Here is a 57,671-nt window from a genome sequence, read left to right as displayed (position 1 = left end):
CATTTCAGACGATTTCGGGTTGGTCGCCAGCGGACCGTTTTCAAAACGCAGGTGCATCCTGCCGAAATCGCCCTCGGCAATGATCTCATGCATGTTGAGGCGCGCTGCCGGGTCTGCAACCAATGAGACACGGGTACGGTCGAGACCGATGCCAGCAAGCGAGGTAATCACCGCGACATTGGCATTTTGCGGAAAGGCATCCGCTGCCTTGCGGGCCGTATCCGTAAAGAAGGTAGTTGCCTCACTGATTTCATCAAGCTCTATCAACTGAGCGGCGAGCGTGCCCGCCCAGGCTTTTGCCGGCTTGATGATGCGATGTTCGACACTTGTGATTGAAAGCCGGCTTGCAGCCGAAAGCGCATCGATGCCGCCCAGTGCGCCGGGGGGTATAATCAGTTTCGCACCGCTACTCGCAGCGACATCCTTCAGCCTTTGAAACAAAGCGTCGTCGACGAAAGCCGATGTCGATGAAACCGCGAAATCCATTCCGGCGGAAAGCGCCGCCTCGCCCCATGGCAGGACACTGGAGCGTCCTGCTGCCTCCACGACAAGGCCTGCGCCGGTGGTTGTAAGCTCTGCGGGATTTTCAATGAGTGCGGCACCGACAGGCAGCCCGTCACGGGAGGCCGATCGGTCACGCACCGCCACAGCGCCGATCTTCACGGCACTTTTCCGCTCGGCCAGAAGCTCTGCAACACGCTTGCCGATAGCGCCCCATCCAATAAGGGCGATTGTCTCAGATACCGACATAGGCATGTACCTGCTCACGGTCACGTTCGAGATCGGTGCTCGTCCCGCGCCAGACCGTTCGGCCTTTCTCGACAATGTAATGGCGATCCGCCAACTTCTTCAAAACCGCGATATTCTTGTCGATCAGAAGGATCGACTGGCCCATTTCGCGCAATTGCATGATGCAATGCCAGATTTCCGTGCGGATGACGGGGGCAAGACCTTCCGTCGCTTCATCGAGGATCAGAAGATGCGGGTTCGTCATCAATGCACGACCGATAGCCAGCATCTGCTGCTCACCGCCCGAAAGCGTGCCCGCCGTCTGGTCCGCCCGCTCCTGCATACGCGGGAAAAGCGCATATATCTTGCCGAGATCCCACGGCGACTGCCGCTTACAGCGGTTCGATGCGGTTGCAACCAGATTTTCCCGCACGGTCAATGTTGGGAAAATCTGCCGTCCCTCCGGCACAAGACCGACACCCAGACGCGCCACTTTTTCCGGGCTGTAGCTGGTCGTGTCGCGCCCTGCGATCTGGACCTGCCCCCCTTTGGGGGCGAGGAGACCCATCAATGTGCGTATGGTGGTGGTCTTGCCCATGCCATTGCGGCCCATGAGCGTGACCAGTTCCCCCTCATTCACTTCCAGCGAGACGTCGAACAATACCTGAGAATGGCCATAGGCGGCCTGAAGTCCTTCGATTTTCAGCACAGTTCCTCCTCCCCGCCGAGATAGGCTTCCCGCACAGCTTCGCTCGCCCTTATGTCTTCCACCGTGCCCGTGAGGATGACACGGCCATAGACCAGCACCGATATGCGGTCAGCCAGCGCAAACACCGCCTCCATGTCGTGCTCGACAAGCAGCATCGAAACCTTGCCGCGCAATCCCTGAAGAAGCTCGATCATTTCCTGGCTTTCGACGTGACCGAGTCCAGCCATCGGCTCGTCGAGAAGCAGAAGCTTCGGCTTTCCGGCCAGTGCCATCAGCAGTTCCAGCTGCTTGCGCCCACCGCTCGACAGATCGCCTGCAAGCTTCTCCGGGTGATTGGCCAGACGGCTCCCGGCAAGGATTGCGTCAACCTCACGCCAGATGGCGCTGCGGCCTTTCAGACTGTCGAGAATCCGGAAATTGTGCCCCTCGCGCGCCTGCACCGCCATGGCGATGTTCTGGCGCACACTCATATCGTTCAGGAGCGTCGATATCTGGAATGTGCGTCCCAATCCACGTCCGACACGTGTAGCCGCCGGCAGTTTGGTAATATCCTCTCCCATCAGGCTGATCGTTCCCGATGTGGGCGTCAGCTCACCGCAAAGCTGGTTGATGAGCGTGGATTTCCCGGCTCCGTTCGGGCCTATCAGGGCATGGATATGCCCTTCCGTGACGTCGAGCGTCACATGATCCGTTGCCACCAGACCGGCAAAGCGCTTCACCAGATCGCGGACCTGCAATATGGCATTCATGCGGGCACCTCCACTTTCCGGTCTTTGCGAAACGGACGGCAAAGCGCACGCCAGCCGCCGACAATGCCGCCCTTGGTTCCCAAAACCACGACGAGCAGAATGATGCCCATGGCGAGCTGCCAATGCTCGGTCCAGGAGGCGAGATAGGTCTGGAGGATCAGGAATGCAGCCGCTCCCCAGATCGGCCCGAAGAAAGTGCCGACACCACCCAGAATGACCATCACCATCAACTCACCCGATTTGGTCCAGTGCAGCGTATCCGGGCTCGCAAAACGCATGAAAATAGTGAGAAGCGCGCCCGCCAGACCAGCGCCCATTCCGGCGAGGACGAAGCCGTAAAGCTTGTAGCGATAGGTTTCGATTCCCATGGCCGTCATGCGCCGCTCGCTCTGGCGAATGCCGGACAGCACCGCGCCATAGGACGAATGCACGACCCGCCAGAGGAAAGCGAAATACAGGATCATCGAGACGAGAATGACGTAATACATCGTCGTCTTGTCACGCAGGCTGAGGCCGAAAAGATCATTTGCCCGCCGCACGATGATACCGTCTTCGCCGCCATAGGTTTTCAGCGAAACGAAGAGGAAGAAGAGCATCTGCGCGAAGGCGAGCGTAATCATGATGAACTGCACACCGGAAGTGCGCAGTGCCAATGCTCCGATCACCAATGCGGCAAGACCTGCCACCAGCATTGCCGCCGGAACGGTGATCAGAAACTGGTCGGAACCCGGAATGAAACCGAAAAGCAGCGTCTCTTCGGCGTGATGAAAATAAAGGATGCCCACGACATAGGAGCCGATCCCGAAGAAGGCAGCATGACCGAAGGAAACCATGCCGCCATAGCCGAGGATCAGATTGAGGCTGGCCGCAGCGATAGCATAGATCATGATCCGGGCGACAAGGCTGGACGCAGCCGTCTGTCCCAGCGCTTCGGCACCAAAGGGGAAAAGTGCAAGCACCACACAGCCAAGAAGAACGAACAAAAAGCGATATGACATGATTCAGGCTCCCACCGGAAAGAGGCCTCTCGGGCGGAACAGAAGAACGATGGCCATCAGCAGATAGATACCCATGGAGGCGATACCCACGCCAAGCGCGTCGGCCTCGGCTCCGGCCATGAATTGACGCAGTATCGAGGGCAAGAAGGCACGCAGGCAGGTATCGATGATGCCGAGCGAGATTCCCGCGATGAAGGCCCCCTTGATCGAGCCGACGCCGCCAATAACCACGACCACGAAGGTGGCAAGCAGGATCTGCTCGCCCATACCGACCTGCACGGCAAGGATCGGCCCGGTCATGAAACCGGCCAGGCCCGCAAAGGCAGCGCCCAATGCAAACACCAGCGTGTAGAGCAGGCGGATATCCACGCCGAGCGCGCGCACCATGTCGCGATTGGTCGATCCTGCACGAACCAGCATGCCGATGCGGGTGCGGTTGATGAGCAGATAAAGACCGCCAGCGACCAGCAGGCCAGCCACAATGATGAGCAGCCGGAACGGCGGATAGCTCAGGCCTGAAAACAGCTCGATCGGCTGCGAGAGCGATGCGGGCAATTGGGTGAAAATCGGCTGGCGGCCAAAGATCAGCACGGTCAGCTCATTGAAGATCAGAATGAGCGAGAAAGTCGCCAGCACCTGATCCAGATGATCGCGCTGATAGAGCTTTCGCATGATGCCAAGCTCGATCACGATACCGGCAATCGTCGCGGCCAGAATGGCTGCAGGCAGGCCTAACCAGAAATTCCCGGTCTGCACGGCCACCCAGGTGCCGATGAACGCACCGATCATGTAGAGCGAGCCGTGAGCAAGGTTGATGACGCCCATGATCCCGAAGATCAGCGTCAGCCCTGCCGCCAGAAGGAACAACATGACGCCGTAGAGAAGGCCATTCAAAAGCTGCTCGAAGATGAGTGTCATTGGAGAAAACGACCTTCATGAGAAATGAAAAGAAGCGCGGCGCGCGCTTTCGCGCGCGCCGGACGGTGGCTGTCAGAGCTTGCACTCTGCAGAATAGGAATCACCGTAATTTTCGATCAGCTTCTTCTTGATCCTGGTGGTCGGATTGCCATCCTCACCCTTGACGACATCAAGCAGATACCAGTCCTGCAACGGATGCTGGTTTGGACCGAAGGCAAAATTGCCGCGTACCGACTGGAAGTCAGCCTTCCGCAGTGCTTCGCGCACCGCATCCATATCGTCAACGCCGCCGGTCTGCTTCAAGGCAGAAGCAATCAGACGAGCCACGTCGTAGCCTTGCGTGCCATAATAGGTCAGAGGCCGGTCAGGATAAGCGGCCTTCCACTTTGCCACGAGTTCCTTGCTCGCGGCATTGTCCATATCCGGGCTCCAGTGGCTGGTCGCCATGATTCCGACCGAAGCGTCACCCAACGATTTAAGAATCACAGCATCGCTGGAAGGTTCGGAAAGAACCATTGGAATCTTGCCGAGAAGACCAGCCTGCTGATACTGGCGCATGAACGCAATGCCCATGCCGCCCGGATGAAACTGGAAAACCACATCGGGGTTTGCAGCGCGAATCTGCGCCATCTCAGCCGAATAGTCGGTCTGGTCGAGCTGAGTATAGATTTCACCGACAACTTCGCCCTTGAACCGGCGCTTGAAGCCTGCCAGTGCATCCTTGCCCGCCTGATAGTTCGGCGCAAGAATGAAGGCGCGCTTGAAACCTTCCTGTTCCGCAGCAATGCCCGATGCCTCATGGAGCGAGTCATTCTGCCATGAAACCACGAAGTAATTCGCATCGCAGCCCTTGCCCGCCATGTTCGACGGCGCGGCATTGGCACTGATATAAATACCGTCATTATCGATGATATCCGGCACCGTTGCACCGGCGACATTCGAGAAGATGATGCCGGTAAACAGCTTGACGCCGTCCTCCGACATGAACCGCTCGGCGATCTGACGTCCGTTTCCAGGCTTGGCGGCGTCGTCCTCGACCTTCAGTTCAACCGGCACACCACCGAGTTTGCCGCCTTCGGCATCGATGGCGAGCTTCATGCCATCGCGCACGTCCTGACCGAGATAACCTCCCGGACCTGACAAGGTCGTTATCACGCCAATCTTGACCGGTTCGGCAGCGGCAGCACCAGTCGTCAGCCCCGCCAGCAGGCCAATCATCAGGAGTTTGTTTTTCATTTCATTTCCCCTTGTCTTTTTATGGATGGGCGCCCGGCAGTTCCGCCGGGCATGCCTCATCAGAGCGCAACCCAACCTTCCGGCGGGTTCTTGCCGGGGTGGACGGTGTTGCAATGTGGGCAGGTCCGCAGTTTCTCATCGTTGTAGAAAGCAGCGTAGAGCGGCGGCAGATCCTCGACGATGGATTCCAGATCCACTTCGGCGCGATGGACGAGGCCGCTGCATTCAAAGCAATACCATTCGACGGCATCAAGAGCGCCTTCAGGACGGGCCGGTTCGATCACCAGACCGATGGAGCCTTCCTGCGGGCGCTGCGGCGAATGACGGATATGCGCCGGCAGAAGGAAGATATCGCCCTCGCGGATCGGCACATCGTAAAATTCGCCCGTCGACGTGTCGTGCAGCTTCAGCAGCATGTCGCCCTTGAGCTGGTAGAAGAACTCCTCGACCGGATCGTCGTGGTAATCGGTGCGCTTGTTCGGGCCACCGACGACCGTGACCATCAGGTCCGCATCCTTGAACACCAGCTGATTGCCGACAGGCGGCTTCAGCAGGTGCTTGTGTTCATCGATCCATTTTTGAAAATTAAAGGCGCTGAGTTTTGTCATTCTTGTTCCCCTTTTCGGTTCGATCAGGACAGTTTGAGACCGCAGCCGTCAAATGCCTCCCGGATTGCGCGTTTTTCGGCATCGGTCAGTTCAAGCATCGGCGCGCGAACAGGCCCACCAACCTGACCGAGCAGCTCCTGCCAATATTTTTGGTGCGAAGTGGGCTTTTCAGCCGGTCGCGTCGACTTGAAGGCATGGCGGACAGGCTCAAGGCTCTGCCAGACGGCGCGCGCCTCGGCCTCTTTGCCCGCAAAGGCCAGATCGGTATAATCGCGCATGCGGCGATCAAACTTGGTCTGCAGCGTATAGGGCGGCGAAGAGCAGAGATAAAGCTGCCAGCCCAGTTCGAGAATATTATCCAGCCATTCGTCTTCCGATGCGGTCGAGACCAGAATGCGGTCGCCAGCAAGTTCCGTGAGCTTGCGATACATGTCGCGCGGGACCGAATATTTGATCGCGACGACCGTTTCGATATCGGCCAGACGATTGCAGAGCTCCGGGCTCATCAGATAGCCGCTGTCAGGATGCGACCAGAGTGCAAGGCCGATATCCACCTTCGAGGCAATGGTTTCATAGTAGCGCAGTAGCGTTTCATCCTGCGCGCGCAGGAAATGCAGAACAGGTGCATGGACGACGATATAGTCCGCGCCGCAGGCCTGCGCATGCTTGGCCAGATCGATAACCACGTCCATGTTCTGGTCCGAGCAGGACATGATCGTCTGCGCCTTGTCACCTACTGCCGAGACAGCCAGATCGAACATGCGCTTGCGCTCGTCAACCGACATGGAGAAGAATTCGCCCTGCTTTCCCGCGACGAAAAGTCCGTCAATACCCAGATCGTTAATCCAGTGGTCGACATTCTTGCGAAAGCCGCCTTCATCGATCGATCCGTCCTGATTGAAAGGCGTGTTTGCCGCAGCCCAGATACCGCGCATCGTAGCGCGCGAATAGGCCTTGGCGTTCTGACGGTCATATTTCATCGGAATCCTCGCTTCGGGGGCGGGTCACTCCAAAACCCGCGTCTTCCTGATCGAGCCTTACTTTCTTTCATTCGGGAAGTCTTGTAAGTAGAATATATTCATAAACAAAAACTCATAAGTGAGCCGATGCGCCCCACTCTCCGCCAGATTGAATGTTTTCAGGCCGTGGTCGAACTGGGAAATTTTTCCCGCGCAGCCGAACGCGTCAGGACGACCCAGGCCAATCTTTCCCACACTATCCGCGATCTGGAGACGGTGCTGGACGCGCGGCTTTTCGACCGGACGACGCGGCGCGTCAGCCTGACGGACGCCGGACGTGCCTTTGCCGAAGGTGCGCTTGCCGGTCTTGCCGAAATTGATCGCGCCGCCGAAGTGGTGCGCGATCTGGGGAAATTGCGGCGCGGTCAGGTCAGCATCGCCGCCCCGCCATTGCTGTGCACGACAGTGCTTCCGCGTCTGGTTCGCCGTGTGGCTGACGAACATCCCAACCTCGTCATCAAGATCGAGGATGTCGGGCCGGATATCGTCATCGAACAGGTTCGCAACGGGCGTTGCGATCTTGGCGTCGGCACCTTTTCCGGTGAGGACTCGGATGTTGAAAGCCAGACGGCACTGCGCGATCAGCTGATGATTTTCGTGTCGCCCCATCACGATTTTGCCGGGCATGAGCAGGTCCGTTGGACAGAACTCGACAACCAGCCCATCATTACGCTTACCCAGAAAAGCAACATCCGGCTTTTGACCGAAATCGGCTTCGAACAGGCAAAACTGGCGCTTCGACCGCATATGGAGGTAAACCAGATTCACTCGGTGTTGTCGCTAGTTGAGGTCAATGCCGGTATCGCCGTTCTACCCGCCTATGCCTTCACCGCCCTGCGTGGTCGCGGCATTGTGGCCCGCCCGCTGACAGACCCGGCAATTGTGCGCGAGGTGCGCCTCATCACCCCCCGCGACCGCGAACAGTCTGCAGCCACCGTCGCCGTACGATCCATCCTGCGGAACCTGCTGCGTCAGATGATCCCCGAAATTCCCGGAACCGGAAGCGCCGGTTAAACCATTTCTATGCATGTTTCCGAACCTTTTGAGCTTGCTTCACTAGCCTTTGCGCGCTCATATAAAATTGCACCGCTGTTTAGAATCATCTCGAAAAGTCGATACTGAACAACAACACCGCCAAAGGTCGGTCGCGTCGCCAGCAAGGGAATGCAGCCTCATGAATACATACGGAAAACTATTTTCAGCCGCGCTGATTGCGGCTGCGCTCAACAGCACGGCAGTCGGACAGGTCTTTGCCAAGACGTTGATCTATTGCTCCGAGGCATCTCCTGAAATGTTCGATGCGGCGCAGACGACATCCGGCGCCGTATATGACGCATCGGCGCGCAATGTGTCCAACGGGCTTATCAAGATCAAGCGCGGCTCAACCGAGCTGGAGCCCGGCCTCGCGGAAAGCTGGGACGTTTCTGCCGACGGCAAGGAATATACGTTTCATCTGCGCAAGGGCGTGAAGTTTCACACCACGAGTTTTTTCACCCCAACGCGAGAATTCAATGCTGACGACGTCATCTTTACTTTCGACCGTCAGGGAAACAAGGACAATCCTTACTACAATCAGGGCGCATGGCCGCAATTCGGGGCCTATTCCTTTCCTTCGCTGATCGAGAAAATCGAAAAGATCGACGATCACACGGTCAAGTTCGTGCTGGCGCATCCCGAAGCGACCTTTATCTCGACGCTGTCGCTGACATTCGCCGTCATTCAATCCAAGGAATATGCTGACAAGCTCGTCGCGGAAGGCCGTATTGCGGAGTTCAGCCAGCAGCCAGTCGGAACCGGCCCTTATCAGTTCGTCGCCTATCAGAAGGATAGCGCTATCCGCTATCAGGCCAATCCCGACTACTGGGCAGGCAAGCAGAAGATCGACAATCTCATCTTTGCAATCACGCCGGATGCGGCAGTGCGCTATCAGAAGCTGAAGTCGGGCGAATGCCATGTCATTGCCGCTCCCAACCCTGCCGATATTGCGGAGATGAAGAAGGACCCGGCTGTCGAAATGCTGCACAAGGAAGGTCTGAACCTGTCCTTCCTCGCCTACAATACCCAGCAAAAGCCATTTGACGATGTACGCGTCCGCAAGGCGCTGAACATGGCAATCAACAAGGCCGCGATCATCGATGCAGTCTATCTCGGCTCGGCAGTTCCTTCTGTCAATCCGCTGCCGCCAAGCGTCTGGGGCTATAACAAGAACGTCAAGGATGACGCTTACGACCCCGAACAGTCGCGCAAGCTGCTCGATGAAGCGGGCGTCAAGGATCTGAAGATGAAGATCTGGGCCATGCCCGTGCAGCGGCCCTATATGCCGAACGCGCGCCGCGCAGCCGAACTCATTCAGTCCGACTTCGCCAAGGTGGGCGTAACGGCGGAAATTGTCACCTATGACTGGGGTGAATATCTCAAGCGTTCGCTGGAAAAGGACCGTGATGGCGCCGTCATGCTTGGCTGGACGGGCGGCATTGCCGATCCCGACAATTTCCTCGCCGCCCTTCTGAGCTGTCAGGCCATCGGCAGCGCCAACCGCGCAAACTGGTGCGATCAGGATTTCGAGAAGCTCATTCAGGCGGCCAAGCTGACCACCGATCAGGCCGAGCGCACCAAGCTTTACGAACAGGCGCAGGTTGTCTTCAAGGAACAGGCTCCCTGGCTGACAATCGCGCATCAGATCGTTGAACAGCCGATCAGCAAGAAAGTCAAAGACTTCCGCATTGATCCTTTTGGCGGATATCTTTTCGAAGATGTCGACATCGAAGAATAGGCTTCGTCCTCCGCCGGTTTGATGACTGGTGATGAATGCCGGGTAGCGGGCCTAAATGCCCGCTATTCTTCTTTCACGCCCGCATGGAATCCGGGCCGTTTCAGACCAATAGAGCATTTCAAGCCTAAACTGAATTGCTGAAAATGCTCTATCTATTTGTTTTTACGCATTATCCGACGCAAAACCGCTTCGCACTTTTGCTGGAAATGCTCTAGCCGAGAAAATATGATGGATATCGTAGACCGCTTTCTAGCCTATACCCGTATCAACACGACCGCCGTGCCGAATGCAGGCAAACTTCCGTCAAGCGAGGGACAGACCGATCTCGCCAGACTGCTCGCCAGCGAAATGCGCGCCATGGGCATGGAAGTTGAAGAGCGTGACCATTCAATCGTCGTCGGCACATTGCCTGCCAATGTCCCGAATGCCGATCGGCAGTATCCGACGATTGCATGGGTCGCCCATCTCGATACGTCCAGCGAATATACGACCGACACCCGCGCTCATGTGGTCGATTATCGGGGCGGGGATATCCTGCTCAATGAAACAACCGGCACCGTCATGCGGCTTGCCGAATTCCCGGAACTGGAACGTTATGTCGGGGACAGGATCATCGTGACGGACGGCACCAGCCTGCTCGGCGCAGATAACAAATCCGCCATCGCCGAGATCATGCATGCCATGCAGGTCCTGACCGCCCATCCCGAGATTGAACACGGCACAGTGAAGGTCGTCTTCGTTCCCGATGAGGAAATCGGGTTGCTCGGAGCCAAGGCGCTCGACGTCGCGTCCCTGAACGCCGATTTCGCCTATACGCTCGATTGCTGTGCGGCTGGCGAGATCGTGTATGAGAACTGGAACGCCGGTGAATTCCGCCTTACCTTCAAGGGCCAGCCAGCCCATCCAATGTCGGCCAAGGGCAAGTTGCGCAATGCCATTCTCTATGCCCAGCAATTCATTTCAATGATGCCGGGCGGCGAACGCCCGGAATATACGGAAGGCACCGAAGGCTATTATTGGGCCAAGGGCATTCAGGGGACCGTTGCGGAGACAAGCCTGATTATCGACATCCGCGATTTCACGAAGGACGGTTACGAAACACGTCGTGCGTTCATCGAAAACCTCGCCGCAAGTTTCAACCAGCTCCATGGCGAGGGCACGGTTCACGTAGACTACAAGGCTGTCTACCGGAATGCCGCCGAGAGCCTGCAGGGCGAAAATCGCTACCCGGTCGTGCTTGCCCTTCAGGCCATGAAGGCAATAGGCGTGACACCGACACCGCTGCCGATGCGCGGCGGTTATGATGGTGCGGTGCTGTCCGAAAAAGGACTGCCATGCCCTAACCTGTTCTGCGGCGCGCACAACTTCCACTCGATTTACGAGTTTCTGCCGGTCGGTTCGCTCAACAAGGCATCGGAAATGGTGATCGAAATATTGAAGACTGCACGGATAACCGACAGAAGCGCTGGTTGATCAGACTCAATAGCGAGGAGACGTAACGTCATCTCGTCTCCTCGCTCCTATGCCTTCAGCTACCGCCGAAGTGGTTGAGTTTAGTAGCCTATGGCAGCACCAGCGACGGCGCGGCTGTCTATGGCGCCATAATAGCGGTTGTCGCCGCCCTTTTCGATGGCTGCCATATTCTTGCCGCCGACAAGAATGCCTGCGGCCTCACCCCAGACCGGCCAGTCATGGTCCTCGCCGACGGTGTAGCCCATACCGGTCAGCAACCGGATCGTATCCGGCGAAAGCGCGTTCGCTTCCGTATAGACCCGGTCAGGCAACCACTGGTGATGAATGCGCGGAGCGTCAATCGCTTCCTGAATGTCCATGCCGTGATCGATGACATTCATGATCGCTTCAAGCGTGATCGTGATGATGCGCGAACCGCCGGGGCTGCCGATAACCATGAACGGTTTACCATCCTTCGACACGATGGTCGGGCTCATCGAGGACAGTGGTGACTTGCGTGGTTCGATGGCGTTGGCTTCGCCTTGTATGAGGCCATAGAGATTGGCCACGCCCGGCTTGATGGTGAAGTCGTCCATCTCGTTGTTGAGAAGAATGCCAGTGCCTTCGGCCACTTTGGCCGTGCCGAACGATCCGTTCAGTGTATAGGTCACGGCAACCGCATTGCCGTCCTTGTCCACAATGGAATAATGCGTGGTCTCGTTGGATTCCTTGAATTCGGCTGGCTTGAGAGCCTCACTGACACCAGCGCGATAAGGATCGATGCGGCCACGGATTTCTGCAGCATAGGCCTTGCTGGTGAGCTTCTCGATTGGATTATCGACGAAATCAGGGTCACCCAATGCCGTGTTGCGGTCCACATAGGCATGGCGCATCGCTTCCACCATCAAACGCGTGGTTTCTGCCGAGCCGTAACCCAGATAGGAAATCGGATAGCCCTCAAGCACGTTCAGGATCTCACAGATGATCAGTCCACCCGACGAAGGCGGCGGCGATGAGACAATGTCATAGCCACGATAGCTGCACTTGACCGGTTCCAGCTCGCGGACCTTGTATTGCTCGAAATCGGCCTTGGCGAGAATGCCGCCATTTTCCTTGCTCGACTTGACGATCAGATCGGCAATATCGCCCTGATAGAAGACTGCCGGGCCTTTTTCCGAAATGGCCGAAAGCGACTTTGCCAAATCCGGCTGGACAAGCTTTTCACCCAAGGGAATCGGTTTTCCGTCTTTCAGGAAGATCTTGGCAGCTGCCGGGTCTTTCGCCAGTCTTTCATTGCCATCGGCAAAGGAGAGAATATCGCCCAGCTCCAGCGTAAAGCCGTCCCTGGCAAGTTTCAGTGCCGGCTCGATCAATTCCTCACGCTTGCGGGTGCCGTATTTTTCGCGTGCTTCCTCGAGGCCAGCCACTGTTCCCGGCACGCCGATGGCCAGATAAGTTTCAGTGCTGGCGCCTTCAACCGGCTTGCCATCCTTGTCCAGATACATGGTCTTGGTGGCGGCGAGCGGCGCGCGCTCGCGAAAATCGAGAAAAGTACTCTTTCCGTCCTTGAAGCGGATGGTCATGAAGCCGCCCCCGCCAAGATTACCAGCCGTCGGATAGACAACCGCCAGCGCATAGCCGACCGCGACCGCGGCATCGACGGCATTGCCGCCGTTCTTCAGCACATCGATACCGACCTGCGAGGCAAGGTGCTGGGCCGTGACCACCATGCCATTCTGGCCTTCCGCCGGCGCTGGTGATGCCGCGTAGGCCGAAGGCAGATGGCCCGCAACGGCAATGACTGCGGCAAGGGAAAGCGATTTCAGTCTGTGATGCTGCCTGTAATGCTGCATGTCTTTCCTCCCATGTGTTCTCCCAAAAGAGAGTCCCAAAACAACGTCCGCAATATTTTGCGCAAAAGCAAGCACCAGAGAAACCGTTTTCTGTCCAACTGCCAGTCAAACAGAAACGCTCATTCTTGTACGCCATCATTTATCGAACATGGACAATGTTCGCAGCAGATTTGAGAAAGTAAGGGAGCGGTTCGCGTCAGGCTGGCTGCCGGCCATGCCATCGTTTCGCGATAGCGACTTGCGAACATTGCTCGGGCTATAGCCGAAATGTTGGGTGAAGGCCCGCGTGAAGTTGGCCGCTGTATCGAAGCCAAATAGTTGTGCAATATCTGATACTTTTCGGTTGTTCGATGCATCCGCAAGCATTTCATGTGCCGCGAGCAATCGCTTCTGGCGGATATAGTTGAGCACCCCGCCCGAGCCTTCGAACAGTTGATAAAGATGGGTGCGTGAGATCGCGAGCTCCTTGCTGAGAGCATCAGGTGTGAGTTCGCGGGACAGGAGATTTTTCTGGATGAAACGCCTGGCTTTGGTCATCAGCCCCAGAGAGGCCCCAAGACAGGCATTGTGTTCGCTCGCATCGTTTTCCGTCACCAGCGGAGCGATCGTATCGAACACGACCTGCCGGAGAGCGTCGCGCAGTTCCGGCAACTCTTCGCTTGTTATATGGCCCAGCCCCGCCTGGATCGTCGATACGAAATCGATCAGCAGCTTGGCGCGATAACCTCCCAGCGTCGCATTGTTGCACGCTTCCGGCATGCCGCCCAGAGCGGCAAACTGGTCGACGGGAATGATCAGCAGCACTGCTTCCGTTGCCAATGCCCGCCCTCGAAACGGATAGCCAAAGGAACGGATATTGATCATGCCAGGCTCGTTTTCTGCCACACCGCCGTCCACGGCCGTCCATGTGCGGCCGCTGCGCAAAAAGCTGACCTGCCAGTGGTCGATTGGGCTAAAACGAACTTTTTCCGCCGTACGCTCGTAGCTGAACGGCGGCACACTCTGCTCCACAAGCAGCATGCCGCGCAGATCCCAGACTTTCTGGGTAACAGCAAAGCCGTCTTCGATGCTGACATCCTCCGGCATCCGCACATCATAGAGATGAGTCACGTGCTGTTGCCATGCAGGAAACTGCGCGCTGGGTTCGAGCTCTTCGGTCGTAAAGACAAGTGGAGTTAGAATATTGGCGCTTCGGGCATCTTCTCCAAGCGGCGCAAGCGGCACGCGCGCTGACCGGCGGCGCTCCACAAATTCGGGCTTCAAATTACGCGTGGCCTTGTCGCTCGGGGATGTCATGGCAACTCCCTAAACCAACCGGGTGGCTCAAGCGCGGGGATGGCAACCTAAGCCCCCTGTGCTGATATTAGCATTTGCGCGTATAAAATCAAAATAAGCCGGAATACTATCAGCCAGATAACAATTCAGACTGGTCTATAAACAAATTGGCTGCATCCCATTTGATGAAAATTTTCATGAAAATCCGGACAGAATATTAAAACGCATCCGATAGAAAGCACGGTCATAACAACCGGAGGCAATCGCATGAACAATGTATTTGCATATGCTGTGCGCCGCGAAAGCTTGAAATGGGCTGCCGCTGTCGTCGTTGGACTGTCCGCTTCCTTTTGCCTGACGGCAGGCGCAGAAGCCAAGGACACCCGCAAGCAGAAAAGCGAAACGGTTTCCGTTTATCTCGCCAAGTACAAGGTGAATAGCGAAGTACGATACAACAAGCCTGCATCCGCGAAAGTCGTCAAGGTTTCCGCATCGCAATATGCGACCGGTACGCCCTATGTGTGCACGCCAAGCGGCTTCGGGCAGAAATCCCGCTGCTTCATCCGCGATTAGAGCACCGACCGGCGTAAAACGGTTTTCGGAATGTAGTCCAAGCCATACCGGCTCGCCAGAACTCAATACAGGTCAGCGAGCCGGCATGCTTGCCTGGCGATCATCTCGCCTTGGCTTTCATGATTGCCAGCCCCTTGCTTATACGGTCACCGCGCAAAAGCTTGGCGGCCTCATCGGTCGGGCGTGGCGGATTGCTGCGGAAGACATACCAGCTGCCGCCCAGCGAGCGCTTCTGATAGATCACGCCATCTTTCGCGCGGTGGATGAAACAAGTGATATTGCTGCCGCCATCCATCTTGTTGACCCAATAAGCCTGCAAACAAAGCTTGCCGCGATTGGTAGCATACCAGCTTCCCTGTCCATAAGACCACGCCCTGCCTTTCTGCGTCCAGGCGATGAAACGGTGTCTGTCGGCAGAAAAATAGCCGCCGCCATCCTTCCATTTCCATGTTTTTCCGGAATAAAGCGCCTCAAGCGCTTCGGCTGATAGTGGCAACGCCGCAGCAGCCTTGATAGCGACCGGATCTTCGGTTTTGGGCCCGGTTTTGGGCACAGGCGCCGCATCGGCAGCGCCTGCCAGAAGAAGCACGGACAGTGCCGCGCTGACGGTTCTCAAACGGATCGAAAACATTGTCGTATTCCTGTTCAGACGTTGAAGCGGGTGTTGATCCGCGCTTTGAGCTCAATCGAGCGGATGGTTTGCAACCCGCCAGTCAGGCCGACCGACGCCACGCGGCCACGGATAGACTTCGCGGTCATTGAAGTAGACAGTCGCTGTCAGTTCCGGAAATTCGGGTTGCGGCTTGTTGGTCTCCTGCGCCCAGGCGCGGACATAGGCGTCACTTCCCTCATAGCCAAGCTCGGCGATAACAATCGGCTTCTTGAAGCCCACCACCCGGTCATAGCCCGGCTTCGCCCGTTCGACGAAGGTAGATGCGCGTCCCAGTTCCAGCATATCGTAGGGTTCGTAGCCGAACACCGACAGGCCGATTACGTCGACATAGCCGTCGCCCGGATAATAGGCCTCCAGCCCCTCCTCCCCCTTCGGCGACCACATATATTTGGCGCGCGGCAATGACTTGCGGCAGACACTGACGACATGCTGATAGGCGCGGACATATCCCTGCGCCGACCAGTAAGACCAGGTGAACTGGCCCGTCTTATCGTCCATTTCCTGCGCCCAGCGAATGGTGACGGGGCTTTTCAGCTTCGAAGCTGCGGAACAGACCGCAGCCATGTTTGAATCGTAGCGGCCACGCACGATACCGCTCAGCAGATCATCCGGCGCAACGCGCCAGTCGCGGGCCCATGACCATGGCTCCACGGTAATCAACAATTCACGGCCCCGTTCCTGCGCATAGGCGTCCGCCGCCGAAAGGCTCGTCAGGTCCACATCTTCCCACGGCAGGAACAGATGCTCGATGCGGGAATTGGGATCGTTGGTGAAATCCCCGTGCGGATCATAGGCCCCGAACGTGATGGATTGCGGGGTAATGACCGGGCGCTTGTCGTGGAACATATTGCGGGTATCGACATTGGCGCCCGAGACACCGCTCGCCGCGTAAACAGCGGTTGAAAGCAGTCCAGCGCAAAGAATGGCCGTTGCTAATTTGTATGAGGTTTTCATCGCCGCCTCCTTTATTGCGTTGGCGATTGCGCGACGGGCAGCGCCAGTTCAAGCGCTTCCGTTTTTGGCGTTATCGTTTTGATGGAGATGAGCTTGCGGGCCTCGTCATCCTTGTTTCCCTCAGCATGGCGGAAGACATACCAGACACCGTCCGGCTCGCGTTTCTGATAGATCGTCCCATTAGCGATACGATGGGAAAAACAGGTCTTGTTCGGGAAAACGCCCTCGGCCAGATGCCATTTCGCATCGAAACACATCTGACCCGCCCACGTGATCCGCCAGCGGCCTTCGGCCCATGCCTTGCCCTTCTCGCCATCGACACGAGCGGTGAAACGACGGTTCTGGCTTTCCATCCGTCCGGCGCCATCAGCCCACTGCCAGTTCTTGTCCCGATAGAGTATGTAAAGCTCGGCAGGCGTCATCACACGGGCACCATCAGGCAAACTATCCGCCGTAGCCGTTGCTGCACCGGCTGGCGTGCCGAGCCCGGCCAGCAGGACAAAGAGTGTGAGAACGCCTCTGCTCCTGTCCGTGCGCCAGCCATACCGGGACCGTTGGCCTTCAAACATCGAATGTTTCATTTGAACCTCCCACGACCTTCAGGTTGCGCGCACCCGCCAGGGATTCTTGCGATTGACGGATGCGCGCGTGCGGCAGAACGTTTGTTGGTTTTGTTTCCTGCCGCAGTTGAACGGGACGGCCGATTGTCGAAATCCTGAAGCCCAGATTCCCGGCAATCGCCGGTGAAAAGACATTGCGCAGGTCGATGAGCACCGCGTCGCGCATGACCCGTTTCACCCGAACGAGGTCAAGCCTGCAAATGCTGTCCCATTCGGTCACGACCACCGCCGCATCGGCTGTGTTCAGACATTCATAGGGGTCGTCGCAAAACTCGACATCGCTGAGAAGGCCGCGCGCATTCTCCATTCCGGCCGGATCATAGGCCCGGATGCTGGCGCCGAAACGCTGCAAGGTTTCGATAAGCGGAATGGAAGGCGCATCACGCATATCATCCGTATCGGGCTTGAACGTCAGACCGAGAACGGCAATCGTCCGGCCTTCGACGCTGCCGCCGAGTGCATCCAGCACCTTCAATGCCATGCGGCGCTTGCGCGCTTCGTTGACGGTGACCGTTTCCTCGACCAGCCGCAGAGCAACCCCGTGATTCTGAGCGGTACGCAACAGCGCAATCGTATCCTTCGGGAAACAGGAGCCGCCATAACCCGGCCCCGCGTTGAGAAAACTGGCGCCGATGCGTTTGTCCAGTCCAATGCCAAGCGCAAGCTCAGTGACATCACTGCCGACTTCCTCGCACAGATCCGCCAGTTCGTTGATGAAGGTGATCTTGGTGGCGAGAAAGGCATTGGCCGCATATTTGATCAGTTCCGATGTCCGGCGCTGCGTGATGACGATGGGCGTCTTTGCGGCTTCGAGCGGCAGCGCATAAAGGGCGACAAGCATGGAACGCGCATGTTCGTCCTCCACGCCGATGACGACACGATCCGGCTCCAGGAAATCGCGGATGGCGACGCCTTCGCGCAAAAATTCCGGATTGGATGCCACGGAGAATGTGCCGGGCCTGCGAACCGAGCCGATGATCTTGTCCACCACATCGCCGGTGCCGACCGGAACGGTAGACTTGATCACCACGACACTGTGGTCGTCGATCAAGGGCGCAAGCTCGCGAGCGGCCATATAGACGAAGGACAGATCGGCATCGCCATACCCGGCACGCGCCGGTGTGCCGACTGCGATGAAGACAAGCTCTGCGCCCTTGACCGCTTCCGCCAGATTGGTCGTGAAGCTGAGCCGACCAAAAGCGAAATTGCGTTCCACGAGTTCGTCCAGCCCTGGCTCGTAGATCGGCACAATGCCGCGCTCCAGCCGGGCGATCTTCTGGGCGTCCTTGTCGACACAGACGACCTCATGTCCCCATGTGGCGAAGCAGGTGCCACTGACCAATCCGACATATCCCGTACCGATGACAGCGATCTTCATAATCGTCGCGCCTCTTTCGCCTAGTTCTCTGCACCGGCGGCATCCGTGCGCCAGCGTGGATTGAAAATTGTTCGGTGGAGATCGCGTCCGCCGACACCGGCCCCCGCAACCGAGAAGCGGTCGTCGAAGAGCGTGAAGCTTTTGGCGCCCCAGCTCAGTGCCTCGATGCCGTCGCGTCCACGTTCGACAGTCGTGAAGCCGGTCAGGGCCACGAGTGCGGTAAAACTGCATGCCAGTACCGGTTGATAGAGTCGGCTCGTCGTCCGCACCTGATTTTCACGGGTGTGCTGGATTACGATCATCGCCATCAGGAACAGGTAGGCAGTTGCATTGACGATGGCGAAAATGAAGAAGCCGCGCGTTTCATGAGCGTCCCTGATGAGGAGTACCGGCAGGATGGAGAGGCCCGCGATCAGCGCATAGGGAGCGATCACCCGCAGCGGCACCGGATCGACCTCGGAAGAGCCTTTCGGCGTGACACGAAAATCGACAAAGGAACCGGTCAGCCAGTCACGAAGGGCTGCGCAGGTTCCAGCCAGAAGCCAGGGCCACCGGGCCAGCAGGAACAGCATCGCTTCCCAGCTGAGGATCCTTCCGTCCACGGGGCGGAACGTCTTGCTCGACCGCCACCAGAATGCCAGCGCCAAAGTCACGAGCGACAGCGGCATGAAGTGCATCAGGAAGTCGGGATAGGTGACACTGACAAAATTGTCGCCATAGACCAGGATGGCAGTCGGCAGAACGAATGCCAGCGCCAGAAAGAATGCGTAGAGCGGATACCAGAGCTGCGAGAACAGAAACTGGAACTTCAGGCGCAGCGGCAGCCGGCCGATCAGCTTCGGCGTATATTGCAGCAGGATCATCACAAGGCTGCGCGACCACTGGAATTCCTGCGTCACGAGATCGGCGAAGGTGCGCGGACCGTCGCCATGGGCGATGGCGTCCAGCGCATGAACACCGCGCCAGCCATGCGCATTCATGAACAGGGTTGTGGAATGATCCTCAGCCAGTTCCGGCCCAAGGCCGCCGATTTCCTTCAGCGCCGCCGTGCGCACCGCATAGTGCGAACCGATACAGAGCGGAGCAAAGCCGCCATTGTAACCGGCCTGCAGCGAGCCATGCATACTGGCCTCCGCATAGAGGCGTCCGCGCGCCGCCCAGCTTTCATGCGCGTTGCGGTCGCAAATGCTCGGTGCGGAAACATAACCGACAGCCGGATCGGCGAAAGGCCGCAATATGTTGAAGAGATAGCCCGGTTCAGGCACGTGATCGGCATCGAGCTGCGACACGAAATCATAGCGCTCATAACCATAGTGATCGTAGAAGAAGGCGAGATTGCCTTCCTTGCACCGGGTACGGCGCGGCCAGCTTTGCCGATGATAGTCGGCACGGCCCTTGCGCGTGGAGACGAACACGCCATGCTCCCGGCACCAGGCAAGCGTCGAGGGTGAAGGGTCCTCGTCGGCAAGCCAGGTATCGTGCGGCACATCCTGCGCCAGCATGGCGCGCAATGTTTCGGCCACCACCTCGAAGGGCTCCGACGGAGCTTTGGTGACGACCATGGCGATGCGGCTTCCGGCAGGGATGCGCAGCGGCCCGACCGGGTGCGCAGCGTGGAAGAAAACCGTGATGAAGTAAAGCGGGAGGATCGTGATCCAGGCCAGAAGTGCCGTCACCAGAATGGAGCCCAGCAGGTGATTGTACCTTGCGCTGATGAACCACCATTGCCAGAAATAGGTGAGAGCGAGGGCCCAGAGGATGATGCCCGCCACATATTCCACCCGCTTGCGGCCCGTGAAGACGGGCGCCAGCAAGGGTGCCGTTTCGCCTGTATCGCCACCAATGACTGGATGAAGATCGCGCCGTGTCATATCCGCATCTCCAGCCCAAAGAAGGGCGCTGCCGTGCGGATGATCGTGTCGAGATCGGAATGGAGCGTGCGGAAGCCGAGCTTTGCCGCAGCCTCCGACGGATCGGCATAAAGCACGGGCGGGTCGCCCGCCCGGCGCGCGCGCATTTTGACGGGTACCGTGCGCCCGGTCAGCCGGTCTATCGCATCCACGATTTCCTTGATGGATGTTCCGCGCCCGGTTCCCAGATTGAGGACCAGATTGTTGCCGCCATTCAGAAGATGCCCGACCGCAAGCACATGCGCCCGCGCCAGATCGACCACATGAATATAGTCGCGGATGCAGGTGCCATCCGGCGTCTCATAATCGTCGCCATAGACTTCCAGATAATCCGCCATGCCCGCCGCAGCCAGCATGGCGCGCGGTATCAGATGGGTTTCGGGATCGTGCTTTTCGCCCAGTTCGCCATCGAGATCTGCGCCGCAGGCATTGAAATAGCGCAGCGCCGCATAGGACATGCCATAGGCTGACGAATAGTCGGCCAGCATATGTTCCGCGATCAGCTTTGTACGGCCATAGGGATTGATCGGATTCTGCATTTCGCCTTCGCGGATCGGCAGTACATCCGGAATGCCATAGGTGGCGCAGCTCGATGAGAAAATGATCGGGCGTCCACCGGTCAGGCGACTGGCCTCCAGAACGGACTGGATGCCGCCGACATTGTTGCGATAATATTTCGCCGGGTCTGTGACGGATTCACCCACATAGGCAGAGGCTGCAAAGTGGATGATGGCTGCCGGATCAAAGGTCCTGATCGCAGCGACAAGCTGATCTTGGGAAAGCGTGTCGCCCTCGACAAACTCGCCCCAGCGCACAGAAGACCGGTGACCCGTCGACAGGTTGTCATAGACGACCGGCGAAAATCCGCTCTCGTGCAGAAGCTTGGCCGTATGGCTGCCGATGAAGCCTGCGCCGCCGGTAACAAGTATGCTCCGCCGGGTCATCTCGCCACCTCGAAAAGCTCACCCGATGGCCGGACCAGCTGGCGTTCGAAATAGGCAATCGTCTGCTTCAGTCCTTCGGCCAGCGCAATTTGCGGCTCCCAGCCAAGCTCGCGCTTGGCGAGCATGATGTCCGGGCGCCGCTGGCGCGGATCATCGGTGGGCAGAGGACGATAGACGATGCGCGAGGACGAGCCTGTCAGCGCAATGATCTGCTCGGCCAGTTCACGCACGGTGAACTCGCCTGGATTGCCGAGATTGACGGGCTTGCGGACCTGACTGCTCATCAACCGGCTGAAGCCCTCGATCAGGTCATCGACATAGCAGAAGGAGCGGGTCTGCGAGCCGTCACCATAGATGGTGATGTCTTCGCGCTTGAGCGCCTGAACGATGAAGTTCGACACGACGCGCCCATCGTCGGGCCGCATGCGCGGGCCATAGGTATTGAAGATGCGCACGATACGGATATCGACGCCATACTGCTTGTGAAAATCGTAGAACAGCGTTTCGGCCGAGCGCTTGCCTTCATCATAGCAGGACCGGGGGCCGAAGGAGTTCACATTGCCCCAATAGGCTTCCGGCTGCGGATGCGTCTGCGGGTCGCCGTAGACTTCCGAAGTCGAAGCCTGAAAAATCCGGGCCTGGTAATGCGCTGCTAGCTCGAGCAGGTTGAGCGAGCCGATAACGCTTGTCTTCATCGTATGTACCGGATCGGCCTGATAATGCGGCGGCGATGCAGGACATGCGAGATTGTAAATCTCGTCTACCGGCAGATCGATCGGGTTGACGATATCGTGGCGCACGAAGCTGAATGTGTCGTAACGCAGGAGATTGCGCAGGTTCTCAAGCCGTCCCGTCGAAAAATTATCGACGCAGATGACGAAGTTTCCTTCATTCAGAAGACGCTCGCAGAGATGAGAGCCAAGAAATCCGGCACCGCCTGCTACAAGAATGCGCCGTGTTGACATACGCTCTGCAAATATACCCGATGATCTGAAGTTTATACTCACGAGAACCTCCAACACCAATATTTCTCATACTCATCTGATAAAAAACAAAGTTGTCCCATCAACACATTCAAATAGAACTGTGTCTTTTGATGTTTTCTGATTGCTTTATTAGATGATTGAAGATAGCGACACTGGAGACCAGAGTCGTTAGCGTAGAATCCGGAAACTTATCCTTGCGTCCATTTTTGAGCGCAGTGATTTCTTCTATCCGGGGCCTTCACACTGCTGTGAAGGCGCCATTTCGTGCCTTATTGCCGGTGGAGAATAAGTCGGCACCGCCTGCGCCAATTGTGCGGTCCAAAACCGGTTCCCGCTTTTGAAAGATATACTTTAACGCAGAATATCCGAAAGACGCTTCTGTTCTTTTTCGACGCGCTCGAGATTGAGGCCCGCCAGAAGATCGAGAATATGGGTTTTCATCAAGGCCGCGGCATCCTCGCTCCTGTGCGTCTCAATCGCATCGACCAGCGCATGATGCGCGTCGCTCTGGCAGGTCGTCTCGCGCCGTTCCCAATAGAGCGAAATGATGAGCGAGGAACGCGGCAGCAGATCGCCGACGAAACCCGCCAGGATCGAGTGTCCCGAAATCTCGGCCAGATGCGTGTGAAAAAGCGCCGACAGCATGATCGCCTCGCTGTCGCGTCCGGCATGAAGCGCTTCATGCTCGTCGTGAAGATGCTGTCGCAGTTGCCGGACCTGCTCGGGCTTGATGACCGTTGCTGCAAGCGAAGCCACTTGGGGCTCGATCAGCAAGCGTGCCTCGAACACTTCGCGCGCTTCCTCACGCGACGGCTCGGCCACGAAGGCACCGCGATTGGGCTCCAGCCGCACGAGCCTGTCATGCGCCAGCGCCTGCAGCGCCGAGCGCACGAAAGCGCGGCTGACCGAATAGATCGACGCCAGCTCGTCCTCCGGCAGCTTCGTACCCGGAAGCAGACGATGGCTTACAACCGCTTCGCGCAAGCCGTTATAGACCGGAAGCCAGCGCGCATTGCCGCCATTTTGGTCTGTCGTGTTGGTTGCAGCCAGGTTCATCGTCATCCAATAAGAGCTGTTCGAAGGGTGAATGCGATCAGGCGATACAGCATCCGCAAATCCGCTATTTATTCCCTTACATATCGAACACAGGTCCGGCGAGTGTCAACAATGTCGCGAGTTCTGATACACAAGATTGCCCGCAATCCTTCATAACATCACCTTCAGCGGCCCGTTTTTCCGTAATTAATTAGATTTCAGGCGAAAAAGGTTCAAAAATACCTTGAAAGCCTTTCGTGCGCGGAAGTTGATAGCCGCCAAGCTTCGACGTCTTCAAGCCGAGTCCCACAAGGCTTTCACATAGCTTCACCGCGCAGGTCACGCCGTCGATGACCGGCAGGCCGTGCTCTCTTGAAAGAGAAGCAGCAAGATCGGCCATACCCGCGCAACCGAGCACGATCGCTTCGGCATGGTCTTCCCGGATCGCCTTCGCGATCTCGTTCGACACCTTGTTACGTGCGTCCGATCCCGGAATTTCGAGGTCGAGCACGGCCACGTCGCTGGCCCGCACACGGGAGCAGCGCGATATGAGACCATAGCGCGAAAGATTGTGTTCAATAGCAGGTACCGAACGCGACAATGTGGTGACGACGCTGAACTTTCCGGCAATCAGGCTTGCCATGTGAAAGGCCGCCTCGCCGATGCCGATCACCGGCATGGTTCCGGCGCAGCGCGCAGCGTCAAGGCCGGTATCGTCGAAACAGGCGATGACGCAGGCATCAGCAGTCGGGCGCTTCTGCATTTCCCCGATCATGCCGGGAATGGCAAAAACCTCATCGAAATATCCTTCGATGCTCGGCGGACCGTCGGCGGGATTGCTCGCGATGATTGTCGTACCGGCACCAGCCACGCTGCGCGCGGCTTCACCGATCTTATGCGTCATCGATGCAGTTGTATTGGGGTTGATGACAAGTATTTCCATTTTCCTCGAACCATCGAAATATTTGTTTTCGTTCTGGATGGTCCAGAGCGTCAGGAATGACGCTCTGCCTAGTCGTAGCTCAGGCGGTCAGATTTCCCCGCCCAGATAGAGTTTCTTGACCCGGTCGTCTGTCGCCAGTTCTTCCGAATTGCCGGACAGGACGATCTTTCCGGTCGTCAGGGCATAGGCGCGCTGCGAGATGCGTAAGGCCATGCGCGAATTCTGCTCGACCAGAAGAACGCTGACCTTTTCGTCGCGATTGATGGCTACGATGGAGCGGGCAATATCCTGCACCAGCTTGGGCGCGACGCCGAGCGACGGCTCATCCAACAGCAGGAGTTGCGGCTTGGCCATGAGCGCGCGGCCGATGACCAGCATCTGCTGCTCACCGCCGCTCATCGTGCCAGCGGCCTGCGAATAGCGCTCCTTCAGGCGCGGAAACCGCCCCAGAACCATCTCCAGCGTATTGGCGATATCCGCCTTGCTGGAGCGGGTGAACGCGCCCATCATGAGGTTGTCGCGCACGCTCATATAGGGAAAGACACGGCGGCCTTCCGGCACCATGGCAATCCCCATCCTGACGATCTCATCCGACCGCGTGCCGTCGATCCGGCGGCCCTCATAATGGATTTCGCCTTTGCGGATTTTTTTCAGCCCCGTGATCGCCCGCAGGATCGAGGATTTGCCCGCCCCGTTGGCGCCGATCAACGCGACCGTTTCTCCCTCCTGAACGCTCAGTGAAACACCTTTCAGCGCATAGACATGATCGTAATAGAGTTCGGCATCGGAAACTTTGAGAAGCTCTGCCATGGTCAATATCCAATCGTTTCGTCTTCTGCACCGAGATAGGCTTCGATCACCTTCTCGTTTTCCTGGATTTGCCTCGGCGTGCCTTCGGCGATCTTCTGCCCGAAATTGATGACAACGATCCGGTCGGAAATATTCATCACCGCCGGCATGTCGTGTTCCACCAGCAACACCGTCACGCCCCGGTCGCGAACGGCGCGCACCATTTCCACCGCCTTGACGGTTTCGTCGTGGTTCATCCCGGCAAAGGGTTCGTCCAGAAGCAGGATCTTCGGTTCCGTAGCGAGACCAATGGCGATGCCGAGCGCCCGCAAATGACCATGCGGCAGGTTTTGAGCCACCTCATCCCGCTGGCTCCACAGGCCCAGAAACTGCAGGATTTCGTCTGCCGAGCGTCCGAACTCCTCCTGATCCCGGCGCGCGAGGCCCGTCCCGACATAACAGCCGAGGAAACTCGCCTTGGCGCGCAGGTGGTGACCGACGATCACATTGTCGCGCACCGTCATGCCCTTGAAGATCGTCGTTTCCTGAAAGGTACGCACCACACCCTTTCGCGCCACGATATGCGGCGCCAGACCCGATATGCGCTCGCCCTTGAACCGGACCTCGCCGGTCGTGGGATTGAGGAATGATGCGATCAGCTTGAACAGCGTGGACTTGCCCGCGCCGTTCGGCCCGATGACCGACAGGATTTCCTTTTCCCGCACCGAGAAGGAGACATCGTTGACCGCAACCAGACCGCCGAAACGTTTGGTCAGGCTCCTGACTTCCAGAAGATCGCTCATGATCCAGCTCCCTTCTTTCCAGTCAGTCTGAGGCTGAGAAGTCCGTTAGGCAGGAACAGCATCAGGATGATGAGAACGCTGGAGAAGATGAGCAGCTGGAACTTGCCGGTCTGGAACAGGAAGTCCCAGCCGAAATAAAGAACGAAGGTTCCGATGATTGGGCCGAACACATAGCCGAGGCCGCCCAGGAAGCAGTTGAGCATGAAATTGACCGAATCCGTCACCGTGAAGCTCGACGGATAGATCGATTGCGAGATTGCAACGAACATCGCGCCGCCAAGCCCGCCGAGGAAGGACGAGATCGCATAGGCCAGCACGCGCAGATTGGTGATGTTGACGCCAATCGACGAGGCGAGCTCCTCATTTTGCTGCAACGACTGGCACAGTCCGCCGATACGCGAATGGATGAGGCGATAAAGTCCGGCGAAGCACAGCACCATCAGTACGATGGACACGAAATAGAAGGCTGCGCGCGGGTTCTGCAATGTTGCGAAATCCGGCAGGATCGTGAGGCCGAACAGCGATATGCCGCCCGGCATCGGAATGCTGACCATGCCCTTGGCGCCGTTGGTGATGGGCAGGGCCATTGCCAAAAGACGGGCAACTTCGGTCAGTACCAGCGTGACCATGGCGAAATAGACGCCGCGCAGCCGCAGGATCGGCAGGCCGATCAGGATACTGGCCAAGGCGCAGAACAGCGCGGCAATGGGCAGCGTCAGCCAGAAGGAGACGCCATATTTCACCATCAGGATAGCCGAAACATAGCCGCCCATGAGAGCATAGGCGCCCTGACCGATATTGATGCGACCAATATAGAAGGTGAGCCACACGCCGCTGCTGACGATGGAGAGAAGCGCCACGGAAGTCAGCGTGTAATAGAGGTCGTGCCGTCCGGTGGTTTCGATCAGGACCGGAATACCGATGAAGATCAGGGCCAGAAAGGCAGCGACGCCGATAAGCTTTGTTGTCTTTGTCATGATTGCCCCCTCAACCCCACGGCTTGCCCATGAGCCCGTTCGGACGGATGCTCAGGAACACCATCAATGCAGCGAAGATGACGAGATAAGTGATGTCGCCATAGGAGCGCAGAACAGTCAGGCCGACGGATTCCATCATGCCAAGGATGAAGCCACCGGCAATCGCCCCGCTGACGACGCCTGCACCGCCGATCATAACCATCATGAAAGCCTTGATGGATATGGCACCGCCGATGCCGGAATTGACACCGGTAATGGCGACCAGCAATCCACCGACCAGACCCGCAAGCATTGCCCCCAGCGCGAAGCCTATCATGGAATAACGGTCGACATTCACGCCCATCAACTGCGCGGCCACGCGGTCCTGGGCGAGCGCGCGCATCGCGCGACCGGGTTTTGTGTACTGCATAAAAAGAACGAAGGCAGCGATGAACACCACGGCAAGAACACCGATCAGGATGCGGTCGTAGGGCATTATCAACCAGTCGGACACGAAGACCCCATTGACGATCTTCGGCACGCCGCGCTGCTTTTCACCGAACAGAAGCAGGATCACCGCGTCGAGGAAAAAGGCGACTGCGGCAGCAAGAAGCATCGTGCTTTCATCGCGCAGACTTCGCTTGATGACCGGCCTGAAGAGAAATTTTTCGATCAGCGCACCGACGATCATCAATGTGACAGCGGAGGCCAGAAGAGCGACAACAAACGGCAGGCCGAGCTGCCCGTAAACCGTATAGGTGACGAAACCGCCCAGCACATACATCTGGCCGTGCGCAAAATTGAGGACGTTCATGAGCGCGAAGATCAGCGTCAGCCCCAACGCGATCAGTGCATATTGCGCACCCAGATATAGCCCATTGGCTATCACTTGTTCCATGAAGGCAGACTCCCTCGTGCGAAGCATCGGACAGGTTCAACGCCGGTCCAAAACTCCGTGACAGTTCCTGACTATTGGGAGGCCCGAAGCAGAAGGCCCCCTCCTCCGCTTCGGGCTGCTCAGGCTGATCGGTTAATCGACCTGGCCGACGAAAAGGGTTTCGAATTTGCCGTCTTTATATTCCGTCACAACCATCGGAATGCCGATCTGCCGCTTCTGCGTGAAGGACGAGGTGCCAACGTAGGTCAGCTTGGAGCCGTCGCCGTCACCCTTGACGAAAGGATTGGGCGCAGAGAACGTGTCCATGGTCTTCTTGAATTCCTCGACATTATCGACCGCCGCCGGATTGGCCTTCAGCGTCTCCACGATATATTCAAGCGCATAGACCTTGGTGTTGGACTCGTCGTTATATTCGCCGTAAGCCTTGGTATAACGGTCGACGAATTCCTTCATCACGTCCGATGCAATTTCCGGCGTGGAAGCGCCGCCCACCGAAATGAAGCCATTGGCGAGTTCGCCCGCACCTTCTTCCAGAACCTTGGCATCCTGCGCGGTTTCAGTGGAAATGAACCCCTGATAACCAAGCTCGCGCGCGGCGCGGATCAAAAGTGGCGCATTGCCCGGCGCGACGCCCGACAGAACCAGCAGGTCCGGCTTCTGCATGACGATCGGCGTCAGGACCGGCGTGAAATCGCGCGTATCGTTCTGATAGGCATCGTTGGTCGAGACAACTTCCAGACCGAGCGCCTTGGCGGCCTCGATGCCGCTGTCGCGCTGGCTGAGCGGATCGGATTCATTGGCCGCCACGAAGGCGACCGTCTTGATGCCATTGTTTTCCTTCAGATATTTATAGATCGCCGGACCCGATTGATAATTGGCGATCATGCCGAGAACGGCGTTGGATGCTGGCGGCGTATAAAGTTCTTTCGGGAAGGAATAGGGGAAATAGATGATGCCCTTGGCTTCGGCCACCGGGCGGACGGCGGCGGCGCCGTCATCGACATTCGGGCCGACCACGTAATGGACGCCTTCCTGCGCCATTTTTTCCATACCGGCGATGGCGCGCTTCGGGTCTTTCTGGTCGTCGAAGGTGACGATTTTGATTTTGTAGGTATCGTCGCCGATCTTTACTCCGCCCTGTTCGTTGAGCCAGTCGGCGCGAACCTGCATCGAACGGACATTGGATGTGCCCCAGGATGCAGCAGGGCCGCTGGTGACACCGACGAAACCGATCTTCAGCTCCTTGTCCGCAGCCTGGGAGGCCGATGCGGACATGAGCGCAAATAGAGAAACGGCGCCTAGCGCCGCAGTCTTAACAACTGCGCGTCTATTGATCATTTTAGTTCCCCTTACTTAGCTTTACCTTCCCTCATTTGGCGGGGAAAGAATATATTAAGCTAAACACGCAACCGAAATATTGTCAACAATCTGAATATTTTTAATAAACGATCTTGAGGCGATGCGTCGTCAATTCCGGGAAGCTTCGAAATAGAAAAAGGTGCGTCGGTTTCCGGCGCACCTCTTTGAAATGACAAACTGAAGAGGGGCTATAGCAAAACGCCCACACCGAGAAATCAGCCGCCGTTCACTAGCGCCAGAATGAGCTGCTGGACATTGCCGCCATTGCCCATCTCTATCCTGTCGAAAGCACGCCCTTGAGCGCGCTGAACGTCCACCATATCGGTGATTTCCTTGATCAGCACTTTGCGGATTTTCTGGCATTTCGGGTCGTTTGGAACCGACAGGCCGACGGTGCGGCGCACGATCTCGCGCGTCATGTCCTTGGCATGGTCGCCATGCACAAGCTCATGCTTGCGGATACCCGCATAGAACGTCTCCCAATGTTCCTTCACCGGGGAGGAAAGTTTCTGCGAGGGCTTTGGCAGCGTATAGGTGATCTTCAGTTTCGGCGTGGCCCACAGGATTGTGCAGGCATTGTTGGAGCGGTCGAACTGCCGGTCCCAGGTCAGCACATAGCTGGTATGGGCGATGACGCGTGTCTTGCCGCCGCCGATCTTCGGGCCGCGCTCACCAATGGATTCATAAAGTTCGGGACCGGTTTTCCCGGCAATGGCGTAGAACTTGATTTCCTCAACGGCTTTCCAGTTGTCTTCAGCAAGTGCGGGTGCCGCCACCACGAGTCCAAGTAATGCGAATGCTGCCGCTTTTTTCACGCTTGCCCCGATCCATCGATTTGCCATGATGATTTGCGGGCAAGCTACAATATCAGCGGACGATGCGTAAGCGCCTTTCCGGCAAAAAGCCCGCCCCGGTTTCCCGAGGCGGGCTCTTTTCAAACTGCGTCGTCAATCTTACTTTTCGATGGTGCGGTTCCAGCGGCTGTTGAGCTGCTGGCGACCTTCATTGACTGCATCCCAATCGAGCGTCTTGGCTGTTTTCATATAACCGTTGAAAGCGTCGAGCTTGGCCTGTGCATCCGGCGAGCCAGCCTTTGCCTTCTGGTTCGACGGGATGACATTGCCATGGTCGAGTGCCTTGCTCTGCGCATCGGCGGAAAGCAGATAGTGAGCGAGCTTCTGGCTCAGTTCCGGTTCACTGTTGCCAGCGAGCACGCATTCGGTCACGGCGAGGACGACGGAGCCTTCCTTCGGCTGCGCATATTCGACCGGAATGCCCTTGTCCTTCAGGTTGTTCACACCGGTTGGCGTCAGCGGGAAGATCGCTGCTTCGCCGGTCTGGACCATTTCCGAAATCTTGGCCGAAGACGGAATGAACTCCAGAACGTTCTTGCCGATCATGTCGGGGAACTTCTCAAAGCCCGGCTCGAGGTTCTTGTCGTCTCCGCCCTGAATGCGATTGAACATCAGGAAGGCGTGGAGGCCGAAAGTCGAGGCGGAAGCCGACTGGAACACGACGGCATTCGCATATTTTTCGTCGGCAAAGTCCATCCACGAGGTCGGAGCCGCCCAGCCCTTTTCGTCGAAAAGCTTCTTGTTATAGGCAATACCGGTCATGCCCATATCGACGCCGATTGCCATGTCGTCCTTCAGACGCGCGGCAGGCTGAATATCGGCCAAAACCGGATCGTCGGAAATTTTCTGGCAAAGGCCGGCATTGATCGCGCGAACCATCACGCCATCGTCCAGCAGCATGACATGCATCTGCGGATTGTCTTTCTGCGCGGTTGCCTTGGCGAGAATATCTGCCGAAGTGCCCGGTACGACGACAACCTTGACGTTGTTGGCCTTTTCGAATTCCGGCAGAACGTGCTCGGTGTAGGCGCGCTCCATATTGCCGCCATTCATGCCGATATAGAGCGTCCTGGTTTCAGCCGATGCGCCCGATACAAAAGCTGCCGACAGGCCGAGCGCCAATAGCGCGGTTTTCGTGATGTATTTCATGCTACTCCCCTTTGTGGTTTGAGTTCATATCGAACCGGTCGATGCGGAAGGTGTCGATCGGCGTTTCCGTCTCGCCGCGCACGGCGAGATCGCAAAGAATGGCGCCCACAGCCGGACCGGTCTGGAAACCGGCGCCGCAAAAGCCGAAGGCGTGAAAGAGGTTCTGGACCCGGCTGCTTGGTCCGATCACCGGATTATCGTCCGGCATTTCAGATTCAGTGCCGGACCAGAAACGGATAACCTGGGCATTTTTCAGATGCGGGAAAAGTTCGATTGCGCGCAGCATCACGGAGGAGGCCGCATTGACCGAAGGCCGTGAAAAATCCGGGTTCTCAAGCGGCGTGCCGCGCCCGCCGCCCATGACATAATTGCCGCGCGTGACCTGACGCCCGTAAAAACCGCCGCCCTCCTCGCCGAGGCTCATCGGCAGGCGAAGCGGCATCGGCTCGGTAACAACCATCGTCGGATAAATCCGCGTCAAGGGAACCGGCTCACCGAACGAGGCTGCAAACTGATCCGACCATGCACCGGCGCAATTGAACAGGAGGCGCGCGCGGATTTCGATGCCGTTTCCCGCCAGAACGGCAAACCCGTCGCCGGTTTCACGCGTTTCGATAACCGGTGTGTTTTCCAGCACCGTGGCTCCGGCAGCACGTGCCGCACGGGCAAAGGCAGGCGCAACCAGACGCGGATTGGCATGGCCGTCTTCGGCACAAAGCGAAGCACCTGCGACATCGCCCGGAAGCCATGGGAAACGTTCGCGCACGGCATTGCCGCCGATCAGCTCGACATCGAGCCCGAGCGGTTTGACTTTTTCTGCATAGGCTTCAAGCTTGGCGAAATGGGCTTCCGTCCGGGCGAGCTTCAGATGACCGCTGCGGATATATTCGCCATCGATACCGATCAGTTCCGGCAGACGCGCCCATAATTCATGCGAACGCTGTGCAAGCGGCAGCTGTTCCGGTGCGCGACCCTGTCTACGAACGCCGCCATAATTGACCCCGCTTGCCTGCGCGCCGCAAAAGCCCTTGTCGAGCAGGATGACCGACAGACCGGCCTGCCGCATGAAAAGCGCCGCCGAACCGCCAACAATCCCGCCGCCAATAATCACCGCATCCGCCTGAAGACGCCTTGTCATGACGAAGCGCCCTCCCTCGCCGGAGCGCCAAAGCCAAGCGGGATCGGCTTGACGGGTGCCTGGGCGCGAATGCGCCCCGCTTCGGCAGGTGTCTTGTCCTGCATCGACGCCAGAATTTCTGCCGCGGCAGCGCTACACATACGCCCCTGACAGCGCCCCATGCCGACGCGGGTAAGCGCCTTGAGCCGGTTGATCTCGCGCACGTCACCGTTACTGATGGCCGCCAGCGCGTCGCGCACCGCAATTTCTTCGCAACGGCAAAGCGGCACATCGCCAGCAATCGCGTCGAACCAGTCGCGCGGGAACGGGAAAGCTTTTTCGACGATCAGGCGCTCGCGATAGATATGATCGAGCTTCGCAAGAAGCACGCGTTCCTTGCCTTCGTCAAACGGCAGGCCCCTGTCGCGCAGCAGGGCAATCGCGGCCAGTTTCCCGCGAATTTCGGCAGCATCCGCACCGGCAATGCCCGCGCCGTCACCCGCTACATAGACACCGATGCGGCTCGTGCGGCCAAGCCTGTCTGCTGCAGGAAGCCATGCGCGGTCGCGCTCTTCAAAGCGGAATTCGCAACCGGCGAGATCGGCAAGCTGGGTTTCAGGACGCAGCGCAAAACCATAAGCCAGCGCATCGCACTGAGCCTCGCGAACACGTTTGCCGGTACGATAGCGAATGGCTTCGACATGGCCGTCGCCCAGAACTTCTTCGGGACGCACATTATAATGGATCGGCACGCCGCCAAGTTTGAGACGCAGGCCGTAATAAGCGCCGAGCGCCACGATACGCGGCGCATAAAGCGCCAGATGCACCAGATGAAATTTCGACGTGAAAGGCGCCGTGTCCAGAACAGCTGCGACCTTGGCGCCTGCATGATGATACTGCCAGGCCACCAGATAGAGCAGCGGGCCCGAACCCATGAACACCACGCGCTCGCCGACCGTGCAGCCTTGCGCCTTCAATGCCGTCTGCGACGCGCCGAGCGTATAAACGCCGGGCTTGGTCCAGCCTTTGAACGGCAGAACCCGATCGGTAGCACCGGTCGCCAAAATGAGATGGCTATATGGCAACTGGCTATGCGCGCCCTTGCTCAGGAGATCGAGACGATCACCATCATTCCGGGTGATATTCCAGACCAGCGTTTCCGGACGGTAATCGATTGCGCCGCGCAACGCGTCAAAAGTCTTGTGAAGCGCTTCGGCCTTATGCGCCTCCGAACCATAACGCGCTTTATAGCTGCGGCCATCATCGAAAGGCGGGCGGCGATAAATCTGGCCACCTGAACGAAAGCCTTCATCGAGAACAATGGGCTTCAGACCCGCCTTGACCAGCGTTTCGGCAGCGCGAATGCCAGCGGGACCAGCGCCGACGATAACCGGATTGAGCAACGCGCTCATCGTGCCGGCTCCGTCACAAATGCCATGCCGTCTTCCAGAAGCGTGGTGCAGGCGCGAAGCTTGTGGCCCTCGAGCGTCATGACATGACAATCCTGACACGCGCCGATCAGGCAGAAGCCCGCACGCGGCTCGCCGGTGAATTCGGTATGACGCAGCTTTCCCTGCACCGAGAGAATGGCGGTCAACACGGTATCGCCACGGCGCCCCTCGAAGGGCACGCCGTCAAGCGAGAAGCTGATCGGCTGCTCAGTCAGCCGATATCGTCTGCGGAACTGAGCCGCCGAAGGGGAGGAAACCGGAATTGTCATGGTCTGCCTGCTCAGCCCTTGCCCACCAGTAGCCGGTCGAGACCGAACATGCGGTCGATGATAATCATGGTCACAGTGGCAACGAGGATCATCAGGGCCGAAACCGCCGCCATCATCGGGTCGATGGATTCGCTGGCATACATATACATGCGCACCGGCAGGGTGACCGTGGACGGCGAGGTGACGAAGATCGACATGGTGAGTTCGTCGAACGAATTGATGAAGGCAAGCAGCCAGCCGCCCGACAGCCCCGGTAAAAGCAATGGCAGGGTGATGCGGCGGAACACGGTCCATTCACCCGCCCCCAGCGTGCGTGCCGCGTTTTCCGCATTGCGATCCATGCTGCCGAGCGAGGCGAGGATAAGGCGCAGCGCATAGGGCGTGACGACAATCGAATGTGCAGCCACCAGCCAGACGAAGGAGCCGGTAAAGCCCATCAGCGAGAACAGGCGCAGGAACGCGACGCCCAGAACCAGATGCGGAATGATGAGCGGCGACAGGAAAAGCGCGTTCAGCGCATCGCGGCCACGGAAATTATACTGCGCGATCGCCAGTCCCGAAGGCACGGCCAGAAGCGTGGAAATCGTTGCCGAGAAGAAGGCAAGCTGCACGCTGTTATAGAACGAGGTCATGAAATCGTTGTGCGCGAACACGGCCTCGAACCAGCGCAGCGACAGGCCCGCATTTGGGCCGCTCCACGGCATGGTCAAGGTGTTTTCCGGCGTGAAAGCCACCAGACACACCACAACCATCGGCGCCAGCATGAAGATGACGATCAGCGTATGAAAGAAAAGGGCGAAAGGACCGTTCTTTGTCATGGCGGTTATCCCAGCTTCTTTCTCGCCTGCCCTTCGAGCATGCGATTATAGGCAATCATGATAATGAGATTGGCGACCAGAACGATGATGGCGATGGCAGCACCCAGCGGCCAGTTCAGCTCGATCAGGAATTCGTCATAAACGACGGTTGCCGCCATCTTGAGACGGCGTCCGCCAAGCAGGCCCGGAATGGCAAAGGAGCTGGCTGAAAGCGCAAACACGATGAGACTACCCGACAGGATGCCAAGGACTGCCTGCGGAAACACCACGCGGCGAAGCGCGGTCAGGCGTGAAGCACCAAGCGTCAGCGCTGCGGCTTCCACCGACGGATCAAGCTTCTGCAGCACGGTCCAGACCGGGATCACCATGAATGGCAGCATGATATGCACAAGGCCGATGACGATGGCCGTCTCGCTGTAAAGGATTTGCGTCGTCGGCAGGCCGACCATGTCGAGCACGCTGTTTACCAGGCCATTGCGGCCGAGCAACATGCTCCAGCCGAATGTGCGCACTACGACCGAAACCAGAAGCGGGCCGATGATGACCAGAAGGAAGATCGAGCGCCAGGGCTTGCGCATGTTGGACAGAATATAGGCTTCCGGTACACCGATCAGTACGGTGATGACGGTTGTGATCAATGCCAGTTTGAGCGTGCGCCAGAAGATCGAAAGATAATAAGGATCTTTGAGAACCTGCGCATAATTGGCAAGCGAATAGACGTTCTCGATGCCCTTGTCATAGCTGTAGCTGTTGAAGGAAAGCAGCACGGTAAGGCCGAGCGGCAGCAGCACCAGCGCGAAGAACAGAAGCGTCGACGGTCCGACCAGAAAGAGCGGTGTCAGATCGCGCCTTTGCTTTGGTGCGGCGGATGTATCCTGTGCGGTGACGGCCGACATGCTCAGTTCACCCCTGCGGTGAGGATGCGGCAATCTTCATGGTTCCAGCTGAGGCCGACCGAGGTGCCTTCCGACGGCGGCGGGTTACCGAGATTGGGGAGCGCCACCGAAAGCTGGCCTGCTGGCGTCGCCACGCCGAGCAGCCACTGCGCGCCCATGAAGTAGCGCGTCGTCACTTCACCGGCGATATGCCCCTCGCTCGCTGCAACGAGCTGTACCTTTTCAGGGCGGATGAAGACGGAAAGCTCGCCGGAAACTTTTTTGCCATTTGCAGGGAAGCGGATCGCGGTTTCGGCCAGCGCGATCATATCGCCTTCAGCGCGCGCTTTCAGGAAGTTCGACTTGCCGACAAAGTTGGAAATGAAGTGGTTATGCGGATGCTCATAGAGCTTGTAGGGGGCATCGACCTGCGTGATGACGCCCCTTTCCATGACCACGATGCGGTCGCTGATCGACAACGCTTCGGCCTGGTCATGCGTCACCATGATGGTGGTGATGCCGACCGTGCGCTGGATGCGGCGCAGCTCGAACTGCATTTCTTCACGCAATTGCGCATCGAGATTGGAGAGCGGCTCATCAAGCAGCAGAACCGGCGGATTGATGACCAGCGCACGCGCAATGGCCACACGCTGGCGCTGACCGCCCGACATCTCACGCGGATAACGATCCGCAAGAGCGCCAAGATGCACCAGTTCCAGCACGTCGCGAACGCGCTTTTCGCGCTCTGCCTTGGGAACCCTGCGCATTTCGAGGCCGAAGCTCACATTCTGCGCAACCGTCATATGCGGGAAGAGTGCATAGCTCTGGAAGACGACGCCCAGTTCCCGCCTGGCTGGCGCAAGGCGCGTGATGTCGCGTCCATCGAGCGTGATCGTGCCTGCCGTGGGCGGCACCAGCCCGGCGATCATCTGCAAGGTTGTGGTCTTGCCGCAGCCGGAAGGGCCGAGAAGCGAAATGAACTCGCCCTTTTCAATCGTCAGATTGAAATTGTCGACAGCCGCGAACTTGCCGTAGTGGCGGGAAATTCCGGAAAGGGTCAAAAAGCTCATTGCATCTCCCTCTCGGCATGACTTCCGCAAAATTGTGCGGGGGAGCGGAAGCGCCGTGATATTGTCTCACGTCGCCTCTTCGATAGGACTGGCTGGCGGGAGCGGCTTGATCGCGCCTTGAAGCGCCGATCCGACTTGTCCGTTTGAACGCATGATTATCCAGCCGCTTACGCAGCCGCAGCGTTCCCCTTGATTACAAGCAAAGCCGCCGATCCGCGTGCGGGCACTTTTCCAATGCCTTGCCGGACCTTCCCATTGGCGACGGTTTTAGATGGCGGAAAAATCCGTATGAATGCAAATTATAATTTTCAAATCCGGAAGAAATTATATATTTCTTTCAAAATGCAGAATTTGGAAGCAATTTTATGGATGATATATCTGAGAATCCGAAATCCGGCGCCGCGCTTAACTCAAGTCTGGTGAAGGCGATCCATATTTTGAAAGGTCTGGCCGCCAACAGGGATGACGGCGTGCGGCTCATCGATCTGGCGCGCGACCTCGAACTCAGCCAGCCATCGGCGCATCGCTTGCTCAAAACGCTGATTGCGGAAAACCTCGTCGAGCAGCTTCCCGACAAGAAAGCCTATCGCCTGTCGCTCGAGTTTTTTGCGATGGCCGCGCAGGCGCGCCAGCGCGACGGCATATTGAGCATTGCGCGTCCGTCGCTGCTGCGGCTTTCGACCACTTTCAATGATACGGTCTTCCTGCTGGTGCGCAGCAATTTCGATGCGGTCTGCCTCGACCGCGTGGAAGGACCGTTTCCGATCCGCTCCTTTACCGGCGATATTGGCGGCAAGGTGCCGCTCGGCATCGGTCAGGGCAGTCTCGCCATCCTCGCCTTCCTGCCGGAGGAAGAGCGCGAGGCGATCATCCGGTTCAACATGCCTCGCATTCTGGACAAGTCCGCCGTCGACGAGGTTGACCTGCGCATCATGATCGAGGGAGTGCGCAACACAGGCGCTGCGACCTTCAACTTCAACATGATCGATGGCATGGCTGGTCTTGGCGTGCCGATCTTGAACCGCGACGGCGAGGCCGTGGCTGCGCTCAGCATCGGCACGCTGGCCGCGCGCCTGACCGAAAAGCGCCAGGAGACGGTGACGGAACTTCTGCGCAAGGAAGCGGCGATCATCTCGCAAAAGCTCAATCCATTCGACCCGACGCTGCGGCACCCCAATCAGGCTTTGTTGAAATAAACGAAAGCTTTAGCATTGTTGCGCGCAACAGAGTTGCTTTGTCCACAGCGGACAAAAAGTTTGGCAATTGACTCACACACGCCGTCAGCGTTTGATCTCTATCAGGTGTGGGGGTTCTGTGGGCGGAGGCAAATTATCCAAAGCAGAAAATCCATCTCTATAACGCTACAGTATTGGAGTTCTGTTGTGATCAAATCCACCAGACGGGGAATAATCCACCTGGCCTTTGCCCTTGCCGCATCGACGGCGATGGGCACCTTCGCCACCACGGCGGCACAGGCTCAGGACAAGATCCTGCTCATCATCAATGGCGCGCTCGGCGACAAGTCGTTCTTCGACAGCGCCGCCAAGGGCATGAAGATGATCAAGGACAAGTATGGCGACGACGTCGAGACCAAGATTCTCGAAATCGGCGACGATCCGACCAAATGGGAGCCGGTGTTCCTCGATGCGTCCGAGCAGGACTGGGACCTCATCATCGGCGGCACCTACCAGATGGCGGAAACCGTCGGCTCGGTCGCCCAGCAATATCCGGACAAGAAATACATTCTCTATGATGCGAGCGTGCCTTATGAAGAAGGCGGCTACGACAATGTCTACTCCATCCAGTACAAGCAGAACGAAGGTTCCTATCTCGGCGGCATGCTGGCGGCGTCGCTGCTGAAGGAAGGCAAGCTCGGCGATACGGGCAAGAATCTCGGCTTCCTCGGCGGCATGGACATTCCCGTCATCAACGACTTCCTCGTCGGCTATATCGCCGGTGCGCAGGCAGTTCAGCCTGATGTGAAGATCGCCATTTCCTATGCCGGGTCCTTCATGGATGCCGCAAAGGGCAAGGAACTCGGCCTCGCGCAGTATCGTTCCGGCGTTTCGCTTGGCTTCGTCGTCGCCTCGCAGACCGGCCTCGGCCAGCTTTCCGCTGCCAAGGAAACCGGCAAATATGTGCTCGGCGTCGATTCCGATCAGGAAGCGATCTTCAAGGACAGCGATCCGGCCATTGCCAAGCAGGTTGTCAGCTCCGTTCTGAAGAATGTCGATGTCAGCCTTCTGCAGGCCTATGAGCGCTTCAAGGCAGGCGACCTGCCGTTCGGCAAGGCGGAAGCACTCGGCCTCAAGGAAGGCGCTGTCGGCATCGTGGAAGATGGCAACATGGCAACCATGGCCACGCAGGAAATGAAAGACGCCATCAACAAGGCTTCCGACGAGATTTCCGAAGGCAAGATCACGGTTCCGACCGCATTCGGCATGAGCACCGAGGATCTCAACGCGATCCGCAATAAGGTTCGTCCCTGATCGTGGAAAATCCAGCTGAAAATATTGAAGGCGGCGATGCTATCGTCGCCTTCCGCCCAATCGTCGCCTTCCGCGATGTGAACAAGGTCTATCCGAACGGCACTGAGGCGCTTCGCGACGTGTCGTTTTCGATCCGCGCCGGTTCCATCCACGCCATTTGCGGCGAGAACGGTGCGGGCAAATCCACGCTCATGAAAATCCTGTTCGGCATCGAAAATGCCACCGCAGGCGAAATCGTTGTCGATGGCAAGCACATCGCCTCCTGGTCGCCGGAAGACGCTGCGGCACAAGGCATCGGCATGGTGCACCAGCATTTCTCGCTTGTGCCGACCCTGACCGTCACCGAAAATATCATTCTTGGTCATGAACCGGTGAAGGCCGGGCTGATCGACCGCGCGGGTGCGCGCAAGACGGTCCAGGACCTGATGCAGCAATATGATCTGCACGCCGACCCGGATGCGATCACGGGTGCGCTTTCCGTCGCCGCCCAACAGAAGGTCGAAATTTTGAAGGCGCTGGCGCGCCGCACGAGGCTCCTGATCCTCGATGAGCCGACCGCCGTCCTCTCCCCGCCGGAGATCGAGGAACTGATGCGCAAGCTGAAGTCGCTTCGCGACGAAGGCATTACCATCCTCTTCATTTCCCACAAGCTGAACGAAGTGCGCGAACTGGCCGAAAGCGTTACAGTGCTGCGCGCCGGCGCTGTTGCAGGCACGGAAAAACTTGCCGATGTGCCGGACGATGCCATCATGCAGATGGTCATGGGACATGCGGTCGACATTCCGCAACGCGCCCACAAGCATGGCGCGATGAAAACCGTTCTCGACATGAAGGGTGTCACGACGAAAGCAGCCGATCCGGCAGACCGCATCAAGGATGTGAACCTGACCGTCGGCGCAGGCGAAATCGTCGGCGTTGCCGGTGTCGATGGCAGCGGCCAGCGCGGCCTCGTATCGGTGCTGTCCGGCCTTGCGGAAGCGGCAAGCGGCACGATCAGCCTCAACGGTGAGGATATGCTGCGCGCCGACACGGCAAGCTGGCGCAAAAAGGGTCTTGGCTATCTGCCAGCCGACCGCTTTTCGCAAGGTGGCGCCCCCGGCCTGTCTCTCGCCGAAAACGCGATAGCCGGGGCCGGATCGATTACCGCGGACAAGCAGATCTTCTGGGGACCATTCCTGCGCTGGAGCGCCATCAAGGCGCGTGTCAGCGGCATGATAAGGCAGTATTCGGTGCGGGCGGGCGCCATCACCGAAAGGCTCGATTCCCTTTCCGGCGGCAATGCGCAAAAGCTGATCGCCGCGCGCGAACTTGCCACCAATCCGAAGTTCCTGATCGCCGACCAGCCGACACGCGGCATCGACGTTTCGGCGGCGGCCTTTCTGCACCGCCGCATCGATGAAGTGGCGCAGGGCGGCTGCGCCGTGCTGCTGGTGAGTGCCGATCTCGATGAATTGCTGCGCCTGAGCGACCGGATCATCGTTCTCTTCAACGGACGTATCGTCACCGTTCTGGAAAACGGACCAGAGATCACACCAGCTGTCCTTGGACCTTATATGCTGGGGACACGAGCATGATCCCAAAAAGTGTAACGCGGTTTTTGGATGAGATCATGCTCAAGCAGAGAGTTGCAGCGTAATGCGCAGACTGATTTCCTACCTCATTCCATTCTTCCTGACCGTGCTTGTCATCGCCGTCATCATGGCCGTGCTTCTGGTGCCGCTGGCGCTGATGCAGGACAATCCTGCCGGGGTTCTCAAAACGTTTTTCCTCGGACCATTCGGCAGCATCCGCCATATGGGCAATGTGGTGGAAGCGGCAACGCCGATCATGCTGACGGGCCTTGCGATCACCATCATGTTTCGCGCCGGCCTGTTCAACCTGGGTGCGGAAAGCGGCTTCTTCCTTGGCGCGCTCGGTGCTGTGGCGGGTGCCGTTCTGCTCCCTTCGCTCGGCTGGTTCTCGCTGCCGGTTGCCATTCTATGCGGCGCGGTTGCGGGCAGTTTCGCCTGCACTATCCCGGCAGCGCTGCGGCTGCGTTTCGGCGCATCGGAAATGGTAACATCGCTCGTCCTGAACTATGCCTTCCTGTTTCTCGGCCTGTTCGTCCTCAACTATGTCATCCGCGATCCGGCTGCAGGCGGGATGATGTCGCTCAGGATTCCGCCCGATGCCAAGCTTGACCGTCTGCTCGCCGGTACGCGCCTCAATAGCGGTTCGATCATCGCCATTCTGGCCTGTATCGCTGGCGGCATCTGGCTTTACTGGACGCGCTCGGGCCTCAATATCCGTATCGCGGGCTCCAGTCCGGGCTTTGCCAATCATCTTGGCCTGCCGCTGAAGGGCATCATCATGCGCGCCCAGATTGTCGGCGGATTGGTGGCGGGCATGGCCGGTGCGCTGGAAGTGCTGGGCCTTCATGCCCGTTTTGCCTGGCTCGATCTGCCCGGTTATGGCTGGACCGGCCTCGTCGTCGCCATTCTGGCACGTGAAAATCCATTCCTGCTTATTCCGTCAGCCCTCTTCCTCGGTTTCGTGCAGGTGGGCGGCGATCTTCTGGCCCGCAACATGAACATCCCGACCGAAGTGGTGGGGCTGGTGACAGCGGCCATCATGGTGGGAGCGACGGCAAGCGTCATTCACAATCATCCGACCGTATTGCGGCTGATCCGCAACCTTCGCAATCGCGAAGGAGAACAAGCGGGAGTACAACCATGAGCATGGTCCTCGCACAGATTCTCGATCCATCCTTCATCGGCACCATCCTGCGCGTGGCAACGCCATTGTTGCTGGCAGCTCTTGGCGTGATGATTTCCGACCGCGCGGGCGTCCTCAATATCGGCATGGAAGGCATGATGCTGTCGGCAGCACTCATTGCCGTTCTGGCCAGTGCCGCCACCGGAAGTCCGGCTATCGGCCTGCTGGCGGCGCTCATCACTGGTGCAGCTCTCGGCTGGCTGATGTCGCTTTCGGTCAACCGGCTTGGCACCGATCTCATCATGACCGGCATCGCGCTCAACATCGCCGCGGCGGCGGCAACGACGCTCGGGCTTTTTCTTGCAACGGGCGACAAGGGCATGTCCGGCGCGCTCAAAAGCGGCGCACTGCCAAGCCTTCCCGTGCCCTTTATCGGCAATATTCACATATTGACCTTTGCAGCCCTTCTCGCCGTCCCGGCAGTCAGCCTTATGATGATGCGCACGCGCTTCGGCCTGCATCTGCGCGCCACCGGCGTCGATCCGAAATCAGCGCGCGCCGCTGGCATCCAGACGGGCCGGGTGCAGATGATGGCGCTTGTCCTCTCCGGCCTCTTCGGCGGTGCAGCCGGTGCTTATCTGTCGCTCGGCTATGTCACCTGGTTCGCCCAGAATATGACCGCAGGTCGCGGTTTCATCGCCATTGCGGCGGAAGTCATGGGACAAGGCACCGCATGGGGAACGCTTGTGGCAAGCCTGGTTCTTGCGGCGGCGGAAGCCTTCGCCATCACGCTTCAGAGCCTCGGACTGCCGTTCGAGCTGATGCAGATGATCCCTTATCTCGTCCCGGTCGTCGTGCTGACGATCCACGCGGCGCGCCGTCAGCGGCGCGCAAAGCAACTGAAAAACTCCTGAAATGCATCATCAGAATACTGACCAGAATACTGAAATGAGAGTGAAATGAAGGCTTGGGAACTGACCCGCGATCTGCTGCGCGACACGAAACCGGTGGTGCGCACGGCGGAGGAACAGACTTGGGATGCAAGCGCCGTCATGAAGGCGCAGGACGATCTCATGGCCATGTTCTGGAAAAGCAATGTGCCGGGTTCGGCTGCACCTGAATGCCTGATGGCGGGTGCGCTGCAATCGCTGGAAAACAAGGGCTTCGTCCTTGCCCCTTACGAAGAACTTCTGCGCGATGGGCTCACCGCACTTGGAAAAGGCGATTTTGAAACACTCTATCGCATCGACATGCGCCTGCGTGTCCTGATGCGCGCCGCGCGGCCCGATCCGGATCATCCGTCGCAAAAGACAGTGCGTTACGGGTCATGGGACGAATTCGACGCTGCCGTTCAATGGCCGGACGATGTGCTTTTTGCCGTCCAGTCCGAAGATTTCCGCGACCGCACCGCCGCCGCTTGGATGGCGCAGCTTGTCGGTGCGGCGGCTGGCACGGCGCTGGAAGGCTATACGGCTGAAAATATCGCCGAAACCTTCGGCCCGATCCGTGATTATGTGCGCGAGCCCAACACCTATAATGACGACATCACCTTCGAGATCGCATTTCTCGAAGCCTTTGGCGACAAGGGTTCGGCTGTCACCAGCGCCGACATTGCCGAGCGCTGGACCTCGCTGATCCCGCTTGGCTGGTCGGCGGAGGCAATCGCGCTTTCCAATATGCGGCGCGGCCTCACCGCCCCTGAAACCGGTACTTGCGACAATCCGTTCGATGAATGGATCGGCGCGCAGATGCGCGGCGTCATCTGCGGCATGGTGGTGCCGGGCCGCGCCCGCGAAGCTGCCCGCCTCGCATGGATGGATGCGGAAATCTCCCATGCCGGAAACGGTATTCTGGGCGAAGTCTTCAATGCCGTCATGGCGGCGCGCGCCTTTGCGGTCAGCGACACCCGCGAATTGGTGGTCTCAACCGCAGCACTTTTCCCGACCGAAACCGAATATGGTGCGGTTCTGGCTTTCGCGCTCGATGCCTGCCGTTCGGCCGGCAACTGGCAGGACGCATGGGCGAAATGCGATGCCGAATATGCCGAGTATAACTGGATTCATGTCTATCCGAATGCAGCCGCACAGGTGATCGCACTTTGGTTCGGCGAAGGCGATTTCGACCGCACGCTCGAAATCGTCTGCAGCATCGGCCACGACGTCGACTGCAATGCTGCGCAGATCCTTTGTGTCATCGCCATCCAGCGCGGCTCCGGCATCATCGCCGAACGGTGGTCGAAGCCGCTTCTGGCCGACGACATCGTCACCTATATGCGCCGCCCGGCGAAAATCTCCTTCGACGCGCTTGTCGACCAGACGGTCAGTGCGGCGCGCAACGCTCTCTAGAATATCTCATCAGGAACCTATCATGGCCCGTAAAATCATTATCGATACCGATCCCGGTCAGGACGATGCCGTCGCCATTCTTCTGGCGCTCGCAAGCCCCGAGCTTGATATTCTCGGCATCACCGCCGTTGCCGGCAACGGCCCGCTGGCGCGCACCGAGATCAACACGCGCACGGTCTGCGAAGTGGCGAAAAAGCCCGGAACCAAGGTTTTCGCAGGCTCCATCCGCCCTCTGGTTCGTCCGCTCGTGACGGCTGAAAACGTCCATGGCAAGACCGGCCTCGACGGCTACGACTTGCCTGCCCCTACCATGCCGCTTCAGGCCCAACATGGCGTTGATTTCATTATCGAAACGCTGATGACGGAAGAACCCGGCACCGTCACGCTTTGCCCGCTCGGACCGCTGACCAATATCGCATCCGCCTTGATCCGCGAGCCGAAGATTGCCGAACGCGTCAAGGAAATCGTGCTGATGGGCGGCGGCTATTTCGAGGGCGGCAACATCACGCCAGCGGCCGAATTCAACATCTATGTCGACCCGCACGCCGCTGCGGTCGTGTTCAAATCCGGCATCAAGATCACCATGATGCCGCTCGATGTCACGCACAAGGTGCTAACCACCGAAAAGCGCATCGCCGCCATTCGCGGCATCGGCACCCATGTCGGCGAAGTAGTCGCGGCATGGCTCGAATTCTTCGAGCGCTATGACGAAGCCAAATACGGCACCGATGGCGGCCCGCTGCATGACCCGAACGTCATCGCCTATCTCATCAAGCCGGAACTCTATTCGGGACGTGAATGCAATGTGGAAATCGAGATCAATTCGGAGCTGACCATCGGCGAAACAGTCGTCGACTGGTGGGAAGTGACAGACCGTCCGAAGAACGCGCTTTTCATCAAGGATGTGGATGCAGACGGCTTCTTCAGCCTGCTGACTGAACGTCTGGCCACGCTTTGATTTTTTCTGGGCATGATCTTATCCGAAAACCGGAAGTCCACTTTTCGGGATCATGCTCTAAATCTAATTCTCGTCACAAAAAAGCCGCGAGTGCCTTATTCTCGCGGCTTCGTCGCCATGTTTGGCGAGAGGTTTTTGTGCAGTTTTCTGCTCAAATTGACCGAAATCGGCGCAAATTGCCTCGAATCTTTATTCTGCCTTATTTTGCAGAAGGCCTGCCACTTCGACTGCGGTCGGCGCAGCCGCGCCAGCACCCACTCTTGTGACCGCAATCGCGCCCGCTGCCGAACCATGGCGCACGCAATCGTGCAAGGACTGGCCCTGCGAGAAGGCAACCGCGAAACCACCGTTGAAACTGTCACCGGCGGCAACCGTATCGACCACCTTGACCTTGAACGGCGCAAAATGTTTGACCTCATCCGCCGTCACCAGCAGCGCGCCCCGGCTTCCAAGCTTGAGGATAACCGTCTTCGGCCCGCGCTCCAGAAGATTGCGCGCGGCAGCTTCCGCCGAAGCAAGATCGGTCGGTTCGATACCGGTAATTTCGGCGGCTTCCGTCTCGTTGGGAGAGATGATGTCGCTGAGCGCAATCAGGTCCGCCATATGGCTTGCATCGCCGACCGGCGCCGGATCGAGCAACACGCTGCCGCCTGCCGCACGCGCGGCCTTTGCCACGGCCAGATTGGCAATATGGGGAACTTCGCGCTGCAACAGCGTAATCTTCGCCCTGGCAATATCGGCAGCATAACCGTCAATATCGACAGCCGACCAGCGCGCATTGGCACCAGCGCAAACCGCAATAGTGTTCTGCCCCGCTTCCTCGACCTGAATGATCGCCATGCCCGTATCGACACCGTCAATCACGCGCACGCTTTCGGTGTTGAGGCCAAATTCCTGCATCTGCTTCACGGCCAGTTCGCCAAAGGCATCATTGCCGACAGCGCCGACAAAGCGAATATCACCGCCAAGCTTGGCAACCGCCACCGCCTGATTGGCGCCCTTGCCGCCGAGGCCGATACCATAGCCCGATGCATTCACGGTCTGTCCCGGACGCGGCAGCGCGGCCATCCGGGCGCTGACATCCACATTCACACTGCCGAAAATGAAAATCTTCAACGGCTTCCTCCATCATTTTGTCGCCGCACCATAGCTGCGCCGAAACAAAACTTCCACGCCGGGCTTGTCACCATACACAGAGAGAACAAGCGGCAAGCTCCCGCTTCAGCAGTTCTTCAAGCCAGTCGGCAAAGACCTGGAGACGACGGGAAAGGTGCTGGCGGTGGGGATAGAGAAACGTCATCCGCATCGGCTCAGCGCGCATATTGGGCATTACCTCAACCAGTTCGCCCACTTCCAGCTGGCGCTTGACATCATAGGCCGGAATCTGGATGAGGCCGAGGCCGGCGAGACAACAGGCGATATAGGCTTCGGCGCTGTTGACAGTAACGCGGCCGCGCACCGGCATGGATCGCGTCACGCCGTCTTCGACCCATTCCCAAGGCTCGACGCGCCCGCTCGACGGCGAGGCATAATTAACGGCCCAATGCGCGGAAAGATCGGAAGGCGTTTCGGGAATGCCGTACCGCTCCAGATAGGCCGGGCTCGCAACGTTAATCAGCGGTAGCTCTCCGAGCGATCGGGCGATCAGCCCGGAATCGGTCAATGGCCCGACGCGCAGAACGCCGTCGACACTTTCTTCGACAAGATTGACGGCGCGATCCGTCACCCCGAGATGTATGTCGATTTCCGGATAGGCATCCAGAAACGCGGGCAAGGCAGGCGCAATGATCAGGCGCCCGATGCGACCGGGAACATCGATCCGCAGCGTGCCGGATGGCGCGGCGGTATTGCGGAACAGGTTTTCCGCTTCTTCCACATCCGCAATCAGGCTCAGGCATCGTTCATAGAAGGCCGCACCATCCTGCGTCGTCGACACGCTTCTGGTCGTCCGGTGAAGGAGCCGCGCTCCCAGACGCCCCTCCAGTTCGAGAACCGCAGCTGAAACGGAGGAGCGCGGCACACCGAGCGTATCGGCAGCACGCGTAAAGCTCGAACATTCAACGACACGGGCGAAGACACGGAAGAGGTCGATACGATCCAAGATGTTCTGCCTCCATTGTCCATCATATCTGACAGGTGTTGTCAGAATGACCGTCTTTATAAGACTATTGTAGACGATACTCTTCCGGCCTGAAAGCGGCTGCGTGGCGCAGTCGCATCGGAAAAGAAGGTTGAAGCCATGACAGACCACAACATCAAGGGCAGAACCGTTATCATCGCCGGTGGCGCCAAGAATCTCGGCGGATTGATTGCCCGCGATTTTGCAGAACACGGGGCAAAGGCGATCGCAATCCATTACAACAGCGCATCGACCAAAGCGGATGCGGACGCCACCGTGGCCGCGGTGAAGGCCGCTGGCGCGGAAGCGGTTTCCTTTCAGGCCGATCTCACCACCGCCGGTGCGATGGAGAAACTCTTCGCTGACGCGATTGCCGCCATCGGGCGTCCCGATATCGCCATCAACACGGTTGGCAAGGTCTTGAAGAAGCCGATTGTCGAGGTTTCGGAAGCGGAATATGACGAGATGACCGCCGTCAATTCAAAGTCAGCCTTTTTCTTCCTGAAGGAAGCAGGCAAACACGTCAACAACAATGGCAGTATCTGCACGCTGGTAACCTCGCTGCTCGGTGCCTACACGCCGTTCTATGCTGCCTATGCCGGCACCAAGGCCCCGGTCGAGCATTTCACACGCGCAGCTTCCAAGGAATTCGGCGAACGCGGCATATCGGTAACCGCAATCGGCCCCGGCCCGATGGATACGTCATTCTTCTATCCGGCAGAAGGCGAGGACGCTGTCGCCTATCACAGGACCGCAGCAGCACTCTCCAAGTTTTCCAAAACCGGCCTTACCGATATTGAGGATATCGTCCCCTATATCCGCTTCCTCGTCTCGGACGGTTGGTGGATGACCGGGCAGACCATTCTCGTCAATGGCGGCTATACGACCAAGTAAGATCAATAGCGGCCTGCCTATGGAAGGCAGGCCGCCAACCTGCAGCTTGGAAGAAGGGTCATTCAGCCTTCAGAAACTCGCCCACTTCCAGCAGGACGAATTCATTGTCATCCACCTTGTCGAGCGCGCGCCCAGCCGAGAAAGGCAGGTTGTTATCGTTGCCGACGATAATATGCGTTTCGTCCACGCGGTCCACATTCTCGATGGTCAGGAACGGCATGTCGTAAATGCCCTCGCGCCCGCCCTGACGGCGCTTGTTTTCCGGGTCGGCAATGGCGAGCAGATCGATATAGCCGATCTTGCGCACTTCCTTGCCGACATTGCTGTCATCGAACGCGATCTTGTAGATGCGCTTCACCTTCGACGGCACATCGAAGCAATCGGCCTGCGGCTTTTTCGGATCGGCGCAAGCCGTGTCCGCCGTGCCGACGCCATTATCGCGCTCGATGACCAGCGCCGTGGTTTCATCCAGCATATTGAAATCGCCGATAGCTTCGCCGCCCTCCGCCAGCGGATAGAGCCAGGACCGGCCCGTCCACTTCTTGTCCGCAACATTGAACTCGATGACGCGCAGGCCGGTCTTGCCGCTCTCGGTCTTTTCCGGCGCACCATCGACAAAAAGCGGGCCTTCCAGAAGACCATAGAGCTTCGAGCCGTCCTTGGACATGGCAAGCCCCTCGAAGCCGCCGGAGCGCTTCAGATTATAGGCCGGGAGCTTGAGGCTCGGATTGGCGGGCAGAGCAAGCTTCGGATTATCCGGCGACACCACTTCCGTCTCGCCAACGAAAGTCGGGAACACATCGATCAGCTTGCCGTCCGTGTCGAATTTCAAGAGGTACGGCCCGAACTCCTCGCCGATCCAGAAACCATCCGCCACCGGCTGGATGGATTCCACGTCGAAGTCGGCGCCGGTCAGATAACGCTTTTCTGCCCCTTCCATGACGATAGGGAACGGAGCCTTCCTGTCCGGATCGCTGAGGAACACGGTTTTCACGCGCTCGACCGTTCCCTTGTCCCAGTCGAACTTGACATTGTGCAGCATCAGCATGGCATCCGGCGAATTGAGCTTTGAGCCGAAGCCATTGTCGGACAGCGACCAGAAGCTGCCGTCTTCCATGGTCTTGATGCCGGAAAAGCCCTGTACCGGCTGGCCGTCGAACGGCACCGAAAGGCCGGTCTTGCGCACGCCGTCCTTGCCTTCCACCGTGCCGATGCCCTCAGCGCGCTTGCGGTCGGCGGTGGTGAACTTGCCTGACGTTTTCAGATGCTGGCTCGCATCCTCCGGCGCGGCGATGATCGTGTTCGCGGGCAGGATGGCATGAGCCTTCAGCGTGGCAGGAAAAGCCTTTTCTTCGGCGGATGCCGGAAATGCCAGTGCGACGGCACCGGCAAGCATGGTCGAGGCGACGAGACGCGATATCATGATAAGTCCCCGTTGGAATTGAAATATCTGGAGTTCAAGCTATAGGGACGCAATTAGGCTGAGTTTGTATCGCTGGCTTGACGCTTCCATGAAGCTTTGACGAAGGCCCCGTTTTTCTGGAAATGCCGTGGTTTTCAATTGCGTCTGAGAATGATTTTGCGGGCAGGCGGGGTTTCCGATAAAACCATCCCGGTTTATCGATTGAGGGGTTGGTGATGACCGACATGACGACTGCGCGGCGCAATATTCTTATCCTGACGATTGCACAGGCACTCGGCGCTTCCAGCCCGCCCATCGTGATTTCGCTTGGCGGTCTGGTCGGGCAGAAACTGTCTTCCGATCCGGCGCTCGTCACGCTTCCTGTCAGCCTGTTCAATCTCGGCCTTGCGCTCGGCACTTTGCCTGCCGCTTTCTTCATGCGCCAGTTCGGACGCCGCAATGCCTATATGCTGGGCGCGCTTGTCGGCGTTTCGGCTGGCTTGATTGCCGCCGCGGGCATTTTTGCCGCTTCCTTCCTCATCTTCTGTCTCGGAACGCTGACCGCCGGTTTCTATGCCGCCTATGTGCAGAGCTATCGTTTTGCCGCCACCGATGCGGCAACGGGCGACATGAAGGCGCGTGCCATATCATGGGTCATGGTGGGCGGGCTTGTCGCCGCTATCGTCGGGCCGCAGCTTGTCATTTGGACGCGCGACACCATTCCCGATGCCATGTTTGCGGGCAGTTTCCTCAGCCAGGCGGTTCTGGGGCTCCTCGCCCTCCCGGTCCTTTTTATGCTGCGCGCACCGAAAATCCGGAAAGATCCGAACGCCGCCCATGACACAGGCCGCCCGCTTGGCGAAATTCTGCGTTCGCCGCGCTTCATTCTTTCCGTAGCTGCCGGTGTCTGTTCCTATGCACTGATGACATTCGTGATGACGGCTGCCCCCATCGCCATGGTTGGCCATGGCCATTCCGTCGATCATGCGGCGCTTGGCATCCAGTGGCATGTGCTGGCCATGTTCGGCCCCAGCTTCTTCACCGGAAGGCTCATCACCCGTTTCGGCAAGGAAAAGATCACCGCGCTCGGGCTGGTGCTGATCGCCTTCTCAGCGATTATCGCACTGGGCGGCTTCGATGTCGGTCATTTCTGGGGGGCGCTGATCTTCCTTGGCATCGGCTGGAATTTCGGCTTTATCGGCGCGACCGCCATGGTGACCGACTGCCACACGCCAGCTGAACGCGGCAAGGCACAGGGTGCCAATGATTTCATCATGTTCGGCACCGTGGCCTGCGCTTCGTTCTTTGCAGGGTCGCTGTTGCATTCTTCCGGCTGGGAAACCATCAACTGGCTGGTCTTTCCGATTGTCGCCCTTGTTCTGGTGCCGCTCATCCTGCGTCTGAAGCCGAAAGGTGCTGCCGCAGAAGCCTGACAGATCAAAAGCCCTGCTCTTTCATCCAGAGCCTGCCGCCTTCGGACACCGCATCATAAACAGCACCACCGAGGGCGGCCCCGATATCCGTATGCAAGCCTGCATATGATGCCGCCTCTTCCGCTTGCCCGTGCGGAGCCGAAACGGCGATGCAATCCGTTCCAGTTCCGGTCGCGGCTCTGCCGCCGACATCGAGCCCAAGTTCCATAATGGCAGCGGTGCGGGCCTCGGCAGCAATCGACATTGCCTCTATATGAGCTGCGACCGACAATGGCATATCGATGTGAACCAGAAGATTGATCGTTCCGGCTGGCATCTTCATCTGCGTGCGTTCCCCCACCCTCCCCGCATTCGACAAGCCGACAGTGGCAAGACAGGCGGCCTGTGCTTCGCCGGAGCATCGCATTGCGACATGGTGCTTGTATACGCTGCGCGATGTCATCATTTGCACCGCTTCGCCGTAACCTGCTTCTCTCAGTCTTTCCTGCAGCAAACATGCCGGATCAACATCCAGCGTCAGATCGTCATTGCGCACTTCCAGCCAGACAACGGAATGCGCCGAGACGAAACCCGGACGTGTCAGCGACCAGCTTAAAATGTTTTGCTTGTCCGGAAATTCAGCCGCGAGCACCGGACCGGAACAATGGATTTTGAAAGGCAGCATGAAGGATCTATCGCAGATCGGCGCAGAAATCGCGACCGGCGCGGCGATAAAGCACGGCTTCGTGACTTGGCCACGGTTTCACAAGACTATATTCATCTGGGAATATTGTTTCGCGCGTCACGGAAACGGACAAGCGGTTTGCTCTGGATTGCGTCATGATCAACGATCTCACTGATGAGATATTCTGGATATTCACCATCGGGTGCTGCATCCTTTTCATCATGCGCCTCCTTTCGCCTCCCCCACGTCATAGGACCGATCAGGCGCAAGACCTGAATACATTGCGCCCTCGCCGTCGTTCACGTCGCCGCCGCTTTCAGGCACTGGACTGAGATCTGCTGACCGCATCAAACTTCAAAGCGTCAATCCATTCCAAGCCGTCCTGACATTCCGCCATAGCCTCGGCGTTAAACGACATTATAAAACATCAATGTCAGCTGGAATGCATTTTCGCACGCATGGCGACAATGTAGCCTAACAACCTGCTTTTGCTATTGTCTGAAGCTCTCCTGTCCGTTTTTCAACTGCAATTGGAACACTTGATCTTCTTAAGCTTCATGAACGATACGAAACCTAAATAGCCCTTTGGTTTTGTCATGCCGATAGAGGCTTATGGTTAACGATTTTGTCCATTCAGTGCCGCCATAAGCATCGGTCTGATCGAAAATGAGCCATTGGCCGCCTTTTCCGTCAGGATGCGCAAATAGCCCCCAGCGGACTGAATCCGCTCATAGCGCTGCAGCATATAGGCGATCACGATGGATGCATTATGCATTCCCAGCGTCTTCTTTGCCAGATCGTAGAGTTTTCCATCGATCCCGAGGAATGAGCGGACTTTCTCTGCCGTATTGGCCAAATCTTGCCAATGACGGATGGATGATAGGGCATAGGCCGTGATCTCCGGACAGGCACGAAGCACCATGTCGAGCGAAACCGTTGGTTCAACGGGAGCGCTGGCGATGTCGTTTATGCGCTGGTCGATAAATTCAGATGTCGCCTTTTCAAATTGGGAATCTGGATTCGATTCAATTTGCTGCCGCTCATTTTGAGATTCATTGGCGCGCAAATTTTGAACATTTTCATGAAGTTTCAATGCGTTATCGATTTCTGTGCGGATGAGCTGCAAGGATTCGACCAGCGCTGCCAGTTCTTGATGCTCTGCACGGCGCGGAATGCTGTCGACGATCTGACGGAAACGGTGGTTGATGTTCTGCCAGTCACCGGCGAGCTTTTCCTCAACTGCAAACTCGACGAGCTTGGTGATATCGCGGCGCAGCAATGTCAGCCGTTCGCGCATTTCACGCAATGCAGTCTTCTCCGCCCTCACCTGTTCGGCAGCTTTTTCCAGTTCACACGCACGCGCCAGCAGCGGTGCCAGTGAAAAGCCGAATGCAATCTGCACATCGCCGCCTTTAGCACGGCGGGCATAACGCTTGCCATTCGGGCTGTCCTGACGAAGGATGAAACCGGCATCGACCAGCGCTGCCAGATGACGGCGCAAGGTTGCATCGGCCATTCCATGCGCACGCAAGGCCAGCTGCTTGTTGGATGGGAACACGATGAGGCTGCTCTTTTCGTTCAGTTCCATTTCCGGATAGAACGACAGCAGCGCCGAAAGAACCGCCAGAGAGCGATCATTCAGGCTGAACAGCGTCTTTGCTTCACACAGCCAACGATGCAGCTGCCATTTATCGGCAACGGTTCCTTGCGCGATTTGCTGTGTGTTCTGTTGACTTGCCAACAAGGCAAGCGTCATCCTTCGACTGCCGAACGGCGTCGAGGCCAGTTGAATCTCCATTTTCTTTCACCTTCCACAAGGCAAAAGAAATCCACCCGCCGAAATGACGCTAATTACACTTGACAGTGATTCGTGGATTTGCGATTCTCTAGCTGCTAAACCAATGAGAAGGGCTTCCACACGGCGACGTTTGGGGGCCTTTTTCTTTTGCTGTCTCGTTCCTCTTCCTGAACAGTTTCGACGCAAACACACTTGCTAAAGCGTGCCGCGTTTTGTCGTAGTCATACGACACGCTTTAAGTTTTTGTTTTCATGCATGTCTTTATCCCAAAACCGGTTCCCACTTTTGGGAGACATGCATTATTGAACGCTACACAATCAGATCTCAGCAACCGCTATCGATCCGTACGCTTACTTACTTCTCCTCGCTCCGGAATGACGCGTAGAGCTCATCCAGATTGCGAGAAAGCCAATCGGCAAAACGAGGCCCGTTGGCTGCACTGAGAGCCAATGTAGCCGATTTGCCATTCTGTTTGATAACGGCGCTGACGGATTTATCGGAAGCCGTCCAGCTGGTGCCGGGACGCAGAGCGGCCTTGGTAACCGGTTTCTTTTGCTTTCCGCCTTTCAGATAACCATAAAGCTGCTCGAAACGATCGACGGAGGATGCCCTTTCAAAGGTCGATGTAGCCAGAAGCTCTTCTGCCGCATCCTTTTTGCCCGGAATCTCGATCAGCTTGCGCAGTTCCAGCCAGCGATCACGACCGATGCCTTTTGCCGGGCCGATGGCAAGAAGAATATGTTCTGGAACGGCCTTCGGAATGGTCAGCATCTTCGACAGAGTCTGATAATCGACCGTCAATGCCGCCTGTATGGCTTCACGTTCAAAGCCCAGCGCTTCAAGGCGCGCTGCAAAGAAAACACGCTCGATAAAACTCAGATTGGCACGGGCAGAGTTTTCCTGGCCCTGGCTCAGAACATGCTCCAGATCGGCGAGGGGCTTGATGACGGCCTTGACCTTGATGCCAAGCTCTCGGGCAACGCGGGCGCGGCGATGACCGAAAACGATCATATAGCGGCCACTGGTCCCTGGATGCGGACGCACGAGGATAGGGCTGTCCTGACCGCGCTCACGAATGGCCTCCAGAAGCTCCTGATACTCGTCGTCATTTGTTTCCGGCAGACGATCCGCGACGAAAGAAACGTCCAGATCGACAGGATCAAGCTCAACAATGGTTTCACCATCGAGCTTCTGGGCGGCCTGCTTGGCCAGTTCATCGATCGAGGCGGATAGAGATTTGGCGGCACCGAACCGGCGCGATACGTTTTCAACCGGCTGTGTGGCATGTTCAGCCGCCGGTTCGTCCCGCATGACGCTTTCGAATATGTTCTTTCTTGCCATTCTCTTTTCCTCAAACCGGCCAGAGACCTGATTTTATTCGATATTCGCCGTTTTAGTCGGCAGTCTAACGCCCCCATGCCTCGTGAATGAGGCCGCGAATTTCGGAATTAACCGCCTCCATGGCCTCCATGGCGCGATCATAGGTGCCGCGATTCATTGATGAACGCTCGACCTCGTAAAGCGTCTGCTTTGTGAGACCGGCATCCGAAATCGCGGTTGATTTCAGCATCTGATGCTTCAGCATGTGCGAAGCCAGCATGCTTTGCATGAAGCCGACCATCTGCGCCTGGGGCACATCGGTCGGTTCGTAACGTGTAATCAGATAGCGGAACCAGTCGAGTTGGACTGCACCGCCAGCCTGACGAACCGTTTTCAGAATATCGCCCAGCATGAGCAGGAATTGCGACATGGACATGAGGTCGAGCATCTGCGGATGAACGGTGATCAGGACGGAGGTCGCCGCAGAGAGAGCGGTGAGCGTGAGATAGCCCAGCTGGGGAGGGCAATCGATAACCACGACATCATAGTCGCCATCCACGTCGGACAAAGCCCGTGCGATGCGGTTCCAGAATGTCTTGCCTTCACCGCCATTCTGCATGGCGAGCGGCGTATCATATTCATATTCCTGCAGCTCCAGCATGGCCGGAATAATATCAAGACCGGGGAAATTGGTGCGGCGAATGACTTCGCGGATAGGCTTCCTTTCGGAATCGTAACGAATTGCCTCATAGAGGGACGGGAATTCATCCAGCTCCGGCTGGATGCCATGCAGTGCTGACAGCGAAGCCTGCGGATCGAGATCGATTGCAAGCACGCGATGCCCGGTCAGCGCCATATGCTGCGCCAGATGCGCGGCTGTCGTGGTCTTGCCGGAGCCGCCCTTGAAGTTGACGACGCCGATAACCTGGAGCTTCTCATTGCCGCGACGATGCGGAACATAGCGCTTCACCTCGGCGCGACCGTTCTGGTCGAGCCATTGGCGCAGTTCCTGAATCTGCTCGACACTATAGGCGCGGCGACCACCTGTAAGAATGGTCGGCTCGACGCCTTTGCCTTCCAGGTGTAGTTTTTTGAGATTGCTGGGAGACACGCCAAGGAAATACGCAGCCTCAGCCATCGAAAACTGGCGCAGCATATTCTTGCGCGCATCCGGCGGAAAGTTTTCGTGACGCAGCAGATTGAGCTTGCGAGAAATCTCGCGCCCTTGCGATAATATCATGTCGTCAAACGACAAGGCTGCTGCTGGATTTGCGATATTCATTACTTGGGGTCCCTAGTGACGGCATTGGAACGGTTACCGCCTAAATACCGTCATTATGTCCGATTCTTATTCTATCGCAAGGGGCAGCCGCATTAACAAAGAGTTAGCGCCGATATTAAAATTAAGCAAAATTTTATCGATTCGGCTAATGTCGGCCTATCCGTTTGTTTTTATGGCCTTTTATGAGTTTTAGACCGCAGTCTATAATCCGCACACCTCATCTCTTTGCCAATTTCAAACGGGAAGAGTCTGTTTCCACACGGAAATAAGGCGGTTTTCCCGGTTGAGAGCAGAGCTTGAGCGATTCTCTGATTATGGGGTCTCGCAAGCATTGTTACGGTGTGGAAATGATAGATGTGACCTGAATTCGCAAAGGCAGACCCACTCCGCTTTGCGCGTGGCGCCGGAATGGAGCGGAAGTTGCTCAATCAGCACCAATGGGCTCGCTGTTCGGGGTCGCCATGCTTCTGATGCTGCTCCTGTGAAGCGGGTTTGTCGCCATTTGCGGAAAATGTTGAGCAGCCGGGCTGAAATTGACACGAGAAGGCTCAAAATGAGACATGCAGATTTTATGGTTGCGTGGCTTCGATAGCAATTTGGAGCGCGTTTCGATCTGGTTGAAGCAGATCGGCGCTCCAAAGTCTTCTACCTGAAGCATAATCTTGTCGAGCCTCGTTTCACTCCGGTCGGAATATGCTCTGATCCTTCGGGCTTACTTTGTCCTTTTCTCCTGTATGAAATAGGGCGAAACGAGGTGTGAGTTTGCTCGATGATATGCTGTGGCGTCGACAATCGAATTGCGCACGCTTCTGGAAGGGGAGGGCAGGCCCCTTTTTTTGGAATGAGATTCGAAATTGTATGTCTTTATCCCGGAAGCGGTCTATCCTTCGGTTTTTCTGGTTTCTCCTTCCATGGGGATGGATTTCTTAACCAAATCGGATTAGCATCAAAGCCATTGAAGAGATTTCTTCAGTGGCGTCCGATCAAGGCATAAGCTGCGCCAGATTCCTTTCCGAAAGAGCGAAATTTGACCGTCAGTCAGACGAAAGCTAAGGTTATTTTAGCTTTCGTAGCATCTTGAATGGTTATATTTTTCAACCTATTGCCTGAGCAGGCTTCTGTATCAGAAAAGTTGGCCGCACAGTAAGCGGGGCAGATCCGGGGGCAATGCCATTTTGTTGTGCAGTTGCGCGGTGAGTTGCGATCTACCATAATTCCTTTTGCCCAAGAAGGTCGTATAGATTGCACGATGAAGAAGACGCCGATTACCGAGCTGGATATTGATAGTCTGGATGAAGCCACGCTGATGGAATTGAACCGGCACATCGTTGAGCGATTGCAGTTTCTCCATCAACAAAAGACAGCCGCTGTGCTGCAGGAGATCAAGATCGGCAGTGGCGTGATGTTTGAAGGGCCAGATGGTACGATGGTTCGAGGCTTTGTTATTCGTCGCAATCGCAAGACGGTGACGGTGCACACGGATGACGACAAACAGTGGAATGTTTCACCGTCATTACTGAGCTTGACGGG

53 protein-coding genes (1 of these 53 running past the window's edge) are annotated in these 57,671 nt (G+C 57.6%); 14 read left to right on the top strand and 39 right to left on the bottom strand.

Features of this window, described 5'->3' with window-relative positions:
* The 8 genes from JNC70_RS15630 to JNC70_RS15595 all read right to left on the bottom strand — a co-directional run.
* Positions 1-750 carry the 5' portion of an aspartate dehydrogenase gene (locus JNC70_RS15630; RefSeq protein ID WP_104755342.1) on the bottom strand. Its footprint begins 57 nt before the window's first position, so the window shows 750 of its 807 coding nt (coding positions 1-750); the start codon lies at positions 748-750; its stop codon lies off the left edge, out of view.
* A complete protein-coding gene (locus JNC70_RS15625) occupies positions 737-1,438 on the bottom strand; it encodes an ABC transporter ATP-binding protein (RefSeq protein ID WP_104755343.1) in 702 nt (233 codons plus the stop codon). The genes JNC70_RS15630 and JNC70_RS15625 overlap by 14 nt, the downstream gene beginning before the upstream one ends.
* On the bottom strand, positions 1,432-2,187 hold the full coding sequence (locus tag JNC70_RS15620) for an ABC transporter ATP-binding protein (RefSeq protein ID WP_104755344.1): 756 nt from the start codon (positions 2,185-2,187) through the stop codon (positions 1,432-1,434). The genes JNC70_RS15625 and JNC70_RS15620 overlap by 7 nt, the downstream gene beginning before the upstream one ends.
* Complete coding sequence (locus JNC70_RS15615; protein ID WP_104755345.1) at positions 2,184-3,185, bottom strand: branched-chain amino acid ABC transporter permease; 1,002 nt, start codon at positions 3,183-3,185, stop codon at positions 2,184-2,186. Before JNC70_RS15615 ends, JNC70_RS15620 begins: the two co-directional genes overlap by 4 nt.
* A 3-nt stretch (positions 3,186-3,188) precedes the next feature.
* A complete protein-coding gene (locus JNC70_RS15610; protein WP_104755346.1) occupies positions 3,189-4,103 on the bottom strand; it encodes a branched-chain amino acid ABC transporter permease in 915 nt (304 codons plus the stop codon).
* A 72-nt stretch (positions 4,104-4,175) separates the two neighbouring features.
* Positions 4,176-5,339, bottom strand: a complete 1,164-nt coding sequence (locus JNC70_RS15605; RefSeq protein WP_104755347.1) for an ABC transporter substrate-binding protein — start codon at positions 5,337-5,339, stop codon at positions 4,176-4,178.
* Between the two features lie 59 nt (positions 5,340-5,398).
* Positions 5,399-5,947, bottom strand: a complete 549-nt coding sequence (locus tag JNC70_RS15600; RefSeq protein WP_061347555.1) for a 3-hydroxyanthranilate 3,4-dioxygenase — start codon at positions 5,945-5,947, stop codon at positions 5,399-5,401.
* A 23-nt stretch (positions 5,948-5,970) separates the two neighbouring features.
* Entirely contained in the window at positions 5,971-6,927 is a 957-nt protein-coding gene (locus JNC70_RS15595) for a dihydrodipicolinate synthase family protein (RefSeq protein ID WP_104755348.1), read from the bottom strand.
* A gap of 126 nt (positions 6,928-7,053) precedes the next feature.
* Here JNC70_RS15595 and JNC70_RS15590 point away from each other — a divergent pair, with 126 nt between their 5' ends.
* From JNC70_RS15590 to pepT, 3 genes are all read left to right on the top strand, one after another.
* Positions 7,054-7,980 carry a LysR family transcriptional regulator gene (locus JNC70_RS15590; RefSeq protein WP_104755349.1) on the top strand — a complete coding sequence of 309 codons (927 nt, stop codon included), beginning with the start codon at positions 7,054-7,056 and terminating at the stop codon, positions 7,978-7,980.
* A gap of 160 nt (positions 7,981-8,140) precedes the next feature.
* Entirely contained in the window at positions 8,141-9,739 is a 1,599-nt protein-coding gene (locus tag JNC70_RS15585; protein ID WP_104755350.1) for an ABC transporter substrate-binding protein, read from the top strand.
* A gap of 225 nt (positions 9,740-9,964) precedes the next feature.
* Positions 9,965-11,212: a peptidase T gene (gene pepT / locus JNC70_RS15580; protein ID WP_245414742.1), complete on the top strand. Its 1,248-nt coding sequence runs from the start codon at positions 9,965-9,967 to the stop codon at positions 11,210-11,212.
* Between the two features lie 80 nt (positions 11,213-11,292).
* Here pepT and ggt read toward each other — a convergent pair whose 3' ends face one another.
* The gene (gene ggt, locus JNC70_RS15575) at positions 11,293-13,044 is read right to left on the bottom strand and encodes a gamma-glutamyltransferase (protein ID WP_104755351.1); all 1,752 of its coding nucleotides are present in this window, start codon (positions 13,042-13,044) and stop codon (positions 11,293-11,295) included.
* A gap of 135 nt (positions 13,045-13,179) precedes the next feature.
* Positions 13,180-14,340, bottom strand: coding sequence for a helix-turn-helix domain-containing protein (locus JNC70_RS15570; RefSeq protein ID WP_104755352.1), 1,161 nt, complete (start codon positions 14,338-14,340; stop codon positions 13,180-13,182).
* Positions 14,341-14,586: 246 nt separating this feature from the next.
* On the opposite strand from JNC70_RS15570, the gene JNC70_RS15565 reads away from it, so the two are divergent.
* Complete coding sequence (locus JNC70_RS15565) at positions 14,587-14,892, top strand: hypothetical protein (RefSeq protein ID WP_104755353.1); 306 nt, start codon at positions 14,587-14,589, stop codon at positions 14,890-14,892.
* 100 nt (positions 14,893-14,992) lie between these two features.
* Here JNC70_RS15565 and JNC70_RS15560 read toward each other — a convergent pair whose 3' ends face one another.
* From JNC70_RS15560 to JNC70_RS15455, 22 genes are all read right to left on the bottom strand, one after another.
* Complete coding sequence (locus tag JNC70_RS15560; RefSeq protein WP_104755354.1) at positions 14,993-15,523, bottom strand: DUF995 domain-containing protein; 531 nt, start codon at positions 15,521-15,523, stop codon at positions 14,993-14,995.
* A gap of 51 nt (positions 15,524-15,574) precedes the next feature.
* The gene (locus JNC70_RS15555; protein WP_104755355.1) at positions 15,575-16,519 is read right to left on the bottom strand and encodes a glycoside hydrolase family 26 protein; all 945 of its coding nucleotides are present in this window, start codon (positions 16,517-16,519) and stop codon (positions 15,575-15,577) included.
* An 11-nt stretch (positions 16,520-16,530) separates the two neighbouring features.
* Positions 16,531-17,088, bottom strand: coding sequence for a DUF995 domain-containing protein (locus tag JNC70_RS15550; protein ID WP_104755393.1), 558 nt, complete (start codon positions 17,086-17,088; stop codon positions 16,531-16,533).
* Positions 17,081-18,517 carry a UDP-glucose dehydrogenase family protein gene (locus JNC70_RS15545; RefSeq protein WP_104755356.1) on the bottom strand — a complete coding sequence of 479 codons (1,437 nt, stop codon included), beginning with the start codon at positions 18,515-18,517 and terminating at the stop codon, positions 17,081-17,083. Before JNC70_RS15545 ends, JNC70_RS15550 begins: the two co-directional genes overlap by 8 nt.
* A 20-nt stretch (positions 18,518-18,537) precedes the next feature.
* The gene (locus tag JNC70_RS15540) at positions 18,538-20,388 is read right to left on the bottom strand and encodes a glycosyltransferase family 2 protein (RefSeq protein ID WP_104755357.1); all 1,851 of its coding nucleotides are present in this window, start codon (positions 20,386-20,388) and stop codon (positions 18,538-18,540) included.
* Positions 20,385-21,371, bottom strand: a complete 987-nt coding sequence (galE, locus tag JNC70_RS15535; protein ID WP_104755358.1) for a UDP-glucose 4-epimerase GalE — start codon at positions 21,369-21,371, stop codon at positions 20,385-20,387. Before galE ends, JNC70_RS15540 begins: the two co-directional genes overlap by 4 nt.
* A complete protein-coding gene (locus JNC70_RS15530; protein WP_104755359.1) occupies positions 21,368-22,336 on the bottom strand; it encodes a UDP-glucuronic acid decarboxylase family protein in 969 nt (322 codons plus the stop codon). The genes galE and JNC70_RS15530 overlap by 4 nt, the downstream gene beginning before the upstream one ends.
* A gap of 372 nt (positions 22,337-22,708) precedes the next feature.
* Entirely contained in the window at positions 22,709-23,413 is a 705-nt protein-coding gene (locus JNC70_RS15525; protein WP_104755360.1) for a GntR family transcriptional regulator, read from the bottom strand.
* A gap of 190 nt (positions 23,414-23,603) precedes the next feature.
* Positions 23,604-24,335 carry an aspartate/glutamate racemase family protein gene (locus tag JNC70_RS15520; RefSeq protein WP_104755361.1) on the bottom strand — a complete coding sequence of 244 codons (732 nt, stop codon included), beginning with the start codon at positions 24,333-24,335 and terminating at the stop codon, positions 23,604-23,606.
* 87 nt (positions 24,336-24,422) lie between these two features.
* Positions 24,423-25,145, bottom strand: coding sequence for an ABC transporter ATP-binding protein (locus tag JNC70_RS15515; RefSeq protein WP_104755362.1), 723 nt, complete (start codon positions 25,143-25,145; stop codon positions 24,423-24,425).
* A gap of 2 nt (positions 25,146-25,147) precedes the next feature.
* Complete coding sequence (locus JNC70_RS15510; RefSeq protein WP_104755363.1) at positions 25,148-25,927, bottom strand: ABC transporter ATP-binding protein; 780 nt, start codon at positions 25,925-25,927, stop codon at positions 25,148-25,150.
* On the bottom strand, positions 25,924-26,904 hold the full coding sequence (locus tag JNC70_RS15505; RefSeq protein ID WP_104755364.1) for a branched-chain amino acid ABC transporter permease: 981 nt from the start codon (positions 26,902-26,904) through the stop codon (positions 25,924-25,926). The genes JNC70_RS15510 and JNC70_RS15505 overlap by 4 nt, the downstream gene beginning before the upstream one ends.
* 10 nt (positions 26,905-26,914) lie before the next feature.
* Positions 26,915-27,781 (bottom strand): branched-chain amino acid ABC transporter permease, encoded by an 867-nt coding sequence (locus JNC70_RS15500; RefSeq protein WP_061347536.1) that lies wholly within the window; start codon positions 27,779-27,781, stop codon positions 26,915-26,917.
* Between the two features lie 132 nt (positions 27,782-27,913).
* Positions 27,914-29,119, bottom strand: a complete 1,206-nt coding sequence (locus JNC70_RS15495) for an ABC transporter substrate-binding protein (RefSeq protein WP_104755365.1) — start codon at positions 29,117-29,119, stop codon at positions 27,914-27,916.
* 236 nt (positions 29,120-29,355) lie between these two features.
* Complete coding sequence (locus tag JNC70_RS15490; protein WP_104755394.1) at positions 29,356-29,955, bottom strand: DUF922 domain-containing Zn-dependent protease; 600 nt, start codon at positions 29,953-29,955, stop codon at positions 29,356-29,358.
* 138 nt (positions 29,956-30,093) lie between these two features.
* Positions 30,094-31,143 (bottom strand): ABC transporter substrate-binding protein, encoded by a 1,050-nt coding sequence (locus tag JNC70_RS15485; RefSeq protein WP_104755366.1) that lies wholly within the window; start codon positions 31,141-31,143, stop codon positions 30,094-30,096.
* A 1-nt stretch (position 31,144) separates the two neighbouring features.
* Positions 31,145-32,281, bottom strand: a complete 1,137-nt coding sequence (locus JNC70_RS15480) for an NAD(P)/FAD-dependent oxidoreductase (RefSeq protein WP_104755367.1) — start codon at positions 32,279-32,281, stop codon at positions 31,145-31,147.
* Positions 32,278-33,672, bottom strand: a complete 1,395-nt coding sequence (locus JNC70_RS15475; protein WP_104755368.1) for an FAD/NAD(P)-dependent oxidoreductase — start codon at positions 33,670-33,672, stop codon at positions 32,278-32,280. Before JNC70_RS15475 ends, JNC70_RS15480 begins: the two co-directional genes overlap by 4 nt.
* Complete coding sequence (locus JNC70_RS15470) at positions 33,669-33,980, bottom strand: (2Fe-2S)-binding protein (protein ID WP_104755369.1); 312 nt, start codon at positions 33,978-33,980, stop codon at positions 33,669-33,671. Before JNC70_RS15470 ends, JNC70_RS15475 begins: the two co-directional genes overlap by 4 nt.
* A gap of 11 nt (positions 33,981-33,991) precedes the next feature.
* Complete coding sequence (locus JNC70_RS15465) at positions 33,992-34,798, bottom strand: ABC transporter permease (RefSeq protein WP_104755370.1); 807 nt, start codon at positions 34,796-34,798, stop codon at positions 33,992-33,994.
* 5 nt (positions 34,799-34,803) lie between these two features.
* Entirely contained in the window at positions 34,804-35,694 is an 891-nt protein-coding gene (locus JNC70_RS15460; protein ID WP_104755371.1) for an ABC transporter permease, read from the bottom strand.
* Positions 35,695-35,696: 2 nt separating this feature from the next.
* Complete coding sequence (locus tag JNC70_RS15455; RefSeq protein WP_104755372.1) at positions 35,697-36,743, bottom strand: ABC transporter ATP-binding protein; 1,047 nt, start codon at positions 36,741-36,743, stop codon at positions 35,697-35,699.
* Between the two features lie 365 nt (positions 36,744-37,108).
* Between JNC70_RS15455 and JNC70_RS15450 the strand changes: the two genes are divergently transcribed.
* The 7 genes from JNC70_RS15450 to JNC70_RS15420 all read left to right on the top strand — a co-directional run bounded on the left by JNC70_RS15450 (position 37,109) and on the right by JNC70_RS15420 (position 45,229).
* Positions 37,109-37,939: an IclR family transcriptional regulator gene (locus tag JNC70_RS15450; protein ID WP_104755373.1), complete on the top strand. Its 831-nt coding sequence runs from the start codon at positions 37,109-37,111 to the stop codon at positions 37,937-37,939.
* A gap of 186 nt (positions 37,940-38,125) precedes the next feature.
* Entirely contained in the window at positions 38,126-39,232 is a 1,107-nt protein-coding gene (locus tag JNC70_RS15445; protein WP_104755374.1) for a BMP family ABC transporter substrate-binding protein, read from the top strand.
* Between the two features lie 2 nt (positions 39,233-39,234).
* The gene (locus JNC70_RS15440; protein WP_104755375.1) at positions 39,235-40,806 is read left to right on the top strand and encodes an ABC transporter ATP-binding protein; all 1,572 of its coding nucleotides are present in this window, start codon (positions 39,235-39,237) and stop codon (positions 40,804-40,806) included.
* 61 nt (positions 40,807-40,867) lie between these two features.
* Complete coding sequence (locus JNC70_RS15435) at positions 40,868-41,947, top strand: ABC transporter permease (protein ID WP_104755376.1); 1,080 nt, start codon at positions 40,868-40,870, stop codon at positions 41,945-41,947.
* Complete coding sequence (locus JNC70_RS15430; protein WP_104755377.1) at positions 41,944-42,840, top strand: ABC transporter permease; 897 nt, start codon at positions 41,944-41,946, stop codon at positions 42,838-42,840. The genes JNC70_RS15435 and JNC70_RS15430 overlap by 4 nt, the downstream gene beginning before the upstream one ends.
* Positions 42,841-42,885: 45 nt before the next feature.
* Positions 42,886-44,271, top strand: a complete 1,386-nt coding sequence (locus JNC70_RS15425) for an ADP-ribosylglycohydrolase family protein (RefSeq protein WP_104755378.1) — start codon at positions 42,886-42,888, stop codon at positions 44,269-44,271.
* Between the two features lie 22 nt (positions 44,272-44,293).
* Positions 44,294-45,229 (top strand): nucleoside hydrolase, encoded by a 936-nt coding sequence (locus JNC70_RS15420; protein WP_104755379.1) that lies wholly within the window; start codon positions 44,294-44,296, stop codon positions 45,227-45,229.
* Between the two features lie 189 nt (positions 45,230-45,418).
* Here JNC70_RS15420 and rbsK read toward each other — a convergent pair whose 3' ends face one another.
* Together rbsK and JNC70_RS15410 are read right to left on the bottom strand one after the other, a co-directional pair.
* The gene (gene rbsK / locus JNC70_RS15415) at positions 45,419-46,297 is read right to left on the bottom strand and encodes a ribokinase (protein WP_245414745.1); all 879 of its coding nucleotides are present in this window, start codon (positions 46,295-46,297) and stop codon (positions 45,419-45,421) included.
* A gap of 115 nt (positions 46,298-46,412) precedes the next feature.
* Positions 46,413-47,330: a LysR family transcriptional regulator gene (locus JNC70_RS15410; RefSeq protein ID WP_104755381.1), complete on the bottom strand. Its 918-nt coding sequence runs from the start codon at positions 47,328-47,330 to the stop codon at positions 46,413-46,415.
* Between the two features lie 138 nt (positions 47,331-47,468).
* On the opposite strand from JNC70_RS15410, the gene JNC70_RS15405 reads away from it, so the two are divergent.
* Positions 47,469-48,242 carry an SDR family oxidoreductase gene (locus tag JNC70_RS15405; RefSeq protein ID WP_104755382.1) on the top strand — a complete coding sequence of 258 codons (774 nt, stop codon included), beginning with the start codon at positions 47,469-47,471 and terminating at the stop codon, positions 48,240-48,242.
* Between the two features lie 58 nt (positions 48,243-48,300).
* Here JNC70_RS15405 and JNC70_RS15400 read toward each other — a convergent pair whose 3' ends face one another.
* Complete coding sequence (locus JNC70_RS15400; protein ID WP_104755383.1) at positions 48,301-49,665, bottom strand: esterase-like activity of phytase family protein; 1,365 nt, start codon at positions 49,663-49,665, stop codon at positions 48,301-48,303.
* A 215-nt stretch (positions 49,666-49,880) separates the two neighbouring features.
* Between JNC70_RS15400 and JNC70_RS15395 the strand changes: the two genes are divergently transcribed.
* A complete protein-coding gene (locus JNC70_RS15395; protein WP_104755384.1) occupies positions 49,881-51,077 on the top strand; it encodes an MFS transporter in 1,197 nt (398 codons plus the stop codon).
* A 4-nt stretch (positions 51,078-51,081) separates the two neighbouring features.
* On the opposite strand, the gene JNC70_RS15390 is transcribed toward JNC70_RS15395, so the two are convergent.
* From JNC70_RS15390 to repA, 4 genes are all read right to left on the bottom strand, one after another.
* Positions 51,082-51,741 (bottom strand): adenosylcobinamide amidohydrolase, encoded by a 660-nt coding sequence (locus tag JNC70_RS15390; RefSeq protein WP_104755385.1) that lies wholly within the window; start codon positions 51,739-51,741, stop codon positions 51,082-51,084.
* 616 nt (positions 51,742-52,357) lie between these two features.
* The gene (gene repC / locus JNC70_RS15385) at positions 52,358-53,539 is read right to left on the bottom strand and encodes a plasmid replication protein RepC (RefSeq protein ID WP_104755386.1); all 1,182 of its coding nucleotides are present in this window, start codon (positions 53,537-53,539) and stop codon (positions 52,358-52,360) included.
* 354 nt (positions 53,540-53,893) lie between these two features.
* On the bottom strand, positions 53,894-54,880 hold the full coding sequence (gene repB, locus JNC70_RS15380; protein WP_104755387.1) for a plasmid partitioning protein RepB: 987 nt from the start codon (positions 54,878-54,880) through the stop codon (positions 53,894-53,896).
* A 64-nt stretch (positions 54,881-54,944) separates the two neighbouring features.
* Entirely contained in the window at positions 54,945-56,141 is a 1,197-nt protein-coding gene (gene repA, locus JNC70_RS15375; RefSeq protein ID WP_104755388.1) for a plasmid partitioning protein RepA, read from the bottom strand.
* A 1,249-nt stretch (positions 56,142-57,390) separates the two neighbouring features.
* Here repA and JNC70_RS15370 point away from each other — a divergent pair.
* Positions 57,391-57,671 (top strand): hypothetical protein (locus tag JNC70_RS15370; RefSeq protein ID WP_374788655.1); only part of this gene is annotated, 281 nt, incomplete at its 3' end.

The organism is Brucella oryzae (assembly GCF_041929965.1).
In the GTDB taxonomy this organism is placed as follows: Bacteria; Pseudomonadota; Alphaproteobacteria; order Rhizobiales; family Rhizobiaceae; genus Brucella; species Brucella oryzae.
Note: the sequence above shows the minus strand (reverse complement) of the source record. Positions and strands in the feature narration are given on the sequence as shown.

Excerpts from the sequence above, each read along its gene's own strand:
- JNC70_RS15620 (WP_104755344.1), bottom strand. The coding sequence starts at position 2,187 with ATGAATGCCATATTGCAGGTCCGCGATCTGGTGAAGCGCTTTGCCGGT.
- JNC70_RS15615 (WP_104755345.1), bottom strand. The coding sequence starts at position 3,185 with ATGTCATATCGCTTTTTGTTCGTTCTTCTTGGCTGTGTGGTGCTTGCA.
- JNC70_RS15610 (WP_104755346.1), bottom strand. The coding sequence starts at position 4,103 with ATGACACTCATCTTCGAGCAGCTTTTGAATGGCCTTCTCTACGGCGTC.
- JNC70_RS15605 (WP_104755347.1), bottom strand. The coding sequence starts at position 5,339 with ATGAAAAACAAACTCCTGATGATTGGCCTGCTGGCGGGGCTGACGACT.
- JNC70_RS15600 (WP_061347555.1), bottom strand. The coding sequence starts at position 5,947 with ATGACAAAACTCAGCGCCTTTAATTTTCAAAAATGGATCGATGAACAC.
- JNC70_RS15595 (WP_104755348.1), bottom strand. The coding sequence starts at position 6,927 with ATGAAATATGACCGTCAGAACGCCAAGGCCTATTCGCGCGCTACGATG.
- JNC70_RS15590 (WP_104755349.1), top strand. The coding sequence starts at position 7,054 with ATGCGCCCCACTCTCCGCCAGATTGAATGTTTTCAGGCCGTGGTCGAA.
- JNC70_RS15585 (WP_104755350.1), top strand. The coding sequence starts at position 8,141 with ATGAATACATACGGAAAACTATTTTCAGCCGCGCTGATTGCGGCTGCG.
- pepT (WP_245414742.1), top strand. The coding sequence starts at position 9,965 with ATGATGGATATCGTAGACCGCTTTCTAGCCTATACCCGTATCAACACG.
- ggt (WP_104755351.1), bottom strand. The coding sequence starts at position 13,044 with ATGCAGCATTACAGGCAGCATCACAGACTGAAATCGCTTTCCCTTGCC.
- JNC70_RS15570 (WP_104755352.1), bottom strand. The coding sequence starts at position 14,340 with ATGACATCCCCGAGCGACAAGGCCACGCGTAATTTGAAGCCCGAATTT.
- JNC70_RS15565 (WP_104755353.1), top strand. The coding sequence starts at position 14,587 with ATGAACAATGTATTTGCATATGCTGTGCGCCGCGAAAGCTTGAAATGG.
- JNC70_RS15560 (WP_104755354.1), bottom strand. The coding sequence starts at position 15,523 with ATGTTTTCGATCCGTTTGAGAACCGTCAGCGCGGCACTGTCCGTGCTT.
- JNC70_RS15555 (WP_104755355.1), bottom strand. The coding sequence starts at position 16,519 with ATGAAAACCTCATACAAATTAGCAACGGCCATTCTTTGCGCTGGACTG.
- JNC70_RS15550 (WP_104755393.1), bottom strand. The coding sequence starts at position 17,088 with ATGTTTGAAGGCCAACGGTCCCGGTATGGCTGGCGCACGGACAGGAGC.
- JNC70_RS15545 (WP_104755356.1), bottom strand. The coding sequence starts at position 18,517 with ATGAAGATCGCTGTCATCGGTACGGGATATGTCGGATTGGTCAGTGGC.
- JNC70_RS15540 (WP_104755357.1), bottom strand. The coding sequence starts at position 20,388 with ATGACACGGCGCGATCTTCATCCAGTCATTGGTGGCGATACAGGCGAA.
- galE (WP_104755358.1), bottom strand. The coding sequence starts at position 21,371 with ATGACCCGGCGGAGCATACTTGTTACCGGCGGCGCAGGCTTCATCGGC.
- JNC70_RS15530 (WP_104755359.1), bottom strand. The coding sequence starts at position 22,336 with ATGTCAACACGGCGCATTCTTGTAGCAGGCGGTGCCGGATTTCTTGGC.
- JNC70_RS15525 (WP_104755360.1), bottom strand. The coding sequence starts at position 23,413 with ATGAACCTGGCTGCAACCAACACGACAGACCAAAATGGCGGCAATGCG.
- JNC70_RS15520 (WP_104755361.1), bottom strand. The coding sequence starts at position 24,335 with ATGGAAATACTTGTCATCAACCCCAATACAACTGCATCGATGACGCAT.
- JNC70_RS15515 (WP_104755362.1), bottom strand. The coding sequence starts at position 25,145 with ATGGCAGAGCTTCTCAAAGTTTCCGATGCCGAACTCTATTACGATCAT.
- JNC70_RS15510 (WP_104755363.1), bottom strand. The coding sequence starts at position 25,927 with ATGAGCGATCTTCTGGAAGTCAGGAGCCTGACCAAACGTTTCGGCGGT.
- JNC70_RS15505 (WP_104755364.1), bottom strand. The coding sequence starts at position 26,904 with ATGACAAAGACAACAAAGCTTATCGGCGTCGCTGCCTTTCTGGCCCTG.
- JNC70_RS15500 (WP_061347536.1), bottom strand. The coding sequence starts at position 27,781 with ATGGAACAAGTGATAGCCAATGGGCTATATCTGGGTGCGCAATATGCA.
- JNC70_RS15495 (WP_104755365.1), bottom strand. The coding sequence starts at position 29,119 with ATGATCAATAGACGCGCAGTTGTTAAGACTGCGGCGCTAGGCGCCGTT.
- JNC70_RS15485 (WP_104755366.1), bottom strand. The coding sequence starts at position 31,143 with ATGAAATACATCACGAAAACCGCGCTATTGGCGCTCGGCCTGTCGGCA.
- JNC70_RS15480 (WP_104755367.1), bottom strand. The coding sequence starts at position 32,281 with ATGACAAGGCGTCTTCAGGCGGATGCGGTGATTATTGGCGGCGGGATT.
- JNC70_RS15475 (WP_104755368.1), bottom strand. The coding sequence starts at position 33,672 with ATGAGCGCGTTGCTCAATCCGGTTATCGTCGGCGCTGGTCCCGCTGGC.
- JNC70_RS15470 (WP_104755369.1), bottom strand. The coding sequence starts at position 33,980 with ATGACAATTCCGGTTTCCTCCCCTTCGGCGGCTCAGTTCCGCAGACGA.
- JNC70_RS15465 (WP_104755370.1), bottom strand. The coding sequence starts at position 34,798 with ATGACAAAGAACGGTCCTTTCGCCCTTTTCTTTCATACGCTGATCGTC.
- JNC70_RS15460 (WP_104755371.1), bottom strand. The coding sequence starts at position 35,694 with ATGTCGGCCGTCACCGCACAGGATACATCCGCCGCACCAAAGCAAAGG.
- JNC70_RS15455 (WP_104755372.1), bottom strand. The coding sequence starts at position 36,743 with ATGAGCTTTTTGACCCTTTCCGGAATTTCCCGCCACTACGGCAAGTTC.
- JNC70_RS15450 (WP_104755373.1), top strand. The coding sequence starts at position 37,109 with ATGGATGATATATCTGAGAATCCGAAATCCGGCGCCGCGCTTAACTCA.
- JNC70_RS15435 (WP_104755376.1), top strand. The coding sequence starts at position 40,868 with ATGCGCAGACTGATTTCCTACCTCATTCCATTCTTCCTGACCGTGCTT.
- JNC70_RS15430 (WP_104755377.1), top strand. The coding sequence starts at position 41,944 with ATGAGCATGGTCCTCGCACAGATTCTCGATCCATCCTTCATCGGCACC.
- JNC70_RS15425 (WP_104755378.1), top strand. The coding sequence starts at position 42,886 with ATGAAGGCTTGGGAACTGACCCGCGATCTGCTGCGCGACACGAAACCG.
- JNC70_RS15420 (WP_104755379.1), top strand. The coding sequence starts at position 44,294 with ATGGCCCGTAAAATCATTATCGATACCGATCCCGGTCAGGACGATGCC.
- rbsK (WP_245414745.1), bottom strand. The coding sequence starts at position 46,297 with ATGGCCGCGCTGCCGCGTCCGGGACAGACCGTGAATGCATCGGGCTAT.
- JNC70_RS15405 (WP_104755382.1), top strand. The coding sequence starts at position 47,469 with ATGACAGACCACAACATCAAGGGCAGAACCGTTATCATCGCCGGTGGC.
- JNC70_RS15400 (WP_104755383.1), bottom strand. The coding sequence starts at position 49,665 with ATGATATCGCGTCTCGTCGCCTCGACCATGCTTGCCGGTGCCGTCGCA.
- JNC70_RS15395 (WP_104755384.1), top strand. The coding sequence starts at position 49,881 with ATGACCGACATGACGACTGCGCGGCGCAATATTCTTATCCTGACGATT.
- JNC70_RS15390 (WP_104755385.1), bottom strand. The coding sequence starts at position 51,741 with ATGCTGCCTTTCAAAATCCATTGTTCCGGTCCGGTGCTCGCGGCTGAA.
- repC (WP_104755386.1), bottom strand. The coding sequence starts at position 53,539 with ATGGAGATTCAACTGGCCTCGACGCCGTTCGGCAGTCGAAGGATGACG.
- repB (WP_104755387.1), bottom strand. The coding sequence starts at position 54,880 with ATGGCAAGAAAGAACATATTCGAAAGCGTCATGCGGGACGAACCGGCG.
- repA (WP_104755388.1), bottom strand. The coding sequence starts at position 56,141 with ATGAATATCGCAAATCCAGCAGCAGCCTTGTCGTTTGACGACATGATA.